The 57,671-nt window shown below is 57.3% G+C and carries 52 protein-coding genes, 1 tRNA gene and 1 pseudogene (2 of these 54 cut by a window edge); 15 read left to right on the forward strand and 39 right to left on the reverse strand.

The window, feature by feature from the left end; all coding sequences use genetic code 11:
- Positions 1-691 carry the 3' portion of a LysR family transcriptional regulator gene (locus tag ACR0D9_RS12845; RefSeq protein WP_480539038.1) on the forward strand. The gene continues 194 nt to the left of window position 1, outside the view, so the window shows 691 of its 885 coding nt (coding positions 195-885); its start codon lies beyond the left edge, outside the window; its stop codon occupies positions 689-691.
- Between the two features lie 42 nt (positions 692-733).
- Here ACR0D9_RS12845 and pheT read toward each other — a convergent pair whose 3' ends face one another.
- From pheT to ACR0D9_RS12880, 7 genes are all read right to left on the reverse strand, one after another.
- Positions 734-3,130 (reverse strand): phenylalanine--tRNA ligase subunit beta, encoded by a 2,397-nt coding sequence (gene pheT, locus ACR0D9_RS12850; RefSeq protein ID WP_480539040.1) that lies wholly within the window; start codon positions 3,128-3,130, stop codon positions 734-736.
- Positions 3,131-3,208: 78 nt separating this feature from the next.
- A complete protein-coding gene (locus ACR0D9_RS12855) occupies positions 3,209-4,015 on the reverse strand; it encodes a CE1 family esterase (protein WP_480539042.1) in 807 nt (268 codons plus the stop codon).
- Positions 4,016-4,500: 485 nt separating this feature from the next.
- Positions 4,501-5,574: a phenylalanine--tRNA ligase subunit alpha gene (pheS, locus tag ACR0D9_RS12860; protein WP_480483013.1), complete on the reverse strand. Its 1,074-nt coding sequence runs from the start codon at positions 5,572-5,574 to the stop codon at positions 4,501-4,503.
- A 71-nt stretch (positions 5,575-5,645) separates the two neighbouring features.
- The gene (locus tag ACR0D9_RS12865; RefSeq protein WP_480483011.1) at positions 5,646-7,016 is read right to left on the reverse strand and encodes a glutamate--cysteine ligase; all 1,371 of its coding nucleotides are present in this window, start codon (positions 7,014-7,016) and stop codon (positions 5,646-5,648) included.
- 66 nt (positions 7,017-7,082) lie between these two features.
- Positions 7,083-7,610, reverse strand: a complete 528-nt coding sequence (locus ACR0D9_RS12870) for a hypothetical protein (protein ID WP_209598708.1) — start codon at positions 7,608-7,610, stop codon at positions 7,083-7,085.
- Positions 7,607-8,452, reverse strand: a complete 846-nt coding sequence (locus ACR0D9_RS12875) for a GNAT family N-acetyltransferase (protein WP_480539044.1) — start codon at positions 8,450-8,452, stop codon at positions 7,607-7,609. Before ACR0D9_RS12875 ends, ACR0D9_RS12870 begins: the two co-directional genes overlap by 4 nt.
- Complete coding sequence (locus tag ACR0D9_RS12880; protein WP_480483005.1) at positions 8,449-9,174, reverse strand: 16S rRNA (uracil(1498)-N(3))-methyltransferase; 726 nt, start codon at positions 9,172-9,174, stop codon at positions 8,449-8,451. Before ACR0D9_RS12880 ends, ACR0D9_RS12875 begins: the two co-directional genes overlap by 4 nt.
- Positions 9,175-9,185: 11 nt before the next feature.
- Between ACR0D9_RS12880 and ubiA the strand changes: the two genes are divergently transcribed.
- The 3 genes from ubiA (at position 9,186) to ACR0D9_RS12895 (ending at position 12,454) form a co-directional block, all read left to right on the forward strand.
- On the forward strand, positions 9,186-10,148 hold the full coding sequence (ubiA, locus tag ACR0D9_RS12885; RefSeq protein ID WP_267365435.1) for a 4-hydroxybenzoate octaprenyltransferase: 963 nt from the start codon (positions 9,186-9,188) through the stop codon (positions 10,146-10,148).
- Positions 10,149-10,212: 64 nt separating this feature from the next.
- Positions 10,213-12,132 (forward strand): OmpA family protein, encoded by a 1,920-nt coding sequence (locus tag ACR0D9_RS12890; RefSeq protein WP_480539046.1) that lies wholly within the window; start codon positions 10,213-10,215, stop codon positions 12,130-12,132.
- Between the two features lies 1 nt (position 12,133).
- Positions 12,134-12,454 carry a hypothetical protein gene (locus ACR0D9_RS12895; protein ID WP_209506658.1) on the forward strand — a complete coding sequence of 107 codons (321 nt, stop codon included), beginning with the start codon at positions 12,134-12,136 and terminating at the stop codon, positions 12,452-12,454.
- A 55-nt stretch (positions 12,455-12,509) separates the two neighbouring features.
- Here ACR0D9_RS12895 and ACR0D9_RS12900 read toward each other — a convergent pair whose 3' ends face one another.
- From ACR0D9_RS12900 to pgsA, 3 genes are read right to left on the reverse strand one after another with little or no spacing between them, the layout of a single operon-like run.
- Positions 12,510-12,953: a molybdenum cofactor biosynthesis protein MoaE gene (locus ACR0D9_RS12900; protein ID WP_480539048.1), complete on the reverse strand. Its 444-nt coding sequence runs from the start codon at positions 12,951-12,953 to the stop codon at positions 12,510-12,512.
- 3 nt (positions 12,954-12,956) lie between these two features.
- Positions 12,957-13,202: a molybdopterin converting factor subunit 1 gene (gene moaD, locus ACR0D9_RS12905; RefSeq protein WP_209506660.1), complete on the reverse strand. Its 246-nt coding sequence runs from the start codon at positions 13,200-13,202 to the stop codon at positions 12,957-12,959.
- A 3-nt stretch (positions 13,203-13,205) separates the two neighbouring features.
- Positions 13,206-13,874, reverse strand: a complete 669-nt coding sequence (pgsA, locus tag ACR0D9_RS12910; protein ID WP_480494392.1) for a CDP-diacylglycerol--glycerol-3-phosphate 3-phosphatidyltransferase — start codon at positions 13,872-13,874, stop codon at positions 13,206-13,208.
- Between the two features lie 174 nt (positions 13,875-14,048).
- On the opposite strand from pgsA, the gene ACR0D9_RS12915 reads away from it, so the two are divergent.
- Complete coding sequence (locus ACR0D9_RS12915) at positions 14,049-14,933, forward strand: DMT family transporter (protein WP_480482995.1); 885 nt, start codon at positions 14,049-14,051, stop codon at positions 14,931-14,933.
- On the opposite strand, the gene uvrC is transcribed toward ACR0D9_RS12915, so the two are convergent.
- The 6 genes from uvrC to ACR0D9_RS12945 all read right to left on the reverse strand — a co-directional run bounded on the left by uvrC (position 14,930) and on the right by ACR0D9_RS12945 (position 21,617).
- Positions 14,930-16,792, reverse strand: a complete 1,863-nt coding sequence (gene uvrC, locus ACR0D9_RS12920) for an excinuclease ABC subunit UvrC (RefSeq protein WP_480482993.1) — start codon at positions 16,790-16,792, stop codon at positions 14,930-14,932. The two genes, ACR0D9_RS12915 and uvrC, sit on opposite strands and share 4 nt — an antisense overlap.
- 290 nt (positions 16,793-17,082) lie before the next feature.
- Entirely contained in the window at positions 17,083-17,862 is a 780-nt protein-coding gene (locus ACR0D9_RS12925; RefSeq protein ID WP_480482991.1) for an SDR family oxidoreductase, read from the reverse strand.
- A gap of 21 nt (positions 17,863-17,883) precedes the next feature.
- The gene (locus tag ACR0D9_RS12930) at positions 17,884-18,846 is read right to left on the reverse strand and encodes a calcium/sodium antiporter (RefSeq protein WP_267365434.1); all 963 of its coding nucleotides are present in this window, start codon (positions 18,844-18,846) and stop codon (positions 17,884-17,886) included.
- Positions 18,847-19,017: 171 nt separating this feature from the next.
- Complete coding sequence (locus tag ACR0D9_RS12935; protein ID WP_480482989.1) at positions 19,018-19,815, reverse strand: S49 family peptidase; 798 nt, start codon at positions 19,813-19,815, stop codon at positions 19,018-19,020.
- 114 nt (positions 19,816-19,929) lie between these two features.
- Entirely contained in the window at positions 19,930-20,691 is a 762-nt protein-coding gene (locus tag ACR0D9_RS12940) for an ABC transporter permease (protein ID WP_480482987.1), read from the reverse strand.
- On the reverse strand, positions 20,688-21,617 hold the full coding sequence (locus tag ACR0D9_RS12945; RefSeq protein WP_480482986.1) for an ABC transporter ATP-binding protein: 930 nt from the start codon (positions 21,615-21,617) through the stop codon (positions 20,688-20,690). The genes ACR0D9_RS12940 and ACR0D9_RS12945 overlap by 4 nt, the downstream gene beginning before the upstream one ends.
- Before the next feature lie 170 nt (positions 21,618-21,787).
- On the opposite strand from ACR0D9_RS12945, the gene ACR0D9_RS12950 reads away from it, so the two are divergent.
- Positions 21,788-22,876 carry a CaiB/BaiF CoA transferase family protein gene (locus ACR0D9_RS12950; protein WP_480539050.1) on the forward strand — a complete coding sequence of 363 codons (1,089 nt, stop codon included), beginning with the start codon at positions 21,788-21,790 and terminating at the stop codon, positions 22,874-22,876.
- Positions 22,877-22,957: 81 nt separating this feature from the next.
- On the opposite strand, the gene hemE is transcribed toward ACR0D9_RS12950, so the two are convergent.
- On the reverse strand, positions 22,958-23,992 hold the full coding sequence (gene hemE / locus ACR0D9_RS12955) for a uroporphyrinogen decarboxylase (RefSeq protein ID WP_480539052.1): 1,035 nt from the start codon (positions 23,990-23,992) through the stop codon (positions 22,958-22,960).
- A 106-nt stretch (positions 23,993-24,098) separates the two neighbouring features.
- Between hemE and hemC the strand changes: the two genes are divergently transcribed.
- Entirely contained in the window at positions 24,099-25,064 is a 966-nt protein-coding gene (gene hemC / locus ACR0D9_RS12960; protein ID WP_480539054.1) for a hydroxymethylbilane synthase, read from the forward strand.
- Between the two features lie 223 nt (positions 25,065-25,287).
- Here the strand turns inward: hemC and ACR0D9_RS12965 are convergent, their stop codons facing one another.
- Genes ACR0D9_RS12965 through ACR0D9_RS12990 form a run of 6 tightly spaced genes read right to left on the reverse strand, consistent with a single transcriptional unit; the run spans position 25,288 to position 32,874 of the window.
- Complete coding sequence (locus ACR0D9_RS12965; RefSeq protein WP_480482978.1) at positions 25,288-26,559, reverse strand: aspartate aminotransferase family protein; 1,272 nt, start codon at positions 26,557-26,559, stop codon at positions 25,288-25,290.
- 1 nt (position 26,560) lies between these two features.
- Entirely contained in the window at positions 26,561-27,664 is a 1,104-nt protein-coding gene (locus tag ACR0D9_RS12970; protein WP_480482976.1) for a mandelate racemase/muconate lactonizing enzyme family protein, read from the reverse strand.
- On the reverse strand, positions 27,661-28,767 hold the full coding sequence (locus tag ACR0D9_RS12975) for a mandelate racemase/muconate lactonizing enzyme family protein (protein WP_480486537.1): 1,107 nt from the start codon (positions 28,765-28,767) through the stop codon (positions 27,661-27,663). Before ACR0D9_RS12975 ends, ACR0D9_RS12970 begins: the two co-directional genes overlap by 4 nt.
- Positions 28,764-29,342 (reverse strand): dimethylsulfonioproprionate lyase family protein, encoded by a 579-nt coding sequence (locus ACR0D9_RS12980; protein ID WP_480539056.1) that lies wholly within the window; start codon positions 29,340-29,342, stop codon positions 28,764-28,766. The genes ACR0D9_RS12975 and ACR0D9_RS12980 overlap by 4 nt, the downstream gene beginning before the upstream one ends.
- Entirely contained in the window at positions 29,339-30,421 is a 1,083-nt protein-coding gene (locus tag ACR0D9_RS12985; RefSeq protein ID WP_480486535.1) for an alcohol dehydrogenase family protein, read from the reverse strand. The genes ACR0D9_RS12980 and ACR0D9_RS12985 overlap by 4 nt, the downstream gene beginning before the upstream one ends.
- Complete coding sequence (locus ACR0D9_RS12990; protein ID WP_480539058.1) at positions 30,421-32,874, reverse strand: FAD-dependent oxidoreductase; 2,454 nt, start codon at positions 32,872-32,874, stop codon at positions 30,421-30,423. The genes ACR0D9_RS12985 and ACR0D9_RS12990 overlap by 1 nt, the downstream gene beginning before the upstream one ends.
- A 68-nt stretch (positions 32,875-32,942) precedes the next feature.
- On the opposite strand from ACR0D9_RS12990, the gene ACR0D9_RS12995 reads away from it, so the two are divergent.
- The 3 genes from ACR0D9_RS12995 (at position 32,943) to ACR0D9_RS13005 (ending at position 35,534) form a co-directional block, all read left to right on the forward strand.
- Positions 32,943-33,830, forward strand: coding sequence for a MurR/RpiR family transcriptional regulator (locus tag ACR0D9_RS12995; RefSeq protein ID WP_480486532.1), 888 nt, complete (start codon positions 32,943-32,945; stop codon positions 33,828-33,830).
- The gene (locus ACR0D9_RS13000; RefSeq protein ID WP_480539060.1) at positions 33,827-34,915 is read left to right on the forward strand and encodes an aromatic ring-hydroxylating oxygenase subunit alpha; all 1,089 of its coding nucleotides are present in this window, start codon (positions 33,827-33,829) and stop codon (positions 34,913-34,915) included. Before ACR0D9_RS12995 ends, ACR0D9_RS13000 begins: the two co-directional genes overlap by 4 nt.
- Before the next feature lie 235 nt (positions 34,916-35,150).
- Positions 35,151-35,534: a carboxymuconolactone decarboxylase family protein gene (locus ACR0D9_RS13005; RefSeq protein ID WP_480482962.1), complete on the forward strand. Its 384-nt coding sequence runs from the start codon at positions 35,151-35,153 to the stop codon at positions 35,532-35,534.
- Positions 35,535-35,540: 6 nt separating this feature from the next.
- Here the strand turns inward: ACR0D9_RS13005 and ACR0D9_RS13010 are convergent, their stop codons facing one another.
- Both ACR0D9_RS13010 and ACR0D9_RS13015 read right to left on the reverse strand, forming a co-directional pair.
- Positions 35,541-37,160 (reverse strand): hypothetical protein, encoded by a 1,620-nt coding sequence (locus ACR0D9_RS13010; RefSeq protein WP_480482960.1) that lies wholly within the window; start codon positions 37,158-37,160, stop codon positions 35,541-35,543.
- A gap of 32 nt (positions 37,161-37,192) precedes the next feature.
- The gene (locus ACR0D9_RS13015) at positions 37,193-37,504 is read right to left on the reverse strand and encodes a hypothetical protein (protein WP_480482958.1); all 312 of its coding nucleotides are present in this window, start codon (positions 37,502-37,504) and stop codon (positions 37,193-37,195) included.
- Positions 37,505-37,572: 68 nt separating this feature from the next.
- Between ACR0D9_RS13015 and ACR0D9_RS13020 the strand changes: the two genes are divergently transcribed.
- Positions 37,573-38,514 carry a YcaO-like family protein gene (locus ACR0D9_RS13020; RefSeq protein WP_480482956.1) on the forward strand — a complete coding sequence of 314 codons (942 nt, stop codon included), beginning with the start codon at positions 37,573-37,575 and terminating at the stop codon, positions 38,512-38,514.
- A gap of 8 nt (positions 38,515-38,522) precedes the next feature.
- On the opposite strand, the gene ACR0D9_RS13025 is transcribed toward ACR0D9_RS13020, so the two are convergent.
- Positions 38,523-39,884: a hypothetical protein gene (locus ACR0D9_RS13025; RefSeq protein ID WP_480539062.1), complete on the reverse strand. Its 1,362-nt coding sequence runs from the start codon at positions 39,882-39,884 to the stop codon at positions 38,523-38,525.
- A gap of 31 nt (positions 39,885-39,915) precedes the next feature.
- Positions 39,916-41,898 (reverse strand): phosphatase PAP2 family protein, encoded by a 1,983-nt coding sequence (locus ACR0D9_RS13030; RefSeq protein ID WP_480539064.1) that lies wholly within the window; start codon positions 41,896-41,898, stop codon positions 39,916-39,918.
- A gap of 432 nt (positions 41,899-42,330) precedes the next feature.
- Between ACR0D9_RS13030 and ACR0D9_RS13035 the strand changes: the two genes are divergently transcribed.
- Positions 42,331-42,420: transfer RNA gene (locus tag ACR0D9_RS13035), tRNA-Ser, on the forward strand.
- 155 nt (positions 42,421-42,575) lie between these two features.
- Here ACR0D9_RS13035 and ACR0D9_RS13040 read toward each other — a convergent pair.
- The 7 genes from ACR0D9_RS13040 to ACR0D9_RS13070 all read right to left on the reverse strand — a co-directional run bounded on the left by ACR0D9_RS13040 (position 42,576) and on the right by ACR0D9_RS13070 (position 49,782).
- Positions 42,576-43,316 carry an outer membrane protein gene (locus ACR0D9_RS13040; RefSeq protein WP_480539066.1) on the reverse strand — a complete coding sequence of 247 codons (741 nt, stop codon included), beginning with the start codon at positions 43,314-43,316 and terminating at the stop codon, positions 42,576-42,578.
- A 211-nt stretch (positions 43,317-43,527) separates the two neighbouring features.
- Positions 43,528-44,283, reverse strand: coding sequence for an ABC transporter ATP-binding protein (locus ACR0D9_RS13045; protein ID WP_209598733.1), 756 nt, complete (start codon positions 44,281-44,283; stop codon positions 43,528-43,530).
- 1 nt (position 44,284) lies between these two features.
- Complete coding sequence (locus ACR0D9_RS13050) at positions 44,285-45,133, reverse strand: ABC transporter ATP-binding protein (protein WP_209598734.1); 849 nt, start codon at positions 45,131-45,133, stop codon at positions 44,285-44,287.
- A complete protein-coding gene (locus ACR0D9_RS13055; protein WP_480486519.1) occupies positions 45,130-46,041 on the reverse strand; it encodes an ABC transporter permease in 912 nt (303 codons plus the stop codon). Before ACR0D9_RS13055 ends, ACR0D9_RS13050 begins: the two co-directional genes overlap by 4 nt.
- The gene (locus ACR0D9_RS13060; protein ID WP_480486517.1) at positions 46,038-47,096 is read right to left on the reverse strand and encodes an ABC transporter permease; all 1,059 of its coding nucleotides are present in this window, start codon (positions 47,094-47,096) and stop codon (positions 46,038-46,040) included. Before ACR0D9_RS13060 ends, ACR0D9_RS13055 begins: the two co-directional genes overlap by 4 nt.
- The gene (locus ACR0D9_RS13065) at positions 47,097-48,692 is read right to left on the reverse strand and encodes an ABC transporter substrate-binding protein (protein WP_480486515.1); all 1,596 of its coding nucleotides are present in this window, start codon (positions 48,690-48,692) and stop codon (positions 47,097-47,099) included.
- 34 nt (positions 48,693-48,726) lie between these two features.
- A complete protein-coding gene (locus tag ACR0D9_RS13070; RefSeq protein WP_480486513.1) occupies positions 48,727-49,782 on the reverse strand; it encodes a dipeptidase in 1,056 nt (351 codons plus the stop codon).
- Positions 49,783-49,903: 121 nt separating this feature from the next.
- On the opposite strand from ACR0D9_RS13070, the pseudogene ACR0D9_RS13075 reads away from it, so the two are divergent.
- From ACR0D9_RS13075 to ACR0D9_RS13085, 3 genes and pseudogenes are all read left to right on the forward strand, one after another.
- Positions 49,904-50,095, forward strand: a pseudogene (locus ACR0D9_RS13075) (helix-turn-helix domain-containing protein); the annotation flags it as partial.
- Positions 50,096-50,119: 24 nt separating this feature from the next.
- Positions 50,120-50,815 carry a LysR substrate-binding domain-containing protein gene (locus tag ACR0D9_RS13080; RefSeq protein ID WP_480506815.1) on the forward strand — a complete coding sequence of 232 codons (696 nt, stop codon included), beginning with the start codon at positions 50,120-50,122 and terminating at the stop codon, positions 50,813-50,815.
- 296 nt (positions 50,816-51,111) lie between these two features.
- Positions 51,112-51,510 (forward strand): cupin domain-containing protein, encoded by a 399-nt coding sequence (locus tag ACR0D9_RS13085; RefSeq protein ID WP_480482942.1) that lies wholly within the window; start codon positions 51,112-51,114, stop codon positions 51,508-51,510.
- A gap of 490 nt (positions 51,511-52,000) precedes the next feature.
- On the opposite strand, the gene ACR0D9_RS13090 is transcribed toward ACR0D9_RS13085, so the two are convergent.
- The 5 genes in view from ACR0D9_RS13090 to ACR0D9_RS13110 are tightly spaced (at most 20 nt apart) and all read right to left on the reverse strand, a layout consistent with a single transcriptional unit that may run on beyond the window.
- Positions 52,001-53,386, reverse strand: coding sequence for a M20 family metallopeptidase (locus ACR0D9_RS13090; protein ID WP_480539068.1), 1,386 nt, complete (start codon positions 53,384-53,386; stop codon positions 52,001-52,003).
- Positions 53,387-53,398: 12 nt separating this feature from the next.
- A complete protein-coding gene (locus tag ACR0D9_RS13095) occupies positions 53,399-54,805 on the reverse strand; it encodes an amidohydrolase (protein ID WP_480472950.1) in 1,407 nt (468 codons plus the stop codon).
- Between the two features lie 20 nt (positions 54,806-54,825).
- Positions 54,826-55,830: an ABC transporter ATP-binding protein gene (locus ACR0D9_RS13100; RefSeq protein WP_480473306.1), complete on the reverse strand. Its 1,005-nt coding sequence runs from the start codon at positions 55,828-55,830 to the stop codon at positions 54,826-54,828.
- A complete protein-coding gene (locus ACR0D9_RS13105) occupies positions 55,827-56,804 on the reverse strand; it encodes an ABC transporter ATP-binding protein (protein WP_480472948.1) in 978 nt (325 codons plus the stop codon). The genes ACR0D9_RS13100 and ACR0D9_RS13105 overlap by 4 nt, the downstream gene beginning before the upstream one ends.
- Positions 56,801-57,671, reverse strand: partial view of an ABC transporter permease gene (locus tag ACR0D9_RS13110; protein ID WP_480472946.1) — the 3' portion only. It continues 53 nt past the right edge of the window; 871 of the gene's 924 nt are visible here — the last part of the coding sequence; its start codon lies off the right edge, out of view — the gene reads right to left on this strand; it ends in the stop codon at positions 56,801-56,803. The genes ACR0D9_RS13105 and ACR0D9_RS13110 overlap by 4 nt, the downstream gene beginning before the upstream one ends.

Consider the following 57,671-nt stretch of genomic DNA (forward strand, 5'->3'; position numbering starts at 1 on the left):
GGCTGGATTGGAGCTGCTGGATCATACTCGCAAAATGGGGGACGCCGCCAACCGCATCGCGCTGACGGCATCCGGACAGGCACAATCCATTGAAGGCCGGGTTCGTATCACTGCCAGTGACGTGATGTCGGCCTATGTCTTGCCCGACCTGCTGCGCGAAATCCGGACGCAAGCCCCGCGCCTGCGGATTGACGTGATTGCCTCAAACGATATTCAGGATCTTATGCGGCGCGAGGCAGATATCGCGATCCGCCATGTCCGTCCTGATCAACCCGACCTAATCGCGAAGCTGGTACAGGAGGCGTCGGGGCATTTCTATGCAACCACAGAGTATCTCAACCGTGCGGGACGCCCGAAATCAAAGCAGGACCTTTCACGGCATGAGTACATCAGCTTCGGCGACGACAATCAGATGATCGCCTATCTGAAACCGCTTGGCATTCACCTGACCAACGAGAATTTCCGGCTTGGGTCTCAGAACGGAATAGTGGCTTGGGAATATGCCAAACAAGGCTTTGGCATCGCGCCCATGTCTGAGACCGTCGGTGATGCGATACCAGGTATGGAGCGTGTGTGCCCCGGGATGGAGGCCATCACATTTCCGATCTGGTTGACCACGCATCGCGAGTTGCACACCAGCCGCCGCATCCGGCTGGTCTATGACTTACTGACCAAGTTCCTGTCCAAATAAAAACGCGCCCGAAGGCGCGCTTTCTATTTGAGCCTGTGAACTCTAACCGCGAAGCACCCCGCCCGTCGCCTTGGCAACCTTGGCAATGATCTTCTCGGCCACAGCTTCGATGTCTTTTTCCTTCAGCGTCACCTCAGTCGGTTGCAGGCGCACTGTAATGGCAAGGGACTTTTTGCCTTCGCCAAGGCCGCCGCCGATGAATTCGTCAAAGACACGCACGCCCTCAATCAGTGCCTTGTCAGCGCCTGCGGCTGCGTTTACCAGCGTCAGCGCTTCGACATCGGCATCGACGACAAAAGCAAAATCACGCTCGACCGCCTGCAAGTCGCGCAGTTCCAGCGCAGCGCGGGTGGCACCGGATTTGCGGGGCAAAGGCACTTCGTCCGGCCAGATGGTGAATGCCATTGCCGGACCTTTTATGTCCATGGCCTGCAAAATGCGCGGGTGCAACTCTCCGAAGACACCCAGTACTTTTTTCGGACCCAGACAGATTCTGCCATGACGACCCGGATGCCACCATGGATCGCCGTCGCGCAGAATCTGAACCTTTTCGGGCGCGCCAATGGCGGCCAGAACAGCCTCGACGTCTGCCTTGGCGTCGAACACGTCCACTGGGCGCGCAGCACCGTGCACATCCTTGGGGCCAGAACGTCCTACCAGCAGGCCGGTGATCTGGGTTTTCTGATCACCCGGCTCGCCATTGTGAAAGACCGGACCGACCTCGAACAGGGCGACGTCCGCGAATCCGCGCGCCTGATTGCGGGCGGCAGCCTGCAACAGGCCGGGCAGCAGATCGGGGCGCATATGGCTCATCTCGGATGAGATCGGGTTTTCCAGCATGGTCGTAGTATCGCCACCACCGAACAAAGCCGCCGAAGCCTGATCAATGAACGTATAACTGACGCATTCGTTATAACCCAGCGCCGCGCAGGTACGGCGCGCCATGGACTGACGGCGCTGCGCCGGGGTCATCACCGGTTTCGGTATCCCCTCGGTCACGCGCGGCAACGGCCGGCCTTGCAGCTTGGTCAAGGAAGCAATCCGCGCGACCTCTTCCACCAGATCAGCCTCGCCCAGGATATCCGGGCGCCAGCTGGGGACATGGGCCATCTCGCCTTCCAGACGAAAGCCCAGACGGGTCAGGGTCTGTCGCTGTTCGCTTTCGGGAATATCCATCCCGACCAGAGACTGCACCCTTTCCGCATTCAGCTTGTAGGCGCGCGCATGGTTCGGCGCTTTGCCAGCCTCAACCACGTTGGAGGCTTCTCCGCCGCAGATATCCAGAATCATCTGGGTCGCGTGTTCCAGCCCCTCGCGGGTGTATTCCGGGTCAACACCGCGCTCGAACCGATAGCGCGCGTCGGAATTGATCTTGAGCGCACGGCCTGTGAGCGCGATTTGCACATGATCCCAGAACGCGCTTTCGAGGAAAACGTTTACCGTTTCCTCGGTACATCCGGTTTCCTCACCGCCCATGATGCCCGCAATCGATTCCGGGCCTTTGTCATCCGAAATCACCATCATTCCGGGTTGCAGCGTGTATTCTTTTTCATCCAGCGCGACCAGCGTCTCTCCGCCTTTGGCGCGGTGCACCCGCAGGTTGCCCTGCACCTTGTCGGCGTCGAACACGTGCAACGGGCGGTTGTGATCGTAGGTCATGTAATTGGTGATATCCACCAGCGCCGAGATCGGACGCAGACCTATGGCCTTCAACTGATCCTGCAGCCATTGCGGGCTGGGGCCATTCTTCACGCCACGGATCAGACGACCGGTGAAATGCGGCGCTCCGTCCAGCGTGTCTTCTTCGATTGACACCTTGATCGGACACTCGAAATCACCCGGAACAGGCGTATAATCACGCTGCTTCAACGTGCCAATTCCACGCGCGGCCAGATCGCGCGCAATCCCTTCAACCCCCAGCGCATCCGGACGGTTCGGAGTGATCGCGATTTCGATCATCGGGTCGACTTTGGATGGGTCGTTTTCTGCAAGCCAGTCCACGAATGTATCACCCACTTCGCCCGAGGGCAGTTCGATGATGCCGTCATGTTCATCCGACAGCTCCAGCTCACGCTCGGACGCCATCATGCCAAAGCTCTCGATACCGCGGATCTTGCCGACGCTGATGGTCAGGTCCAGGCCAGGGATGTACATGCCCGGTTTGCAGACCACGACGGTGATCCCTTCACGCGCATTGGGCGCACCGCAGATGATCTGTAGCTCGCCCTCGTCCGTATCGACCTTGCAAACGCGCAGCTTGTCTGCGTCGGGGTGTTTTTCGGCGTGTTTCACATAGCCCAGTGTAAAACCTGCCAGCCGTTCGGCCGGGTTCACGATCTCTTCGACCTCAAGCCCGAGATCGGTCAGCGCCTCGGCGATTTCATCAACCGAAGCATCAGTGTCGAGGTGGTCTTTCAGCCAGGACAGAGTGAATTTCATTGCACGGGGCCTTTTTTGGCAAACATCCAGTCGGCACAGGCAATGGCAAAGAATGCGCCGGGGTGCAAGCTCTGCGCGTCACGGATACGTGGGGGTGCGGCCCAAAAGCTCATCCAGCTGCCATCCGATCCAGCCATGGGGGATGAAATGTCCACCGGGATGCGTGTCCAGCATCACCTGCCCCTGCGTGCAATCGGTCCATTCCACTCGGCTAAGGGTCAGGTACGGTTCCACACTCCAATCACCCCGCGGGGTGGCTGCATCGCAGCCGTATTTCTCACGCCACAGCGCCACCGGATACGTTGTATCGCCACCCGGACCAAACGGGAAATCCATCACCGTGTCATCTGTCCCATGGACATGCCGCACCTCTTGCGGGGCTTGCGGGCAGGTCTCGGTCTGGCGGAGTGTTCCGGCCACACCCAGCAGCGCCGCGATATCATCGCCGGTTTCGCAGACAAAGCGCCACGCCATCGCACTTCCAAAGGAATAGCCTGATACATAGATGCGGGTCGCGTCGATCGGATAGCGCCGGGCGACATCCTCAAGCACCCGGTCGGCAAAAGGCACATCATCCGAGCTTGCGGACCAGAAATCCCAGCTTTTGCCCAGACCGTTCGGGGCCACCAGCAGCACACCCCGACGTTTCGTGGCCCCGGCAATCCGTTCGTGGTTCACCACCACGGTCCCCTGCCGGGACCAGCCATGGAAATGCAGCAGCACCGGCAGAGGTGTTTCACCATCCCAGCCATCAGGTTCTAAAACGTGATACGAGCGGTCACCGAGATCACAGACAATATCGCCGTGGCATTCGGTTTTCCAGGGCCCCATGGCAAAGGCGGGCCCGGTCATCAGCAGAAGAAGGCAGAGCAATCGACAGATCATGCGCCCGACCCTAACGAGGCATTCCGCCCTGTCACTTAACATATCGGTGTGGTCCGAACGTAGGCCGGGCTTCAGCTCGGCACCCACCCATCGCACATGGCGGGCTGAAGCCCGCCCTACGTCAGGTCAAAGCATCAAGCCGCGCTTAGCAGCCAAACCAACTGCTCACCACCACTTCCAAAACCCGCAATTGCGTTTGTAAATGAGGTCCTGAGTTTTTTCTCTCTGAATTCTATCGCGCATCTGAAACACAGCAGGCCGCAAAAACTCGAAACCAGCAATTAGAATTCCGGGCAAGAACAGAAGTGCCGATGCAACAAAAGCAATCAGAACTGCAACCGGCTGGCTTTTCCAAACCCACAGCACAAAAGTTGGCGTCACAAACATCGCGAGGAACAAACACAAACACCAAAGCAGTGGATGCCTAGAAGCCTTTTGCTTCCACCAATCCTTATATGCGGTCAGCCAGTCGTCCGATGTGCTCTCTACCGCGACAAACCACCATGCAGGTTTGGCATATCCAGCGCTGCAAACCCGTAGTGGCGCAGCCAGCGCAGGTCGCTATCAAAGAACGCCCGCAAATCCGGAATGCCGTATTTCAGCATCGCCAGACGGTCGATGCCAATCCCGAACGCAAAACCCTGATAGACCTCGGGGTCGATCCCTCCAGCGGCGATCACCTTGGGGTGAACCATGCCGGAACCCAGAATCTCCATCCAGTCGTCGCCCTCGCCGATCTTCAGCTGGCCGTTATCCCACGAACAGCGGATATCGACCTCGGCCGACGGCTCGGTGAAGGGGAAGTGCGAGGCGCGGAAGCGCAGTTCGACATCATCGACCTCGAAGAATGCTTTCACGAACTCTTCCAGAACCCATTTCAGGTTCGCCATCGAGATGTCCTTGTCGATGGCCAGCCCCTCGACCTGATGGAACATCGGCGTGTGGGTCTGGTCGTAATCGGCGCGGTACACGCCGCCCGGACAGATTACGCGGATCGGTGCACCCTGTTTCTCCATCGAGCGAATCTGGACAGGCGAGGTATGGGTGCGCAGCACATGCGGCGGGCGGTCATCACCCTCGGCGCGGTGCATATAGAACGTGTCCATCTCGGCCCGTGCGGGGTGGTGACCGGGGATGTTCAGCGCGTCGAAATTGTACCAGTCGTCTTCAACACGCGGCCCTTCGGCCACCGAGAAGCCCAGTTCAGCAAAGATCGCGGTCAGTTCCTCGGTCGCCTGGCTGATCGGGTGGATTGACCCCTGACGGCGCGGGCGGGTCGGCAGGGTGACGTCCAGCCATTCGGTCCGCAGGCGCTCATCCAGTGCAACATCGGCCAGCGCGGCTTTCTTGGCGGACAGCGCCGAGTTAATCTCATCCTTCAGGGCATTCAGCGCCGGGCCTGCGACCTGACGTTCCTCGGGCGTCATCTTGCCCAGCTCGCGCATCTTCAGCGCGACCTCGCCTTTTTTGCCAACAGCCGCGACGCGGATCGCCTCAAGCGCGTTTTCGTCGCCTGCTTCGGCGATTTGGCCCAGATACTTTGCCTTAAGATCGTCCATGACGGCCCTCTGAATTTGGTCGAGAACCTGCTATCGGCCCCGCCCCGCGAATGCAAGCGGGACGGTGCGCATCAATAGCTGTATTCGGGATAAATCCGGGTCAGGTCGCCATTCCAGTCGCCATTGTAGTGTTCCAGCAACTCATCTGCCGGAACCTTGCCGGTGTCGATGCTTTCCTTCAACGCGTTCAGGAAATGCGTCTCATCCGGGACCAAACCACCAGCACCAGGGCGCGCACGGGCTTTCAGGCCCGCCTCGGAGATTGCCACAACTTCACGCGCCAGATCATGCATGTTGACGTTGCCAACCTGCGCTTGAAGCCCGTCTTTGGCCGCCGCAACACGCAGCGCCTCGCGCGTTTCAGCATCCCAGCCCTTGACCAGATCCCACGCCGCATCCAGCGCGGTTTGGTCATAGGTCAGCCCGACCCAGAAGGCGGGCAAGGCGCAAAGCCGTCGCCAAGGGCCACCATCCGCGCCGCGCATCTCCATGAACTTCTTGATCCGCGCTTCGGGAAAGGCCGTTGTCAGGTGATCGGCCCAATCCGACAGGGTCGGCGTTTCACCCGGCAATGCAGGCAACTCACCCTTGAGGAAATCTCGGAACGACATGCCCAGCGCATTGATGTACTGCCCGTCGCGGTAGACGAAATACATCGGCACATCGAGCGCGTATTGGACATAGCGTTCGAATCCAAAGCCATCCTCGAACACGAAGGGCAACATGCCCGTGCGCGCATCGTCCAGATGTCGCCAGATATGGCTGCGCCAGCTTTTCTGGCCGTTCACCTTGCCTTCGAAGAACGGAGAATTGGCAAACAGCGCCGTCGCCACCGGCTGCAACGCCAGCGCCACGCGCAGTTTCTGTACCATGTCGGCCTCGGACCCGAAGTCGATATTGACCTGAACGGTACACGTCCGCCGCATCATGGCGCGGCCCATGGTGCCGACTTTTTCCATATAATCGTTCATCAGCCGATACCGCCCCTTGGGCATCAGCGGCATCTGGTCATGCGTCCAGATCGGCGCCGCGCCCAGGCCGATGAATCCCACGCCGATCTCATCGGCGATATCCTTCACCTCGCGCAGGTGAGTGTTCACCTCATCGCAGGTTTCATGGATCGTCTCCAGAGGGGCACCCGACAGCTCCAGCGCGCCACCCGGTTCAAGGCTGACATTTGCGCCGTCCTTTTCCAGACCGATCAGATGACCGGATTCACGGACCTCTCCCCAGCCGTGGCGATCCCGCAACCCCTCCAACACGGCGACAATGGATCGCTTTCCTTCAAAAGGCAGAGGTTTCAGCGTGTCCTTGCAATAGCCGAATTTCTCATGCTCGGTGCCGATGCGCCAATCTTGCTTGGGTTTGCAACCCGATTCCAGATATTCGGCCAGTTGTTCATGGCGTTCGATCGGACCGCCGCCGGACTGAGGGATGGACATGAACCGTGCTCCGATCCTGCTGTGTCTGTTTTGAAGGTCAAGTCGTGGTCGCAAATGGCGTCAGTGTCAATGCAACGGCAAATGCGCCGGACGCGACGGTGTACGTTCCCAGATAACGACCGGATGCCGCGATTTGCCGTTGAGTTCCGACAGCATTTGCTCGGTTTTGAGGCCAGGCAGGTTTGAGAACACGTCGAACAACGCCTCGGCTCCTTCTGCATTCACAGGAATGTGAAGCGTTGGCTGGCCCGGCTGATCCAGAACCCAATGTGCGGGGTCGGAGGTCGGGTCAAGGGCCAAACGCTCAATTTCGCGGGACGCGACGATGCCGCCATCCAAGGGGCCAAGATAAGTGATCTGACCTTCATCAATCGTCACGACACCTTGCCCGCCCACACCTGTTCTGAAGCGCGCGCGCTGTATGCCGATCACGGCCAAAGCCGCTGACACGACAATCAGAAACCAGCCTACCCAAGCCAACAGTCCGCCCGGCCCGCTGATCCAGCTCAGACCAAGGATCAGGACAAAAGCCGCGACCAGAACCTCGCGCCAACGCCAAAGCGCCAGTTTTGCTTCAGGTCGGATGAAACTCATGAGAGCACCCTTTGCGGTTCCTGAAGCAAAGCGACCTTGTACCAACCCACCTGTTGGAACCCAATCGCCTCATAGGCACGGGCGGCAGGTGCGTTGTTCGCAAACAGGATCGCTGCCGCCGCGCCCTCGGATTTTGCTTTCTGCATCAATGCGGTCGTGACCCGTCGACCCAAGCCACGATTTCTGTTTTTACGTGGAACAAAAACACCACCGACCTGAATTTGGTCGTGAACCCTGGCATTTACAGACGCCATGGCAACCGGCGCGTCGCCTTCCATCAGGACAATCGCCCTGCCTGCGGTCAATTCCGCCTCGACGCGCTCTGCCGCCAGCTCACGCGCCTCTTCGCCTGCGGCCTGTCCGGTATCCTCGATGTAATCCGCGAACCAAATGTGCAGTCTTGACCGATCCTCGGCGCGCAAATCGCGATATGGAACAGGTGCCTCAGTCAGACCTCGCAGGTCACGTCGATAAAGCGGTTCATCGTGGTTCAACCGGTACTTCGCCTGCCCCAATCCCAAAGCGCCCAACGTCAGCTCGACCTGAGGTGCATCCCCCGTCATACCCAAAACGGTTTCGCCTTCGATCATCCGCGCGAAACACTCGGCAGCTTCGGTTTCGGCGTTGGGCAATTGAACCATCAGATAGCCCTTCTTGCTGAGCCCAAAGACACCCTGAACCTGATCCTCACCCCAGATGAAGTAGCGGCTGGAATAATCATTCGCATTCAACCCCACCCCGTGGGCCGCCAAATTGCTGCGCAAAAACATTGAACTGTCAGGGTAGCGGGACAGAAACATCTCTAGCGCCGGGGCATCCGATTGAACCGCCTCGCGAATCACGACCAATCCCCCAATGCCTGCTGCCACATGGTCAACGCGGCCACCGCCGCTGTATCCGCCCGCAGAATACGCGGGCCAAGACTGACTACATGCGCATAGGGTAAAGCCGACAGCCGCGCACGCTCAGCGTTGGAAAACCCGCCTTCCGGGCCGATGAGAATGGCCCAGGGGCGCCCTTTTTCATTCGCTGCCAGCCGCAGGGCCGAGCCGACCTCGGCCTCGTTGCAGAACATCAACTGCCGACCTTCAGGCCAGGTCTTCAGCACGCGGTCCAGCCGCTGAAGGTCTGCCACTTCGGGCACGTAGGTTCCACCGCATTGTTCAGCGGCTTCGATTGCATGAGCCTGAAGCCGGTCTTGCCGGATACGGTCTGCGTTGGTGAATTCGGTCTGAACTGGCAGGATGCGAGCCGCGCCCATTTCAGCGGCTTTTTCTACAATGAAGTCGGTGCGCGCCTTTTTGATCGGCGCAAACAGGAACCACAGATCGGGGGGCAGATGCAAAGGTTTGGTCTGCCTGACACAGGTCAGAGCGCCACCGCGTTTTCCCGACTCGGCGACCTCGGCCAGCCACTCTCCATCTTTGCCGTTAAACAGCGCCACTGCTCCGCCAACCGGCAGTCGCATGACGCCAAACAGATAGTGCGCCTGATCGCGCGTCAAAGGAACCGATTGCCCCTGACCCAAGGGCTGCTCTACATACAGTCTGATTTTCGCACTCATGAGACCTACATATGCAAGGCAATGCCCCAACACCAGATGGTCAAGTCGCCGATGCCGTCACCGGCAACTGGGTCGACACATATGCCCCAGCCTTTGCCCGACCGTATCTGCGCCTCAGCCGCGCGGACCGGCCCATCGGCACATGGCTGTTGCTGCTTCCATGTTGGTGGGGGCTGGCGCTGGCCATCCTGCATGACGGTCAACCGCGTTGGGAAGATCTGTGGATTGCCCTAGGCTGCGCATTCGGAGCTTTTTTGATGCGGGGTGCCGGTTGCACGTGGAATGATATTACAGACCGGGAATTCGACGCACAGGTTGAACGCACACGATCACGCCCGATACCGTCGGGGCAAGTCAGTGTCCGGCAAGCTGCGGCCTGGATGATACTGCAAAGCCTTCTGGCGCTTGGCATTCTTCTCAGCTTCAATCAGGCGGCAATTGCCATGGGTGTGTTATCTTTGCTGCCGGTGACCGTTTATCCGTTTGCCAAGCGGTTTACCTGGTGGCCTCAGGTTTTTCTGGGTCTGGCCTTCAACTGGGGCGCATTACTGGCCTGGACGGCGCATAGCGGGTCGCTCGGCTGGCCTGCTGTCACGCTGTACCTGTCCGGCATCGCGTGGACCCTGTTCTATGACACGATCTATGCACATCAGGATACCGAGGATGATGAACTGGTCGGCATCAAATCTACCGCGCGCCTGTTCGGCACCGACACAGCGAAATGGCTGAAGTATTTTCTGGTCGCAACTGTATCGCTGATGGGGCTGGCCATTATTGATGCCGGGGTGCCTGATGCGTCGATTCTGGCGTTGGGGATCGCGCTTTGCGGTCCCTGGGCCATGGGCTGGCACATGATGTGGCAATTGCGCGGGCTTGATACCGAAGACAACGCCAAGCTGCTGCTGCTGTTTCGGGCCAACCGCGATACCGGCTTTATTCCGCTGATCTTCCTTTGCGTCGCCTTGTTGCTCTGATTGCACCCGCTGAACGGGGCCTGTAAAGATCGGCGCAAACGCCTGAGGAGTGCCAAACCCAAACATGCGTCTGCCGTATTTTATCGCTGTTTCCCTGATCTTTCTTGTATCAGCCGGCCTGTCGCTTCTGGCAGCCAGCTATGCCGTTACCGAGATCGAAGAATCATCGGAACTTGCTGTACGGCGCTCGCTGGACCTGAAAGGACATGATTGGGCCGAGGTCGAAGCCGATGGTTTGCGGGTGGTCCTGACCGGTACAGCGCCAGATGAAGCGACCCGCTTTAACGCTCTGACCGCTGCGGGAACTGAAGTTGATACATCCCGCGTAATCGACGAAATGGAAGTTATCGCAACTTCCGCCCTCGCAGCACCGCGCTTTTCGGTAGAAATCCTGCGCAATGACAGTGGAATATCGGTGATTGGCCTGATCCCGGCCAGTGAGAACAGGGACAAGCTGATCCAACGGCTTGGCAATCTGGACAGATCTGTTGCCATTTCGGACCTGATGGAAACAGCAGATTACCCAAAGCCCAAAGGGTGGGATGCCGCAATATCTTACGCGTTGGAGGCCCTGACCCACCTGCCCCGCGCCAAAATTTCCGCCAGCCCGGATCTGGTCAGGATCACGGCAATTGCCAACAGTCAGCAAGAAAAACAAAAACTGGAACGCGACCTGACGCGTACGGCACCGCCCAGCCTGCGGGTTGGGCTGGCAATTTCAGCACCTCGCCCGGTCGTCACTCCATTTACTTTGCGTTACCTGATCGACGAAGAAGGCGGGCATTTTGACGCCTGCTCGGCGCAGGATGAGAAGGCACGTGACCGAATCGTGGCCGCCGCGAAAAACGCCGGGTTAACGGGGCCTTATTCCTGCACCATCGCCTTGGGCGAACCATCGCCACGCTGGCCAGAAGCAGCCGAGAAAAGCATTCAGGCGCTGTTCCGGATAGGCCAGGGTTCGGTCACCATGTCAGACGCGGACATTACCCTGATCGCAGCGGAGGGAACCGATCCTGCGTTGTTCGACCGGGTTGTGGGCGAGCTTGAAACCGAGCTGCCTGCGGTCTTCGCATTGCACGCCGTATTGCCCGAGCCTGAGACAACGAACCCAAATGGCCCGGTCGAGTTCTCGGCCACCCGCAGCCCTGAAGGGCTGGTGCAATTGCGCGGACGGCTGGGTGATGAAACTCTGCGCGACATGGTCGACAGCTACGCGCGCGCGGCCTTTGGATCCGATCAGGTGTATACCGCCACCCGCATCGTTTCGGATCTTCCAGCGGATTGGCCGGTACGTGTTCTGGCCGGTCTGGAGGCTTTGGGTCAGCTCCACAACGGCGTATTGACCGTCACACCCGATACGGTCGAACTGATCGGCCTCAGCCACGAAGAAGACGCCAAGGCCCGTATCGCAGGTCAATTGTCCGACAAGTTGGGCGAGGGGCAGGAATACACCCTGACCATCACCTATCAGCCCCCACCGGAACCCGAGGACGCCCTGCCCGACCCGGAAGTCTGCGAAGCCCGGATCGCCGAAATTCAGGCCACCAGCAAGATCGCCTTTGAGCCCGGATCGGCCACGATTGCATCAGACTCGCGCGATGTGGTGAACCAGATTGCGGATATCCTGCGCGACTGCGGTCCGATCCGAATGGAGATTCAGGGCCACACAGACAGTCAGGGCCGCGAAGAGATGAACCAACAACTCAGCCAGGCGCGGGCACAATCCATCCTGAACGAATTGCGCGGGCGGCGTATTCCGACCAGCAGCTACACCGCTGTGGGATATGGGGAAACGCAACCCATCGCTGACAACGACACCGAAGAGGGCCGGGAAGAAAACCGCCGGATCGAGTTCCGTCTGATCCGCCCTGAGCCTGTTGCGAGTACCGAAACAGGCCTTGAAGCACTCGAGGTCGAGGCTGCGACATCCGCAGAGGACCAAACCGACACGACCGCACCTGATGCGGATGCAGGGGACCAGTAAGTTGAACAGAACAGAATTCGTCATTGTCACTGCCATTATCCTGTTCGCAGCCTTCTGCATGGGCTGGTTTGCCAATTGGCTGGCGCATCGCCTGTCCCGCGTACGGCAAAGCGACGTCGCTGATCTGGACCGGATGAGTCAGGAGTTGCACGAGGCCGAGGAAACCCGCGATCAGGCCATCACCTATTTGCAGCAACGTGAAGCCGAATTGACGAACCAGCTGACCCAGACAGAAGCCGAGCTGGCAGCCGCGATGGATGGCCTTCGGGCCGCGCGTCAGGAGGCCGAAGAAATGCGCGGACGGATCAACAACGCGGATTAAGTATACGACCTTGCGCCACCGCCCAAGTTTGCAAGAATAAACGGTCGCTAAATCACTACCACCGGGTCAGCGCGTCTTCGTCTTCGTCTTTGGCTGCGACCCATTCCGCACCAGAGTGGGTGATTTCCTTCTTCCAGAAGGGTGCGCGAGACTTCAGATAATCCATCAGAAATTCCGCTGCCTCAAACGCATCTTTACGATGCGGCGCAGCGGTCGCCACCATCATGATCCTGTCTCCCGGGGCCAGTCGGCCATGGCGGTGAATCACCAGGACGTCACCCAATGACCACCGCTCCTTGGCGTCCTGGGCAATCTTGGTCAGCGCCCGTTCCGTCATACCCGGATAGTGTTCAATCTCCATCACATCCAGATCACCACTTGCCAGGTCGCGCACTACGCCGGTGAAGGTGACAATGGCTCCGTTGGCATCATCCCCGGCGGCAAAAGCATTGGCCTCGGCGCCCAGATCGAATGCTTCCTGCTGAACAGCGATCCGCATCGCTCAACCGCCCGTCATTGGTGGAAAAAACGCCACTTCCCGAACGCCCGACAGCGAGGCGTCAAAATCCGACAACTCCTGATCCAGTGCAACGCGCAGGGCGGACAAATCGGCAAATGCCGCGGCATAGCGTTCTTCCCGCGCGCTCAACTCGGCCACCAGATCATTGACAGTGACTGCCTGCGTCTCGACTTTTTCCTTTGGCAAACCGATACGTTCGCGTACCCATGCAAAATACAGCACATCCATCCCTCAGATCTCCTTCAGATGTGGCATGGCTTTACGTAGGTAATCATAGCCGGTGATCAATGTCAGCGCCGCCGCAATCCACAGCAACCACAGCCCGATCTGGCCTGCCCAGAACATACCATGGATATTCCAGCGCAGGTGATTCACATCTTCAACCTGGCCCGCGATAATCTGTTCTACCAGCGCGGCGTCCATGCCGAAACTCGCCATCACGGCATAGTGTTCAAAGATGCCCTGCGAGAACAGCACGGCGATGGCGATCATCTGCGCTGTAGTTTTCCACTTGGCAAGCTTTGTAACCTTCAGCGTCCCCGCCACATCGCCCAGATATTCGCGCAGGCCCGAGACAAAAACCTCGCGGAACAGGATCACGGTGGCGGGTAGCACCAGCCATGGCGTCCAGTGTTCGGTCGAATAGCCAACCAGAATCATCAGCGCGATCACCACCATTGCCTTGTCGGCAATCGGATCCAGCATCGCGCCCATCTTGGTTTCCTGTTTCCACGCACGGGCCAGATAGCCATCAAACCAATCGGTGATCGCCGCCGACAGGAACAGGATCAAAGCGAACCAGTCCGCATAGGGCCGGGTGAAGTACAAAAACATAACGGCCAGACCGGGCGCAGCCAGCAGGCGTAGAACCGTCAGGATATTGGGCAAATTCCACTTCATGGCTTGGACCCTATATCGCCGGTTCAAGACAGAAAAGACAAACCGGTAAAAAACTACATCACTCACAACAGCTTGGTCAAAGCGCCGCAGGTCCGACCCTTTGGACCTCGTGCACTTGGCGTTTCACGTCTTTGCAGTCAGATTGCCCGTCGACTGCAAAGCGGAACGTACAGGATGACAGCGCATATTCAAACCGACGCCCGGTCGAACATGATCGGCAGCCTGTGGATGGTGGCCGCAATGGCGGGCTTTGCGCTGGAGGATGCGTTGCTGAAAGCAGCATCGACCGCGCTTCCGATCTGGCAGGTACTGGTGCTGTTCGGGACCGGCGGGTCCATAATATTTGCCGCGCTGGCGTCAGCTCGTGGGAAACGCCTGACACACCCGGACGTTCTTTCCCGCCCGATGAAAGTTCGGGTGCTGTTCGAAGTCTTTGGTCGGCTATTCTATGTGCTCGCCATTGCGTTGACGCCCTTGTCCTCGGCCACCGTGATCTTGCAAGCAACGCCTTTGGTTGTGGTCGCAGGCGCGGCATTATTCTTTGGTGAAGCGGTTGGTTGGCGGCGATGGAGCGCGATTTTTGTCGGTATGATCGGAGTCGTCATTATTCTGCAACCGACCGGGGACAGTTTTTCACTGCTGTCGATGCTGGCCGTGCTGGGTATGTTAGGGTTCGCAGGGCGTGATCTGGCCAGCCGCGCGGCCCCTGCGACCCTTGGAACCGAAGTACTGGGGTTTTATGGTTTCCTCAGCATTATCGTCGCGGGCCTTGCCTATCGGGTGTGGGAAGGCGCACCCATGACACCGGTTAGCACGCACACCAGCCTGCATCTGACGGGCGCGGTTCTGATGGGCGTCATGGCCTATGCCGCGCTCATGAACGCAATGCGCACGGGTGAAGTGTCAGCCGTGACCCCGTTCCGCTATACGCGACTGCTGTTCGGTATCGGGTTGGGTATCGCCCTGTTCGGCGAAAGCCTGGACCGTACTATGTGGGTCGGCAGCGCGCTTATTGTGGCCTCGGGCCTCTATATCCTGTGGCGGGGGCGACAGGTCTAACCCTTGTCGTGGAAGAAATCATAGACTTTCTGAGCCAACCCGGCCGAGATTCCCTCGACCGCTTTCAGGTCTGCCAGATTGGCCCGGCTTACCGCTTTGGCGCTGCCGAAGTGAGTCAGCAATGCGCGCTTGCGTGCAGCCCCGACGCCCGGAATTTCATCCAGCGGCGTGGCACCAACGGCCTTGGCGCGTTTCGCGCGATGGGTGCCAATGGCAAAACGGTGCGCCTCGTCCCTTAACCGTTGAATAAAGTACAAGACCGGATTGTTGCGTTTTAGGGCAAAGGGGCGCTGGCCGATCCGGTGAAACTCTTCCTTGCCGTGGTCACGGTCGACCCCTTTGGCAACACCGACCATCGGAATGTCTTCGACCCCGTGGGCCTGCATGATCTCGTGCACGGCGCTGACCTGTCCGGCACCGCCATCGATCAACAGCAGGTCGGGCCAAAGCCCTTTATCCCGATCCGGGTCTTCTTTTTGCAGGCGGGTGAAGCGACGGTTCAGAACCTCTTTCATCATGCCGAAATCATCACCCGGCGTCAGGTCGTCGCCGCGAATGTTGAACTTGCGATAGGCGTTTTTCATGAACCCGTCGGGCCCTGCCACGATCATACCACCCACCGCGTTAGTGCCTTGGATATGAGAGTTATCGTAGACCTCAATCCGTCCCGGTGGACTATCCAGATCAAACGCCTCTGCCACCCCGCGCAGCAACTTGGCCTGCGTGGCGCTTTCCGACATGCGCCTGGCCAGAGACTCTCGCGCATTGCGCAAGGCACCTGCAACCAGTTCCTGTTTCTCACCACGCAGCGGGACAAGGATTTCGACTTTGCGCCCGGCTTTCTCGGACAAAGCCTCCTGCATTAAATCGGCGTTTTCGATCCCGTCCGACAAGATCAACTGCCGTGGTGGTTCCTTGTTGTCGTAGAACTGGCCAAGGAAAGCCTCCATCACTTCGGCATGTGATACATCCGGGCCAACACGCGGATAAAAGTCCTTGTTGCCCCAGTTCTGGTTGGCCCGGATGAAGAATACCTGAACACAGGCTTGCCCGCTGTCCATATAAAGGCCGATCACATCCGCCTCGGTCACGCCACGAGGGTTGATGCCTTGCGCGGTCTGTACCTGCGTCAGCGCCCGGATGCGGTCGCGCAGACCGGCGGCGCGTTCGAACTCCATAGCCTCGGACGCCGCCATCATCTGTTCAGCCAGTTCCTCCTGCACCTTGGTCGAGCGCCCCGACAGGAAACGTTCTGCATCCTTGACGCTTTCACTGTAATCTTGCGCCGAAATCAAACCGACACACGGCCCGGAACACCGTTTGATCTGATAAAGCAGACAGGGCCGCGTGCGGCTGTCGAACATGGAATCCGAACAGTTACGCAGCAGGAATGCCTTTTGCAGCTGGTTCAATGTGCGGTTTACAGCACCCGCGCTGGCAAATGGTCCGAAATAGGCGCCTTTTTCCTTCTTCGCCCCACGGTGTTTTTTGATCTGCGGAAAGTCATGATCCTTGGCGACCAGGATGTTCGGAAAGCTTTTGTCGTCCCGCAGCAGCACATTGTATTTCGGTTTAAGCTGCTTGATCAGGTTCTGCTCCAGCAGCAGCGCTTCGGTTTCCGTTCTTGTGGTTAGAAACATCATCGAAGCGGTCGAGGAAATCATCTTCTCGATCCGGCCCGAGTGACCCGGCCTTGTATAGTTCGACACCCGCGCCTTCAGGTTTCGCGCCTTGCCCACGTATAAAACCCGACTGTCGGCATCCAGCATCCGGTACACCCCGGGTGAGCTGTCCAGCGTCTTTGCGTAGCGCTGAATGCAGGCATAACCGGTCAGGGACGATTCACTGTGGGTAGTCATGGGATTCCGATATGATTCTCTTATACTGGCTGCAATCTTGCGGGCTTCAGATCAAGAGAAAACAAATCCACGATTCCTGTGGATAAGTGTGAAGATAAGTTTTCACAGCCTTAGAATTTCCCTTGTTTCATTACCACTTCATTAACATGCACAAAAAATAGGCACATTATCAAGATGCTGATTTTTAACGATATTTTTTCACACATTTAGCAAGTGTATGAAAAAAAAGACATTTTTGTAACACGCAGGTAACACAAACGTGCGCGGTGCAAAACTTGCAGCGATATTGCTTATTCAACTCCCAGAACGTCCGGTGTTTTCCACCCCAGGTGTTGGCCGCCATCCACGCATATCAGTTGCCCCGTTACTGCGTGTGCATCCAGAAAATATCCCAAGGCGGCGGTGATATCCGACGGATTTGACCCACGTTCCAGAACAGTATTCGTTCGTTGCGCCTGGAAATGCTCAGCGCTTTGACGATGCCCCTGTACCGTCGGTCCGGGTCCGATGGCATTGACCCGGATTGCAGGGGACAGCGCCTGTGCCGAGGTACGGGTCAGCGTCCATAGCCCCATTTTGGCGATGGTGTAAGACATGAACTCGGGTGTCAGCTTGCGTACACGCATGTCCACCATGTTGATGATCAGACCGGTCGCAACTGGTTCGCCATTTTCGTCCGTGTTCGGGGCCAGCCCCTGCCCGGCCATGGCTTGGGTCAAAACGAACGGTGCCCGCAGATTGCTGTCGAGATGGCGGTCCCAGCTTTGGCGGGTCGCGGTGTGAACGCTGTCATACTCAAAGATCGAGGCGTTGTTCACCAGACAGGTGATCGGCCCGCCCAGAGCCTCGGCTGCTTTGGGCAGCAGATCCTGCACCTCTGCCTCATCCAGCAGATCAGCCTGCAATGCCACTGACCGTCGGCCCATAGCCTGTACCTCCGCCACAGTCTCGTGCGCGGGGCGTTCTGAGGACGCATAATGAACGGCGACATCATATCCACGACCCGCCAGATAAAGCGCCATGGCCCGACCCAGACGAATACCGGCACCGGTCACTAAAGCTCGGGTCATGCTTCACCTCGTTTTGTCAGATCACACCAGCAATACAGTGACATAAAGCGCATAAAGGAAGGTCAGCACCAGCCCCCAACCGCGAGAGATATCCTGCTTGAAAACAACAAAGGGAACCAGAAGCAGCGATGCGCCCAGCATGACCCAAAGGTCAAAATGCAGGAAACCGGGATCGACCGGGATACGCCCGAACCAGGTTGCAATCCCGATAATGGCCAGAAGATTGAACATGTTCGAGCCAATCACGTTGCCAAGGGCCACATCGGCCTGTCGGCGCAAAGCGGCCATCACGGTTGTCGCCAGTTCGGGTAAAGACGTTCCAACCGCAATTAGGGTCAGACCGATAACCGTTTCACTGACACCATATGTCCGGGCGATGACCGTCGCATTTTCCACCAGCAGGTGCGCCCCCATAGGAAGGCCCACAAGGCCGAGGATCAGGTAAACCGATACCTTCCAGTAAGGCATGTCAGGATCAGCTTCTTCCAGACCTTCAAGGTCGTCGTCATCGGCACAGGCTTCCCCACAGGCCTTGCGGTGCGCCTTTGCTTCACGAAACGCATTCATCAGAACCAGGCCCAAAGCCGCCAGCAGGATCAGGCCGCTGACGACGGTGAATGTTCCACAAAACGCCAACCCTATGAACAGGGCCGTCGCCATCAGCATGAATGCATAGTTCCTACGGCTGTCGCATTCGCTGGTATGGATCGTTGCCAGCATCGCAGGAAGACCAAGAACCAACAGGATGTTGGCCGTGTTTGATCCGACAACATTGCCCAGCGCAATACCCGGTGCGTGTTCCTTGACGGCACTGATAGCAATCAGCAACTCGGGCGCGGACGTGCCGAAGGCCACAATCGTAAGGCTGACGATCAAGGCCGGAACACCTAAACGCAGGCTCAGGTTCACTGCGCCACGCACCAAGGCATCGCCTGCCAGCAACAGGATCAACAGGCCAAGACCAGACAGCAGCCACGTGGTGATCAAGCCCGGCCTCCTTTTCCACAGGCACAGGGGCCTTTTCCGATGCGATAGCGACCGCATCGCGGACATTTCGCCGAACTTAGCTTCTTTTGCCCAGGAAACCGCAGCTTGCCGAACATTGCCAATACGCCCATTGCGATCAGAAATAGAGTGACAGCCTTTACGATCACGTCACAAACCGAAACGCGCGTAGGCTGCCCGCTCCTCTAACCCTGCGATAGCATCCTGCGCCAGGCTGGCACCAAACCGGGTCCAGATCGGTTTTTTCACGCCATAGCGGCGAAATTTGACCTTGTCACCGAAACGGTCCTGCACCTTTGGCTTCAGATGGGCGATGCCGTCGATAAGCCCCAGTTCCTGCGCGCGACGCGCCAGCCAGACCTCGCCCGTGAACAGGTCAGCTTCCTGATTCAGCTTGTCCCCGCGCCGATCTTTGACGTGCGCAATGAAATTCTCGTGGATATCGCCCAATAACCCTTGCAGGCGGGCTACATCCTCTTTCTTTTCCGGTGAAAACGGGTCGAGCATGGACTTCGATTTCCCGGCGGTATGGACCCGCCGCTCAAATCCCTGCCGCGCCAGAAAGACATGCGCGCCAAATCCAGCCGAGATCACACCGATCGATCCCAGTACGGAACTGTCATCGGCCCAGATCTCATCCGCTGCGGCGGCCAGCCAATACCCACCGGATGCAGCGACGTCTTCGACAAAAGCGATGACCGGCACGTCCAGTTCTTCGGACAAACGCCGAATGCGCGCACCGATCATTGAACTTTGGACAGGGGATCCGCCCGGTGAATTGATCTCAAGCGCCACGGCCGCAGGTTTTCCCTTGCGAAAGGCTTTCTCGAGAACCGGCGCAAGCGTGGCGTCGTTCAAGGACCCGCGCCCGGCCATTCCAATGGCGCCGGACAGGCGGACAACGGCCACACAGGGGTGTTTTTTGACGAACGGCAGGCTGAGCTTCATGGGTGCCGATGTAGAGTGCCACCAACCCGTAAACAAGGGACTCTTCGAACCTTGAACGCGACGTGAACCAGATTCACACACTCGATGGGCAAAAATGCAACGCACCGGCGTGGGTTAGCTGCGAATGCGCCAGCCAGTTTTGAAGATCCAGCCAATGACCGCCAGACACACCCCAGTAAAGGCTATGATGGCCAGCAAACTCATGGCGATGGGCACATCCGCAAGCCCGAAAAACGACCAGCGAAACCCCGAAATCAGATAGACGACCGGATTGAACAACGTGATCGTCTGCCACAGAGGCGGCAGCATCGAGATTGAATAAAACGTACCGCCAAGGAAGATAAGCGGCGTGACCACAAGCTGCGGCACCAATGACATCTGTTCAAAATTACTGGCCCATATCCCGATGATAAAACCCAGCAACGAGAAGCTGAGACATGACAGGATCAAGAACGCCGCCATGGCAAAGGGATGTTCGATCCGTATGTCGACGAAAAAGGTCGACGTGGCCAGAATGACCAACCCCACGAACAGCGCTTTGGTGGCCGCCGCACCGACATACCCAATCACGATTTCGATAAAATTCACCGGCGCCGACAACAGCTCGTAGATGGTGCCCAGAAACTTTGGGAAATAAATTCCGAATGACGCGTTCGAGATCGAAAGCATCACCACAGACAGCATGATCAAGCCCGGGACGATGAACGCGCCGTAGGATACACCCTCGACCTCCTGAATTCGACTGCCGATGGCGGTGCCAAATACCACGAAATACAGCGAAGTGGAAAGAACCGGTGACAGGAAGCTTTGCGCCAGGGTGCGAAAGAAGCGGGCCATTTCGAACCGGTAGATTGCAGCGATTGCGGTCCAGTTCATGCCGCCTCTCCGGATACCAGGTTTACAAATATCTCTTCCAGGCTCGATTGCCGTGTCTGCACATCGCGCAACACCAGCCCGGCCTGCGACACGTCATTCAACAGGGTCGTTATCCCCGTGCGATCCGCATGGGTATCGTAGGTATAGATCAGGCTATCCCCCGCGCCGTTGAGGGTCAGATTGTGGCTGGCCAAATCATCGGGAATCCTGGCGATTGGCTCAGTCAGCATGACGACAATCTGCTTTTTGCCCATCTGCGCCATAAGCGTGTCTTTATCCTGCACCAAAAGCAACTCACCCTTGTCAATAACGCCGACGCGATCCGCGATGGCTTCGGCCTCTTCGATATAGTGGGTGGTCAGAATGATGGTGACACCGTCCCGTTTTAGCTCGGCCACGATTTCCCACATATCCTTGCGCAGCTCGACATCCACACCCGCCGTCGGTTCATCCAGAAACAAAACACGTGGTTCATGCGCCAAGGCCTTGGCGATCAGCACGCGGCGTTTCATGCCACCCGACAACTCCTTGATTGCGTTCTTGCGCTTTTCCCACAGCGAAAGCTTGCGCAGAATGTCCTCGATCCGGGCGTTGTCTTTGCCCAGACCAAACAATCCGCGTGACAGCCGAACTGTGTTCCAGACCTTTTCAAACGGTTCCAGCGCGATTTCTTGCGGGACAAGCCCGATCATTCTGCGCGCTGCGCGATAGTCCGATTGAATGTCGTGCCCGCCGACTGAAACCGTGCCGGATGTTGGCGTGGTTATACCGCAGATCGTCGAGATCAGAGTGGTTTTTCCCGCCCCATTCGGCCCCAGAAGCGCAAGAATTTCGCCTTCTTCAATGTCCAGAGACACACCTTTCAGCGCCTCGAACCCATCGGCGTAGGATTTGCGCAGATTTCTGATGGATAAAATGGTCGTCATATCCGCTCCCCGTTCTGGCCCAGACCCTATCGCCCCGAACACAGGGATAACAGGCCCATTCCGCACCATGTGATGAACAACTGCCAAAAGGAAGACCGCCCGCGCCAGCAATCATCCGGCTTGCAATCCCGACACCAGCCAGCAAACTCTGCCGGAAACGGAGGGCCCTGATGCTGAACGGAATACGTGTTGTCGAACTCGAAGGTCTGGGCCCCGGCCCGTTTAGTGCCATGTTACTGGCAGATCTGGGCGCTGACGTGATTACAATCCACCGCAAAGGGGGCGCCGCAACACCGGGTATGCCGGAACGTTCCCTGTTGGACCGGGGCAAAAGATCCATCGCACTTGATCTGAAGACCGCCAATGATCTGGATACCGCGCTTCGCCTGATCGACACAGCCGATGCGCTGATCGAAGGATTCCGCCCCGGTGTGATGGAAAAACTGGGGCTCGGCCCGGATACCTGCCTGACCCGCAATCCAAAACTGGTCTATGGGCGCATGACGGGCTGGGGGCAGGATAGCCCGCTGGCCGACACGGCTGGGCATGACCTGAATTACATCGCCCTGTCCGGAGCCCTTTGGTATGCATCACATCCTGGCCAAGCACCGCGGACCCCGCCAACGTTGGTGGGTGATATCGGCGGTGGGGCCATGTATCTTGTGGCAGGCATTCTGGCAGGGCTCATCAATGCGCAACGCACTGGCGCAGGTACTGTCGTTGACGCGGCAATCTATGACGGCTCGGCCCATATGATGAACCTGTTGATGACAATGCGCCAAACCGGCAACCTGTCTGAAACCCGGGGTCAAAGCCTGTTGGACGGTCCCCACTGGAGCAGAACCTACGCCTGCGCCTGCGGTGGTTTTGTTTCCGTTCAATGCCTCGAACCAAAATTCTACATGCAATTTCTGAGCTTAATGGGCCTCACAAACGATACCGAGTTTCAACGGCAATACGACCGTAATCTATGGCCTTCGCTTTCACGCCGTCTGACCGATATTTTCGCCAGTCAACCACGCGACCATTGGGAGGCCCTGTTTCGAGGAACAGATGCCTGCGTTGCCCCAGTTCTCAGCCCGGACGAAGCCCGCTCACACCCGATGAACACCCATCGCAACTGCTGGCAGGATTTTGACGGCGCATTTCAGGCCGCCGCCGCCCCACGGTTTTCAGGCCATGACTGGACCCCGAAACCCAGCCCCATGCGCGGCGAGCATACCAAGGACATCCTCGCAGAGCTCGACAGCCTGCGCTGATCCGCACTTCATCTGGCCCAAAATATCCCGGGGGATGAATTGGCCGCAGGCCAAGAAGGGGGCTGGCCCCCTTTAACCTGCTTACTGCCCGCGCACCGTATCGATCATCAACTGAACATTCTCAGGATCGGCATCCGGCGTGATCCCATGTCCCAGGTTGAAGATGTGCGGCCCGTTCGAGAAAGCCTCGACAATCCGCCGCGTCTCTTCCACCAGAGCCTGCCCACCGGTCACCATATGCGACGAGGCCAGGTTTCCCTGCACACAACCATCAACCTGTACATGTCTGGCGGCCCAATCAGGCGACACCGAGTTGTCCAGCGCGACGCAATCCACGCCCGTCGTCTTGGCAAACCCGACATACCCCTCCCCCGCCTCGCGCGGGAACCCGATCACCGGGATGCCGGGGTGACGTTCCTTGATGGCCTGCGTAATCACACGGCACGGTTCCACCGCGTATTTGCGAAACGCCTCACCTTTCAGGGAACCCGCCCAGCTATCGAAAATCTTGACCACCTCGGCCCCGGCGTCGATCTGAGCCGACAGATACTCGATTGTTGCCGCCGTGATGCGATCCAGCAGCGCCTCGAATAAGGCAGTATCGCTCTCTCGCAAAGCGTGTGCCGGTCCCTGATCGGGTGTTCCACGCCCGGCGATCATGTAGGTCGCGACTGTCCAGGGCGCGCCGGCAAACCCGATCAGCGCGGTCTCAGACGGCAATTCTCGCGACAGGATCCGAACCGTTTCATAAACGGGCGACAATGTCTCGTGAATCGCGTCCACCGGCTTCAACGCATCAAACTCGGATTGCCGCGTGATCGTCGACAAACGTGGACCTTCGCCGGTCACAAACCACAGATCCGCACCCAGCGCCTGCGGCACCAGCAGGATATCGGCAAACAGGATCGCAGCATCAAACCCATAGCGCCGGATCGGCTGCAATGTGACTTCGGCGGCCAGTTCCGGGTTATAGCATAAAGACAGAAAATCCCCGGCCTGGGCACGGGTGGCCCGGTATTCCGGCAGATACCGGCCCGCCTGGCGCATCATCCAGATTGGCGGCACATCCTGTACTTCGCCCGCCAGCGCCCTCAGCAGTTTCTTTGTCTCGGCCATATTCGCCCCCAGTCTTCCGGTTTTGGCAACGGGTCGTCCTTCGGCGGCAATTTGTCAAGCTCAGCCCCCATTGTCAGGGCAATGTGACGCGACTAAAGCTGTGCACATGACTTTGACCCTGCCCACCCCCGCATCGCCCCTCAGAATTGGCACCCGTGGTTCACCGCTGGCTCTGGCTCAGGCCTATGAAACCCGCCAACGCCTGAGCGATGCGTTTGATCTGCCCGAAGTGGCCTTTGAAATCGTCGTGATCAAAACAACCGGCGACAATCGCGCCATGATCGATGCGGATCGCCCGCTGAAGGAAATCGGCAACAAGGGCCTGTTCACCAAGGAAATCGAAGAGGCGATGTTGCGCGCCGAAATCGATATCGCCGTGCATTCAACGAAAGACATGCCTGTTGAACAGCCCGAAGGGCTGGTTCTGGACACATTCCTTCCGCGCGAAGATGTGCGTGACGCGTTCATCTCGCCGCGCCTTAACTCAATCCACGATCTGCCCGAAGGGGCTGTTGTGGGCACTTCGTCATTGCGGCGCCGGGCGCAGCTGCTGAACCGGCGGCCGGATCTGAAAGTGGTCGAGTTTCGCGGGAACGTGCAGACGCGGCTGAAAAAGCTGGAAGCCAGGGTCGCGGATTGCACTTTTCTGGCCATGGCTGGCATTCGCCGTCTGGGCATGGACGAGATTCCAGCCAGCGCCATTTCTCCGGATGACATGCTGCCCGCGATTGCACAGGGTACCATTGGCATCGAACGGCGTAGCAACGATATACGCGCGGCTGAAATGCTTGAAGCGATTCATCACGCGGAAACAGGATGGCGGCTGGCCGCCGAACGCACCTTGCTGGCCGCGCTGGACGGGTCTTGCGAAACTCCGATCGCTGGCCTGGCGGAACTGGACGGAGACAACTTAAGGCTGCGCGGCGAAGTCCTGCGCCCAGATGGGTCGGACACCGTGAACAGAGAAGTGACCGGTTCTGTCAAAGACGGGCCAGAAATGGCCCGCACGATGGCAGCGGAACTGTTGGAACAGGCGGGTCCAGGTTTTTTTGATTGGAAAAATTCAAATTAATTTAAGGCAGTGTGAACTTGATCACTGTGACCGCCGAGATTCTCGGGCATTAAAGTGACATACCGATGAGGAAGTCGGGTCAGTCTCGAAAGTATCGAAAAGTTTTCAGATTGCCGGTGATTTAATCAGTATTCGAGGGGGCGAGGCTGACCCCCGACTTCCAAAGGTAGCGGGTCGCTGTTGAACTCAACAGCGACCCGTTTACGTTGTATACATCCAACCTTCAGGAAATGGCATCAACCGCGTGACGGACGGCGATGCGTGTCTGTTCCAGATCCGCATCGGTGATCGCCAGCGACGGATAAAGCTTGCCCGGAGACTTGAAGATTCCATGGGCGCGCAGCACCGCATTATAAGTGGCGTTACGCTGTGGATCATCATGGTTTGCGCTGCGATAGTCACGACATTCGGCGTTGGTGAAATAGATGTCAAACAAAGTCTCGTCACCGCATATCCGATGCGCAATACCCGCTTCATTCAAGGCGTCCGTCTGAATCTGCTGCAAGTGTTTTCCAATTGCGCGCAAACGCTCGTACGCGCTATCACGCCGCAGAATCTCCATCGTCTTCAGCCCAGCGGCCGAGGCGACCGGATTCCCTGATAGGGTCCCCAACTGCATCAGCCAACCTTCTTCCCCGACCTTCGATTTATCGAAATGCTTCATGATCTCGACGCTGGCACCGAGCGCAGCCAGAGGGAAGCCACCGCCCGTGATCTTACCCAGAGTGCAGATATCCGGTGTGACCCCGTATCGTTCCTGCGCCCCGCCATAAGCCAGCCGAAATCCGGTGACGATCTCATCAAAGATCAGCAACACACCACGTTGATCACACAGGGTTCGAAGGCCCTGCAAATATCCCGGCATTGGCGGAATGATCCGTTGCAAAGGCTCGACCATAATCGCGGCAACATCGTCATTTTCCTCCAGCAAAGCAGCGACGGCTTCCAGATCGTTAAAGGGCGCGATCAGCATCTGCTCGGCCACGCTGTCGGGGATACCGGCGCTGTCGGGAACAGCCTGCGGGAAATTAACTCTGCGGCTTGGGGCAAGGCTCATCTGCGCCTCGGCGCTCATACCGTGGTAACCGCCTTCAAACTTCAGGATCTTGCTGCGCCCGGTATAAGCCCGCGCCAGGCGAATCGCATACATGTCGGCTTCGCCTCCCGACGCGACAAAGCGCACCTGCTCGCAGCAGGGAACGGCGTCGATGATGGCCTCGGCCAATTCGATGCCCTTGCTGTTGTTTGCAAAAAACGTCATCCCTTTTGGCAACTGTTCCAATACGGCTTCCATCACCTCGGGGTGGCCATGGCCCAGCAGCATCGGACCCGACCCTATCAGGTAATCGACATATTCGTTGCCGTCCTCGTCCCAGACACGGCTGCCTTCACCACGGGCGATGATGATGCCCGGATCGAAGTTGCCGAAACCGCCAGCTGGAAGAACCTCTTTTGCGCGTGCTATCCACTCGGACTGTGTCTGGATCTTCAGCATCTCAATCAATCTCCAAAATCGGGGTGCCAAGAATTTCGAGGTCAGGGGTCACACCTAATCCCGGACCTTCGGGCGGAGCAATCCGGCCGTTTTCACGGTTTGGTGCATCAGGACACAGACGCGGGGCCACGTACGACGACAAGTCACACGTGTTCATCAGGGAGCTCTTCGGCGTCGACGCCGCAAAGTGGAGTGAAGCCGCGGTAATAATATCAGACCCCCATGTGCATTCCGCGCAAATCTCGGCGCCCAGATGCACGGTCAGGTCCCGCGCACGACGCATTGCCGACAATCCGCCGAATTTTGAAAGTTTAAGCGCCACCGCATCCATGCACCCGAGGTCATGCGCACGCATCAGCGAGGCAAGATCAAAGGCACTCTCGTCGATTTTCATCGGAAGACCGGTAGCCTGACGGACAGCGGCACAGTCCTCCAGCGTTTTGCAGGGCTGTTCCAACATCACGTCCAGATGTGCCACCGCACGCCCCGTACGGGTCGCCTGCAATCGCGATGCTCCACAATTCCAGTCACCGTAAACCAATGGCCCGGTTCCCACGGCTTCGCGCACTTTGATCAACCGTTCGGCATCCGCCTGCCAATCGCCCTCGACGCCCAGCTTAACCTGAAACTGGCGGATACCAGTTTGAAAAGCGGATTTAGCAATGCGCGCCATCTCGTCCGGCGCAATGCAAGTGATTGAATGATAGAGCGGCATATCCGCCTGCGCTCGCCCACCCAACACCGCATAAACCGGCATCCCTGCCGCCTGACCGAACAGGTCCCAAAGCGCGATATCGACGATCGATTTCGCGTATTGATGCCCTTGCAGAAACCCGTCCAGCTTGCGCATGGGGGCGTCTGCACCAAATGGGGTAATCCCGAGGATTTCAGGCGCCATCTCAGCAATGGCACCCGGCACCCCATCCGCATAGGCCGGCAGGTAATGCGGGATCGGGCAAACCTCACCCCACCCCCTGTGACCGGTGTCCGTTTCAAGGCTCAGGACATGGGATTTCACAGTGGCGCAGGTCTTACCTTCAGCCATATGGTACGTTTCGTGACTTGTCAGATCAACAGACCAGAGCGTTATCTTGTTGATTTTCATTCATATACCCCCACCGGATCGCCCAGCGCGCTTTCGTCTGGGTGCACTCCAAGCCCCGGCATTTCGGGTAAATGCAGGTGACCATCAACATTCCGGGGCCCACGCCCCCCGGCAATATCGACCGTGATCATGTCCTGACAGGCCCATACGGCAAGGCAGTTGTCATCCGGGATGGTCGCGGCCAGATGCAATGCTTCGGTATCGGCCAGAACCGTACCGCCTGTGGCCATTACAAACATGTCTATCCTATGGGCCAGCGCGATATCCCGCATGCGTGCAGCCTTGGTCAGCCCGCCGACGCGGTTCAACTTGATCCCGAAAATCTGAGCCAGACCATCGCGGGCGATACGGGCCGCATCCTGCAAAGTCACAAGGCTTTCGTCCACTGAAACGGGTGACGGGTGAAGCCCCGAGATTGCAGCAATGTCATCCAGCGTCTCACAAGGTTGTTCGAACATGACATTCAGGTCCGCGCAGGTGCTCATCACACGCAACGCTTGCTGACGCGTCCAGCCACGATTGACATCGTAAAGAACGATTTCCCCGGGTCGCCGAATACTCTCGACATCGCGAACACGCGCGATGTCCCGTTCAACGTCACCACCAATCTTCACGGAATGTGCGATGTAGCCCCGCTGGCGGTAACGCTCTAGGACCGCGCGCGTTTCGTCTACAGTTTTCGCCCCGACCGAGGACGCAATCGGGCGCGGTGTCCGCGATCCACCCCCCATCAGATCGGCAATCGGCACGCCCGCCACCTGACCCGCGATATCCCAGCAGGCCATATCAATAGGGCTTTTGGTATAAAGGTGCCCGGGCAAGGCAAGATCCATAGCCCGTTCCACATCCAGAACCCGCCGCGGATCAAGGCCCAGAATGAACGGCGCCATCGTTTCAATTCCGGCGCGGATACCCGGACCATGCGCGGGCACATAGGTATGGCCCCATGGCGTCCCTTCACCCCAGCCAACAAACCCCGCATCGGTTTCGATTTTCACGAGTGTCGCGTCAAGCGTTTCGAATTTCAGTCGCCCACCAGACAACCAATATGGATGCTCCAGTGGGAGGTCGACGTGAAATACTGTGATAGATTTGATCTTCATGCGATATCCATCCGGGGCAGATCACCCATGCCTTCACCGCGCCACAGAACATAAGTCAGGATCTGCTGATCTGTGGTGACCATGGCATGACTTTGCCAGCTTGCGTGCAAGCGTGTTTGATTGGCTCCAAGATATGTTTCGTTCCCATTGACCTTGAACAACGCACCTCCGCCAAGAATGAGGTAGAGTTCTTCGGCCTGATGGCTGTGCCAATCGTAATTCAGGCCAGCCCCCCAATACGCGATGTAGCCACGCAGCAGGGTCGAGTGAAAATGTCCGGTAGGACCTAACAACTCATAATAGCCGTATCGGTTCAGGAAATCCGCACCAACTTCGTCTTCGGTGTAGGTGTGTTTCCAATGTGCCAGATGCGCCGTCGCTTTGACCGCCGCGATCAAGTCACGGGTTGGCGTGTCTTCAACAAGATCGAAGGCTGCCACCAGCCTCGTTGCGGGAATGGGTGCGGCATCCAACCCCGTCGGGGTCAGATCACCCGGCCAAGGCGCGAACGCAGCAAGGTCCGGATGCGCATGGTGCATTTGCCGGGCAGCTTCGAGAACATCGTCAAGCGTCATGGCATCACCACGATGTTGCCGGTGTGCTCTTTCGCGATGAACGCGGCTTGTGCTTCTCGGAGTTCCTTCAGCGCGTATGTCGCGGCAAGCGCTGGCTTGATCTCACCAGCCTCGATGTATGTTACGAGGTTCTTCATGACCTGAGGGTCAATGACGGTCGAACCGGTGAAGGTCAGGTCGCGCAGGTAGAATGTGCGCAGATCAAGTTCGACGATCGGGCCTGCAATTGCGCCCGAACAGGTATAGCGGCCACCCCGTTCCAAAATGTCGATCAGGTTCGGCCAGTATGGTCCGCCCACGACATCTGCGACCACACTGATCTTTTCTACGCCCAGCGCCTCGCGCAGGTTCGCAGGAGCGCGTGGCAGAATGACGTCAGGGCCAAGCCTGGCCACGTCCGCGTGTTTGGATTCGGATGCCATCGCGATCACACGCGCGCCGCGCCGTTTGGCCAGTTGCACAAGCGCACCGCCCACACCGCCGGAAGCACCTGGAACCAAAACCGTATCCTCGCCGGTCACATTGGCACGGGTCAACATGCCTTCGGCGGTGGAGTAAGAGCAGGAAAAAGTTGCCAGTTCAGCATCCGTCAGGTTCGAGGTGATTGCCACAGCATTCACCGCCAGAGTTGTCGCGTATTCGGCAAAACCACCATCCCGTTCCGAGCCGAAATAACCAGTCTTGTCCATATTGTCGGGTTCCACCGGATCGCGCAGCCAGCCATCCGTGATGACACGCTCGCCAATACGTGCCTGGTCAACACCTTCGCCGACGGAAACGATATGCCCGCAGATATCGGCCCCTTGAATTCGCGGGAAGGTGATCGGATTACCGCCCCAGGTGGGATCTTCTTCGCCAACCTCTTCAAACGCACCACCGGTCGTTGCGGCTGTGACCGTCTTGGAGTACCAACCCGACCGCGTGTTGACGTCCGTATTGTTCAGGCCACATGCCGCAACCTTGATCAGCACTTCACCCTCCGCAGGTTCAGGACGCGGCCATTTATCGTGCCAAACTATCTGCTCTAACCCTCCGTGGCCCATCGTGACCATGGCTTTCATTGTGGCGGGCAGGCTCATCAGGCGGTCTCCACTACTGCGTCTGTGCGGGGCAGCAGGCTGTCTGGATCGTAGGCGGGCTTATCCAGTACTCGGGCCGAACGCGGCTTGCCGTGAATCACGACCTCCAACTCGGTTCCCGCTTTTGCTGCTTCGGATTTGATGTATGCAAAGGCCAATATCTTACCTACCGTGTGGCCGAATACGACCGAAGCTGTCGAGCCTATGACACGCCCGTCCAGCGTCACCGCCTCGCCTCCATGGCCATCAATTTCGCCATCCGGCTCGACTTGCAGATAGGCACATACCCATGGCAGATCGGTGTTCAACGTCTTGTCCTTGCCCAGGTAGCCCTTGTCCGTACGGGCAAAGCGCAGCACATCAGCTTCTGCCAGCGTGACTTCGTTTGTCAGCTCGCCTGCCCCTTTGAAGCCCTTCTCCATCCGCATCACGTTCATGGCGAAACTGCCATAGTCCGCAATGCCATACGCCTCACCCGCAGCCCATAGCGCATTGTAGACGTCGAGGCAGGCAGCGTTGGGCATATGCAGCTCCCAACCCAGTTCGCCCGCATAAGATATGCGAAACGCCCAGAGTTTATGACCGGCAATGGTGACCTCTTGCGCCGACAGCCAGCGGAACCCGGCATTGCTCAGATCGGTAGCCGTACAGCGCGCCAGAACTTCGCGTGATCTGGGGCCGTTCAGCGACAAGGCCGACCATTCTGACGACAGCGCGTTGATCTGCACATCTTCACCCTTGCGATGATGCGCCAGATGATCAAGCAAGCGCTGTTCGAAGAACGCTGCACAGACCAGATAGAAGCGGTCTTCGGCCATGCGGACAATCGTTGTCTCCAACTCGATCCGGCCACGGCGGTTCAACATATGGGTCAGCGTGATCGAGCCAACCTTTTGCGGCATCCTGTTAGCAGTCAACCGATCCAGCAGAGTATAAGCATCGGGCCCCGATACTTCGACTTTGGTGAAGGCGGTGACATCCATGATGCCGACACGTTCGCGCACTGCCTTGACCTCGGCCGCAACCATGTCGTCGGCAGGAGTGCGGCGGAAGGAATAGTGATCGCGTTGTTCCACGCCGTCCCGGGCGAACCAGCGGGGGCGTTCGAAGCCATAGACCTCTTCATGTACCGCGCCCTTGGATTTCAGCAATTCGTACAGTGGCGACGGCTTGATCGGACGCCCTGCAAGCCGATTGAAGTGTGGAAACGGGATTTCGTGCCGCAAGCAGTAATCTTCTTCCGCCTTGATCACTTGCCAGTCTTTGGTGGCATAGCTGCCAAAGCGGCGCGGATCGAAATCCCGCATCGAGATATCGGCAGCCCCATGCACCATCCAGCGCGCCAGTTCTCGGGTCAGACCCGGGCCCCAGCCGATCCCGATCTGCGTCCCGCAACAGCACCAGTAATTCCGCACACCCGGCGCAGGACCGATCAGGGGGTTGCCGTCCGGCGGGTGCGAAATCGCCCCATGCACATCGCGTTGAATACCCAGTTCCGCAAAGATCGGCATCCGGTTCAGGCTTTCCTCTAGCCATGGCATTACCCGGTCATAATCCGCGTCGAACAACCAGTTCTCGTACTCCCACGGGCAGTGATCATGCCAGACCGAGTTCGGATTCTCTTTCTCGTATATTCCGATCAGGCCACGCTGCTGCTCCATCCGGATATAACCCGAGACTTTGCGGTCATCGCGGATCACCGGCAGTTCTTTGTCCAGATTCTGGAATTCCGGCACCGGTTCAGTCACAAAATAATGGTGCGTCATTGACGTCATGGGCAGTTGCAGCCCGGACCATTCGCCCATCTGGCGCGCGTAGGTGCCACCCGCGTTCACCACATGCTCGCAGATGATTGCACCCCGTTCGGTCTCAACAATCCATTCACCATTTGCGCCCTGCGTGATGTTCGTCGCCCGGCAACTGCGGAAGATGCGCACGCCTTTCTGGCGTGCCCCGGCTGCCATCGCCATGGTCACGTTTGTCGGGTCCACATGCCCGTCATCCGGCGTGTGCAGAGCGCCAAAAACACCTTCGAGGTTATAAAACGGATGCAGTTCGGCCACCTTCTCGGGACCGACAAGTTCGATATTGAAGCCCAGCGACTGGCCCACCGAAAGCGTGTGGCGCAGCCAGTCCATCTCATCCTCGGTATAGGCAAGACGGAACGAGCCGCAGCCATGCCATGTGACAGGCTGACCTGTCTCGGCCTCAAGCAGGCCGGAATACAAACCGATGTTATAATCGACGCATTTGCCCAGACCAAAGCTTGAGGTTGAATGCGTAATCTGCCCTGCCGCATGCCATGTACTGCCGCTGGTCAGCTCGGCCTTTTCCAGCAGAACAGTCTCTTCGCCCCAGCCTTCATGGGCCAGATGGTAAGCCAGACCAACACCCATGACGCCGCCCCCGACGATGACCACGCGTGCGTGTGACGGCAGTTCATTCCCGGACATGATTTTTCCTCTTCCCGAGTCGCTTTTCTGCTCGACAGGCTAATTCCACATTTGTACCATCGTCAATCATGAATGACACAAATGTATCATCAACTGTTCTGGATCGCCTGACCGAAGAGTGGGACGCCCTGACCCCTGAGGCGCAGAAAGCCGCGCGTTACGTTCTGGAAAACCCTACGGATGTAGGGGTTTCAACCGTGCGCGAAATTGCCGAGGCGGCAAAGGTCAAGCCCAACACATTCGTGCGCATGGCGCGGCAAGTGGGGTTTGAAGGGTACGAAGATTTTCGCGAACCCTTTCGCGACGCGATCCGAAAAGGGCGCGTGTCGTTTCCAGACCGCGCCAGATGGCTTCAGGACATCGGCAAATCCGGTGAATTGGGCGGGCTGTATGCCGATATGATCGGTGCCGCGATCCGGAATATCGAGGAAACATTTGCAGGGATCGACGCGAACCGCCTGAAATCTGCTGCCGAAGCCATCTGGAATTCTCGCCAGATTTTCACACTCGGCGTAGGCGTCAACAACTCCAACGCGCGCAACTTTACTTATCTGGCTTCGACCGGGATGAAGCAGTTTCATGCAATCCCCCGCCCCGGTTCAACCCCAATGGACGATCTGGCCTGGGCCGATGAGCAGGACGTGCTGATTGCGATCACCTGTCATCCCTACCGTACGGAAGTGATCGAGGCGGTCAAACTGGCACGTCAGCAGGGCCTGACTGTCATAGGTATCTCGGACAGTCCGGCCAGCCCTGTGATCCTGAACGCCCATCACGGGTTTGTCGTCGCAGCAGATACCCCGCAGTTTTTCCCGTCATCCGTTTCGACCATCGCGCTGCTGGAAACGCTGCTGTCTTTCGTGATCGCGGTATCCAGCGACGAGATCGTCGAACGAGTCGAACGTTTCCATCGTCGTCGCCATCAGCTTGGCATCTATGCGGAGGAACCCGAATGAACGTACCGCTGACCCACTCACTGGACGCGCGCTACTATACCGACCCTGCCATTTTCGAGAAGGAGATGCAGGGGCTTTTGGCCCGAACATGGCAATTCGCAGGCCATGTCGCGCAGGTTCGGGAAACAGGGGATTACTTTGCTTTTGAGATCGCCGGGCAAAACCTGTTCTGCATTCGCGGGCGCGATGGCGAAATTCGCACTTTCTATAACGTCTGCCAGCACCGTGCGCATGAAATGATCTCGGGCGCAGGAAACACCCGCGTCGTCGTCTGCCCTTACCACGCGTGGACCTACGAGTTGTCCGGCCAGCTGCGCGCAGGTCCAAATATCAAATCCGTCCCCGGATTTGACCGCAGTGCAATCTGCCTGACGGCGGTCCGAACCGAAATCTTCAATGGATTCATCTTCGTCAATCTCGACGACAACGCAGCCCCGATGGATGACTGGTATCCCGGAGTGCGGCAGGAAATCCGTACATTTGTCCCGCATGTCGACGAGCTTGAGCCGCTGGAATGGGTCGAGATTCCGGAACACTGCAACTGGAAGGTCAGCGTCGAGAATTATTCGGAATGCTATCACTGCCCGAGCAACCACCCGACTTTCGCTGAAGGTGTCGTCAAGCCCGAAACCTACGACATCCAACCCGATGCAGGCGGCGGTTTCGTGCTGCGCCACACGACCGAATGTCAGAGCCTCGACAAGATGACTTACCCAATCGACCTGTCGGTGCCTCATGCGGGCGATTACCAGTCTTGGTTCCTGTGGCCGATGTTTTCGTTCCAGTGCTATCCGGGCAATGTGCTGAACACATATCACTGGCGCGCAAATGACACGGATCACTGCACCGTCTGGCGCGGTTGGTACACTGAAGGTGGTTCGGAAAGCGCGGTGATCCGGCAACTGGCCGTTCAGGACAGGGAAACAACGGTCGAAGAAGACATCCGGCTTGTGGAATCCGTGCATCGCGGCCTCAGATCCCGTGGTTACTGCCCCGGCCCGCTGGTGCTGGATCCGGGCTGCGGTGTGATGTCCGAACACTCAATCGCCAAGTTGCAACAATGGATGCGCGAGGCCGTGGAATGAAACCCACCCCAGGCAGACATAACCTGCTTGCCCTACCCTTGAGCGGGTAGATCAACCACGCTGATGCCCAAGGACTGGCACCCTTGCGAAATTGACCGGATTTTGCCCAAAGCACTTGGGTATATCGACATAGTGGACATGCCGGACCGGGTATACAGGTGCACCACCGGATGAAATCACACTACGATCCCGCATACAAACACCGCCTGACACGCTGACAAACCGGAGACCCGTAATGGCCGACTTATTTGACGAAGACCTGTTCCTGAAAGGGTTGGAACAACGGAAGAATACACTGGGCGCGGACTATGTGGAAAAGAACCTTGCAGCAGCAGATGATTTCACCCGCCCGTTTCAGGAAGCCATGACCGCCTGGTGCTGGGGTTTTGGCTGGGGGGATGACGTGATCGACGCAAAAACGCGGTCGATGATGAACCTGTCCATGATCGGAGCACTGGGAAAGATGCATGAATGGGAAATCCACTGCCGGGGTGCCATCACCAACGGGGTGACCAAAGAAGAAATACGCGCCATCATCCACGTGGTCGGGATTTATTGCGGCGTTCCGCAGGCGTTGGAGTGTTTCCGCGTCGCCCGCAAAGTGCTGGACGACAATTAGACGCCATCACAGACCTGCTTCGGCCAACAGTCGTGCACCTTCGTCATAGTATTTTCTGTTTTTGAAACAGCCCGGCCAGGCCCAGCGCTCTGCCGTGAAACCGGGCTGCAATTCCAGGATGCGACGGGCGTGCCGGCGTGCCAGTGACTGGTTGCCAGCGGCGGCGGACAACATGCATAACACAACCCGCGCCCGCACGCTGCCGGGGTCCACTCGCAAGACATTATGCGCGTGCTGCCATGCTGCCTTGTCTCCGGAGAGGGCAAGGGTCATGGACAGGTTCGCCTCGATCCAGATCGGCGGGTGCGGCGTTAACGCGAGGGCCTGCCGATACGTGGCTATTCCGTCCTCAAGCCGGTCATCATACATCAACAAGACACCATAATAGCCCAGCAATTCGGGGCTGCTGTGGAACCTCTCAAGTACCTTGCGCATCAGCTGGCAAGCCTCGGCAGTATGGCCAGCAACACTGTGGGTAAACGCTTCGAGTGCGGCGCAATAAGGATCCGCCGGGTGTTTTTCACGCATGACGGCGCAGTCGGCCTCGACCAGAGCCAGCGTTTTTTCCGGCGAATCTTCCATGCCCAACCGGATCAGATCCAGGCGGCAGAATCCGACAGCGATCCGCGCAGGCAGATAGTCCGGATCGCGCTGCAAACAGACCTCATACTGGCGGATGGCACGAAACAGGCCGTCCTTGGTCGTAAGGCTCTCCTGAATGCGACCATTCTGAAATGCCGTCCAAACTTCGGTGGATGTGGCGCGTGCTGACCAGATGTCGGACCAGTGACCATCCCGCAGCCGTAGTTGAAGCGCTTCGACAACTTTCATTGCGATTTCTTCAACGGCGTCAAACGTATCCTTTTCCCGAAACCGGAAACGTTCGGTCCATAGGCACACCTGATCCACGGTTGATGTTAATTGTGCCGCCACCCGCAGTCCTTCGGCCGCTACCACGCTGCCGCTTAGCATATAGCCGTCGACAGGCCCTTCTTGCCTGCGCGCATCACGCAATTCGATGACATCCGACAACGTACCCAAGAGGAAAAGCAATTCGTCCCGTATCGACGCCGCCGCAACGTTGATATTGTTATCGTCACCAATTACTTCAAACGGCTCGACTACAATTGCAGGTCTCTGATGCCCCCAATGGGATGGAAAGCGCGCGCCAACCGGGACAGGCGCATTTTCATCAAAACCAACGTCCCAATACGCTTGCCGTTCAACTGCCAACCAGTCTTCAAATTCCGGGTCTGCAACATCCAACCCTTCCAGAAGCTCGGCGCGATCCGGTTGAAGCGGTTCATCAAACAAATCAATTTCAAGCGCTTTCAGGTCGATGGAGACATTCTCGCGCCCGATGTCCAAAAACCCCAGACCGAACCCGGCCAGATGCTTGGTCAGGACACTAAGTTCCTTGCGCAACGAGGCCGCACCCTGTGCAGGTGAGCTTTTGCTCCAAAGCTTGTCTTGCAGCCAGGCCCTGCTGCGAACAGCATTCTTAGACAACAACACCAAGGCGAGAAGCGCTTTCGCCTTGGTGCCGCGTGGTGTTGCATCCTGGCCGTCGTTGCAAATCACCTGAAACGGACCGGTCAGGAATATCTTGGTTTTTGCCTTACTCAAATAAACTCCTCAGGCAAGTTCAGATACTGCGATCAGGAACCACAGCCATAAACGACAATGCCACCCATCGCTTCATAGGCCAGCTTGCAGCACCATGACTCGTGATCGGGATTTGGGTCTGGCTCTTTATCGCTCAGATCAGGGATTACGATATGAACCTTGTTCTTGGAATCATAAACAAACTCCACTGCAGGATTACCGACATCAGCAAGGATTTCATGAATCTGTCGCTCAGCCGCGTCGCGACCCTCTTGTGATCCCAGCGCGTTGCTCCGGGCGGCGTTCAGAACTTCACACCCAAGATCCTTAAGTGTGTATTTCGGATTAATAGTCAAACGAGCCATACTAAAAGTCCTTTCTTAACAACCACAACCATTTGTATAACCCGTTACATACCTATCCGGAAACAAAAATGACCGACGCGCTGATTGAACTGGCCGAAAACGCAGGGATTATTTCCGGACCTTCTTTTGCTGAATTTCCCAAAAGTGCTCCGATCCACACCGCCTTTCGCATGATCAATTTGCGAAACGGAACAGTGCCACCCGCTGGCGCAATGAAACATCGCGTGTCCTTTGGCACAGCGCGTAACCGGAACGAAGCCGCGCGGCTTTCGGGATTCGAGGCGATCGAACGTTATGCGCTGCAATACAGCGCGGATTCGCCTGAAACCCGCGAAAGCCTGATTTCATCGGATGGTGCCACGCATGTTCTGCCAAATGATGCCCTTGCTCTGGGTGCGCAGGGCAGCAACGGACAGATCACGTCGAAGGGGGCCGCAGCGGGACCAACGCATGAGGCCGCTGCGCTGTGGGCGGTGCTTGAATGTCTGGAACACGCGCTTGGACCACACGGGTTCGACCAGGTGTTGCCCGAAACAGCGTTGCCGCGCGACGTGACCAGCTGGCTGAACACCTACCTGCGTCATCTGAGCGTTCACGTTCGGATGGTTTCGGGCGTCGGCCTGCTATTGCGTGCGGTCTGCGCCGATGCGGATGGCGGGCGACCAACCTATGGAACGGCTTTTTCCGCCGATCTGACGACAGGTGTCTGGCACGCGGCATGCGAAGCGGTTGTGTCCTGGCGCAACATGGTGACCCTTGACCACACCGGCGTGACAGATGACGCGATGAATGAGGAACAGGCGCGCTTGTTCCGACTGTATCGCGGCGCGCGAACCGATCGCCCGACAACTCCGGCATCCTTTTTCGATGTGGACGCCTGGCAGAGTCCCGACCCGACGCTGATGACTGTATTGACAGCGGCGGCCAACGCTGCCGGTCGCCCGATTGCCATATTCGATATGACCGCGCCGGAAATACCTTTGCCCGTTGTCAAAGCCGTGCCGGTTTGAAACCTTTGTCAGTGACTGAATTGGCGAGTTAGCGCCAGTTTGCCAGAGACCTCGGTTTCAGTCCGGTCCGCAAATTCAGAAATCTGTTTGCATCGTTGGGTTTCCGGCAGTCCACAAACGATGTCGCTTGGATCAACTGGCGGGACTTCAACAAATTCGACCCTTGTGATCGCGCGTGGATTGGCCGCCACTGTTATCAAAGGGCCAACCTCGATCAGGCCGGCAAGCGCATAACCCGACGCAGGCCGTGCGGTCGACCCTGTTCCCATGGTGATATCGTCCAGAAACCGCGGATCATCGTCGCCCGGCCCGAACTCAAGGCGCATGGGCATTCCCGCTTCACCGCGCGGATAACGCACCCAATCTGTCGGCACATTCACCGCATCCACGAAGAGTTCGGACATGTGAAACGCCCGAATATAAAGCCCCAGAGGATTCGCGAACGCCATCGCGCGCCCTGTCGGTGTCGCTGTGCCCCTGGAGAAGGCCAGATCAAGGGCTTCACCCGCCAACCCAGATCCCGCATGGCGACAATACAAATCCTTCCGGTCGGCAAAATGTAACACTTCATCAAGCCGCGCGGGCCTTCTGTTTTCACCATTGCCGACAACATATGGGAATGAGGAAAGATGCATTGTAGCGATCAGGTCGCTCAGGCTGTTCGTTTCTCTGATCATGAACAAAGCATGTTCGATATTCAACGGATGCTCTGGTGGGTGGGCAAAATCTGTTCCCACCAGTCTTTTGTGAAAACGAGCAATGCGTTGAGGCACATCCAATGCGCACCAGTCTGCTCGCGAAACCCCGAACAACTCTTCGCAGGAATATGAACATCTGGATACGGTTTCAACGACCGAAAGGAAGTGATCCAGATCGAACACTGCCATGGTTCTCCACCACTCCATCAGTTCGGTCGTAGCGACAAAGCGCTTCGGCCGCATTTTGCCGTCGGAACCGGGCCGTAAAATCAGCGCATATTCCAGAAATTCATTGTGCAGCTCAGCCCTGCTTGCCCAACCCTGATCCGAAAGACTGGCGGCCAGATCCTCGCCCAGACAATCCCGGGGCTCGCGCGGGTTGGCAGACCATTTGAACCCCGTCGATATCTGACCATCGACGATGTCGTCTGGGTCCATGACCAGGAACGGGCTCACTCCATTGCCATCAAAGAACCCTTCAATTCTCGAGTTCCAGTCCGACAGGGCGGCTTCACTCACCCCCCTATCGACGCAACCTGGAGATTGAAAAACAGCCATCACCGAACACCGATCTGTATCTGAAACGCAGGGCTGATCTGCCATCAATACTTGCCACGGCAGTTCCAGCCTGGTTCGAGAGATCATCATCGTTGACGGGTACGTAAGCATCATGAAAAATCTCCCTCCGAAAAAATCTGAAACCTCATCCGCCCCAACCTGCCTGCTCTGGCAGGTGGCGGGTCCACCACAATTCAGGCGAACTATTGGCTACGTGGATTTCACTGCCAGAAGACCGTTTTCCCGAGATGCTGAGATGATCGCCGTCAAAAGTCTCCAGCGACACTTTCGATGACGTCGGTGATTTTGCCATATGCTCTGCCAGTATTCCGACCGCGATACGCTCACCCATCCGGATACTGTCGAAATAATCGCTATAGAAATGAACCCCTGCCAGATTGCGCCCAAGTGCAATATTCGCAGCCAGCTTGTTCAGCTCGCCATTCAGCGTCAGGCAGTCTGCACTGTCTTCCGGTCGGGTCGAGTCGATCAGGGTCTTACCCCCCGCAGCTGGCACAAGGACCCGAGGCAGACCAGCCGCAGCCAAAGAAACCCGTAATCCATCCAAAGCGTGCGTTCTGAAGAAAGCCTTGAGCACTGTGACGCATGCCCCGGCAACGGCACCATGAGCCGCCCCATAAGACGGGTGCATTGGCGACCCTTCGGGGTAAGCAACCGGAAGCAGCAAGTTACGGTCATTTCGCGGCAAGCCCTTATGGGAAATGGCGTTATGCGCAAACCGCTTCACCGAAGGCGAAGCGGCGATTGCATCCATAAGGCTGAAACCTTCGCTTGTCGCCGCTTCGAGTTTTCCCAGATGGGTCGCGGCAAAAGGCTCGGCCGCGCCAAGGGTTGCGCCGTGACCGTTCGCCATCAAACTCGTAACACTGCCCAGCTTTTCAGGCCGGGCACGATTGTGCACCTGAAACGTCTGGCGTTTCGCGGCCCTCAGGGCCCGTGCCCCGGCTTCCGTCAACAGGGACAGTACGTGCGCGCCGCCCCAGGCAGAGCCTGGATCACGCACACCGGCATATCCATCCTCGGGCAAACCTTCATCTGTCGGCGTGCCCTGTCCCAGCATCAGCAGGCAGGCATTGAAAAAAGCCTGATAAATTCTGTCAAAATGCACGTAAGAGGCAAGGTCGCGCGGTGTTTCAATGAATTTCGTTCCCTCGCTCTCAAAGGCTTGTTCAGCCGTCGTGTCCGCCCCGTTTTGAACGTCCAGCCACTCAGCCCAATCCCGCAGATAGTCCACGCCCGCCGCCAGCGGCTGGATTTTCTGGTCGATCCTCAAAGCGCCGAAGGGAACAGCCCCGACGGCCATTGCCTGCGTCAGCTTTTGCTTTTGTCGGCGCGCTTGATCTGCTGTCAGTGGATCGTGGCCTTGTACCAGGAACTGCGACAGATACGGTCCCTGTGCACAGCCCTGTGAGCAACCGCGAAACAGGGTTTGAGGGGTCAGGCCGCCACCGTCCCGAACCCGCCGCGCCGCCGAAACCTTTCCAATCTCTGCGCCATCAGCGTCCCGAGGGCTGCCATCGCGACGGAACCATTCCATCTGACAAAGGGCACCCGCCACGTTGGCCGCATCACCGGCACCATCCCTGATGGATTCGAACGGCACATCCCGCAGATAGGCCATCGCGTAAATCTCGGCCATCTCCGCCGCCAACTCATCCGATCCAAGCCGGGGCGCGGGTGCAATTCCCACCCCCCCCGCGTCACATCCGTTGAGACCAAGCCGATGGCCCAGGATTGGCCCTTCCCACGCACGCCACCTAAATTCACCACCCTCTGATGGCGCGGTGCGGAAGGGCCCGGAATAGGCTGGCGTGTCGAACAACGCCAACCGATTGCCATGATTGTCGGTGCAGGTCGGATCCGCCACTTCTTCCAGAAACTCGGTATAGACCTGCGCGTCGACAATTCCGTTCACGTCATGACGCAAACCCTTCGAGAAATTCGTGGGCCATGTCCCTTCAAAAAGGTCCGATTCACCGTTGTGATCCTTGAAAACCTCCTGAGTGGAACGCGCCAACACACTCAAACGGCGCCGACCCCGGCCTACCTTTTGATTGGCTTCGTCAGGGTTCTGCCATGGTTCAGACGGAACGGTATGTTGCGACATGATGTTCTCCTCAACGACGAAAGAACGATTCGCATCACGGCGTTACCGGATCGTGACTTCCAAAAAGAGAATGTGTTTTCTATGCTTTTTCAATAAGTTGTTGGGTTCGCACTGGCGCACGGAACGCAATCACGCAAAAACTCGTGACCCGGTTCCACGTTGCAAAGCCAACCGAGCACTTGAACTCCGCTGTAGACTTGCCACGTTCAAATTCTCGTACATCAGGCCAGATGCCACAGGCAAGGCCCGCGATTCTAAGGATATTACGAACTGCATCGGGCCTGAAGAAAGTGAACCCGTACTTACAAATGGTGTATGCAAACCGGTGCGATTCCGTTCTATTTCAAAGAGTTCGGACAGATCTGCAAAAAAAACCAAACTTTGCGGAATTGACCTTGTATTTCCGTTGCTTGCACGGATATACCCGTCGGCGGAGACGTGGCCGAGTGGTCGAAGGCGCTCCCCTGCTAAGGGAGTAGGCCCGGAAGGGTCTCGAGGGTTCGAATCCCTTCGTCTCCGCCATTTACCAAAGTAAAAAATAATCATAAAAAGCAAAAGCTTATTTGAAATCAGACTGTACGTTTCTGGACTATCGAGCGACGACAGCCCTTAGAAACAACCGCGCTCCGCCGCTGTTGCAACATAGGTTAGTATCAGGGATGCGCCTGACGTTGTCTTCAGAACCTGTACGTTGCGCCCAGCAGCGGACCTGATTGGTCAAACCTGAAATCATTGCCGTTGATCTCATGATCGAAGGAAATATACCGGTAGCCGCCGCGGATCAGCCATCTGTCATTGATTTCATAATCTGCAGTCAGCAAAACTTGCCAGGTTTCGCTACCGCTCCGAAACCCGCCATAATCCACGAACCCGGTCCCTGACCATTTGTCAGAAATCCGAACTCTTGCACGGGCAGCTACGACCGGATCAGTCCAGTTGTCGTCGGTCGTCACACTTCGCCCAGCAGCGACCCCAGGTTGCAATCGGAACGTGGTTTCCGTGCTGAACCACCTGAACCCGCCTGCTAAGGCCACGCTGATCGCGGGTGTCTCATAAACATGGTAACCGACATAGCCGCTGAGAAACTGCGTGGTGGCAGAGGTATCCAAACTCGAAAACGCCGGGCCGGGAGTTGAGTTACTAAACGCCAAATCGGTGTAGTTGTAATCAGCAAGCAACAACCAGCGCCCGTTAGACGCTGAAATACTGCCCATAAACGCAAAATCCAGGTTTTCGAGAGCGTCTGAAAAACTCAACGTGCCGTCGATTGTTCCACTTGGTGTTGCAAGGGAAATATCCGTTTCGGCCATGAACAGATAAGCAGTGCCCGAAAAAGACCAATCAGATTGCTGGGCTGAAACAGGTGGCGCGATCAGTAACGCAACCGCAATCGCCAAGTTTTGCACCTTGCTTTTCATCAGTGACCTCGTTGCTAAAATTTATATTGCATTTCCTGCATGCTTCACGGTTACACAATTTGTAAACGTTTCCAATATCTCGATCGCTGTAGTGTTGTCGCGTTCCCTATCGAAATAGGGATGAATCCACACCAGAAATGCCAAAGGATCCTATTGTCTGACCCCCGAATTAATCGTGTGAAGGACAAACCCCAGATTGAATGAACATTCGTTATTGGTTCGGAGCAACAGACGCGGTCAACAATTGCTTGGAATACTCGTGGCTTGGGTTCCCCAAACGCAAAGTTTCCGAGGACATGACCTCAACAATTTCACCATTCCTCATAACCGCCAACTGCTCGCACATATGTGCGATAACCGGAAGATCGTGAGACACCATCAGATAGGTCAATCCGCGCTGTTTGCGCAGGTCAGTCAACAGGTTGAGAACCTCGGCCTGAACGCTGACATCCAAAGCTGACGTGGGTTCGTCTAAAAGCAAGATATCCGGCTCACCTGCCAAGGCCCTTGCGATTGCCACGCGTTGTCGTTGACCACCGGAAAGCTGGTGTGGATACCGGAACCGGAATCTTTGCCCAAGTCCGACGTCGTTGAGCAAATCGCTCACGCGTTTATCGATATCCCCAAACCCATGCAGATGAATAGTTTCACTGAGGACCTGATCAACAGTGTGCCGCGGATGCAAAGAGGCGTAGGGGTCTTGAAACACCATTTGGACGGTTCGAAAGAATGATCGATCCCGCCGGGACCCGGATATCGCGTGGCCTTCTACGCGGATTGTGCCCGACCATTGCGGCGCAAGTCCGGTTATTGCCCTCAGAATTGTCGACTTGCCGGACCCGCTTTCGCCCACAAGGCCAAAACTCTCGCCTTGAGCGACTTCAAGGTTTGCGTCTTTCACCGCATCGACCCGGTCGTGTGCATGACCAAACCAGACATTCAGATGGTTGATTTCCAGTGCCTTCATTTCAGCCCCTCACGCTCGGGGCTTCGGACCACGACGGATCGCGTGTGAGAACACTCAGGTGAGTGCATTTTTCGTCAAGGCGCGGCAGCGAGTTCAGCAAGCCCTGGGTATAGGGATGTTGGGCCTGATGCAGCTTGTCAGCCTCGCAAACCTCGACGATGCGACCTGAATACATGATGAGGACACGGTCGCAGAATTCAGACACCAGATTCAGGTCGTGGCTGATGAATATCAGACCCATCCCCCGCTCCTTGACCAATCCATCCATGATGTTCAGCACCTGCCGCTGAACGCTGACATCAAGCGCCGAAGTTGGTTCATCGGCAATCAGTATCTTGGGATTGGGAATCAACATCATCGCAATCATAATGCGCTGCCCCATACCCCCAGACACCTCATGCGGGTACGTTCGCATCACCCGCTCAGGATCACGGATTGAGACGTTATCCAACATCTCGATAGCCATCTTCTTAGCATGGGCCTTCGAGCCGGAATTGTGCTGAAGGTATGCTTCCATGAGTTGCTCGCCAACGGTGACCACCGGGTTCAGAGAAAACTTGGGGTCCTGCATCACCATGGAGATCTGCTTCCCTCGCACCTCACGCATCTCGCGCTCGCTGAGCTTCATCAGGTCTCGGCCTTCCAAATTGATGTGTTTGGCCTCCACGATACCCGGATTTCGGATCAGGCGCAGAATGGCCCGTCCCGTCATCGACTTGCCCGAGCCGCTTTCGCCGACGATCCCCAGACGCTCGCGCCCCAGCGAAAACGACACGCCCCGCACGGCGTCAAACACGCCCTGACGGGTTGGGAAACGAACCCACAGATCTTCGATGTCGAGTAAGTTCATTGCCCACCGTCCTTTGGATCAAGCGCGTCCCGCAGCCCGTCACCCAACAGGTTGAAAGCCAGCGAAACCGTGAAAATTGCGAGCCCCGGCACCGTGGCCACCCACCAGTGATCAAGGATGAACCTTCGACCCTCGGATATCATGGCACCCCATTCCGGGCTTGGAGGTTGTGCCCCCAACCCCAGAAAACCAAGACCGGCTGCAGCCAAAATGATCCCGGCCATATCCAGCGTGACCCGCACGATCAAAGATGAGATGCAAAGTGGCCAGATATGCCGGGTGATGATGCGCAGCGGCCCGGCACCCTGAAGGCGGATCGCGTTGATATAGTCGGTTGACCGGATGGTCAGGGTTTCTGCACGCGCCATACGCGCATAGGGAGGCCACGCCGTGAGTGAGATTGCCAGAACCGCGTTTTCAATCCCTGCCCCAAGCGCTGCGACAAACGCCAGCGCCAGAACAAGTCGTGGAAAAGCGAGGAAAATATCCGTGATGCGCATAAGGATCACATCCGTCCATCCCCCCACATATCCCGCAACAGTCCCGACCAGAAGCCCCGCAATCGGTGCGATGAGCGCCACAAGAGCTACGATGTACAGTGTAATTCGCGCCCCAAAGATCAGGCGTGACAGAATATCCCGCCCCAAGCTGTCGGTTCCCAACAGGTGCCCTTCAGCCCCGATGGGGAGAAGTCGGCTGGACAGGCTCTGAACAAAGGGATCGTGCGGCGCAAGAAAAGGCGCAAAGAGCGCTGCCAGAACAAGGATGACAAGGATCGCCAACCCGACCATCGCCATCGAGTTTGATCGCAAAGTCAGCCAGCCTTTGTAGAAGCTGGCCAGTCTGGCATGGCGGCGCGAAGTCGGCTCGTCGGTCAGCAGCCACTGGCGCAAGGTCATGTCGCTCATTTCGACCTCGGATCAAAGAAACGGTAAAGAAGGTCCGAGAATATGTTCAGGCAGATAAAGATCAGCCCGACCACAACGGTTCCTCCAAGAACGGCATTCATGTCGGCGCTCAGCAAAGCCGTCGTGATATAGCTGCCGATCCCCGGCCAGCTAAAGATGATCTCGGTCAGAACTGATCCTTCCAACAAGTTGGCATAGCTGAGTGCGATCACTGTGATCAGTTGCACCCGGATATTTTTGAAGGCGTGGCGCCAGATAACTTGTCTTTCAGACAGCCCTTTAACGCGAGCGGTGATGACATACTCGGCCGACAACTGCTCCAGCATGAAGGATCGGGTCATCCGGCTGATATAGGCAAGCGAATAGTACCCCAGCAAAGCTGCGGGCAGGATGATATGGGACAACGCATTGCGGAAGACATCCCAATCCTGAGCCAAGGCACTGTCTAGCAAGATCAGCCCTGTTCGCGTGGGAACAAGGTCTTCATAGAAGATATCCAGGCGGCCCGGGCCACCAACCCAGCCGAGTATCCCGTAGAAGACCAGAAGCCCCATGAGCCCCAGCCAGAAGATTGGCATTGAATACCCGACAAGCGCGACCACACGGGCGATCTGATCGATCCATGATCCGCGCTTGACTGCGGCGATCACACCAAGCGGAACACCCAGAAATATTCCAATCAGAACGCCCAAAGTCGCCAATTCCAGCGTGGCAGGGAAGACGCGGGCAATATCCTGAGAAACCGGGCGGGCATTCAGAAGTGAATCGCCAAAATCGCCGTGCAGAACATCCCAAAGGTAATATCCAAATTGAACCAACAGCGGTTTATCAAGACCAAGCTGTTGATAGACCGCATCATAAGTCGATTGCGATGCGCGTTCGCCTACGATCGCCAGCACCGGGTCGATCGGCATCACGCGACCGATGATGAAGGTCACAAAAAGCAGACCCAGCATTGTAATTGCGATGGTGCCAAGAGTTTTCAGGATACTCTTGATCCAATGGATAAGAGGCGCCGAGCGGCGCCCCTCAGTTGGTCTTTCGGCCAGTGCCATTTACTTGGTCACCTGCCAATACGACGCCGAAGTGATCGCCTGACCGGTTGAGAAATTCGTCACGTTTTCACGCAGGGCCGATTGCTCAATCTGCTGGAACATGATGACAAATGGCGAAGTCTCGCGGAACTCGGCCTGGATTTCCTTGTACATGTCAGCCCGTTTCGCGGTGTCGTTTTCGACAACAGCCGCATCCGTTTTCTCGGTCAGCCCGCCGGTATCCCAAGAATTCCGCCAAGCCAGCAATCCTGTGGCATTGGCTTCGTCCGAATTATCCGGGTTATAGGCAAAGGTACCTGCGTTCGTCTGCGGGTCGGGATAGTCCGGCCCCCATGCGCCAAGGTAAACATCCAGTTCCCGCGCACGATACCGCGCCAAAATTTGTTTGGCGGTCCCCACGGTGATGTTCATCGTGATGCCAACCTGACTCAGCGCATTCTGTAGCGACTGGGCGATTTCGATCCGTTCCTGCGCTTCACGCACACCTACTTCAATCTCAAGCCCGCTTACACCTGCTTCATCCAGCAGGGCCTTGGCCTTTTCCACATCAAAGCTAAACGGCGTCTCGTCAGAGGCACCGAGATAGGTTTGGGGCAGGAAATTCTGGTGGATCGTGTATTGCCCTTTCAGGAAGCTGTCGCGCATCCCTTCATAGTCAACCAGATACTTGAACGCCTGCCGAACCTGAGGCTTGCTCAGCTCGGGATGTTTCTGGCTCAGCGAAACATACATCAGGCGGCCCTTAAGCTCGTCTGCAATCTTTACGCCGGCAACAGATGAAGCGCCGGCAACATCTTCTGGATTCAGGTTGCGCGCGACATCGATATCACCACGTTCCAGCAACAGGCGCTGGCTGGCGCTTTCCTGAACGTGGCGGACAACCACACGCTCCATGGCCGGAGCACCCAAATAGAAAGCGGGGTTCGACTTCAGTGTTACGCTTTCATTGGGTTTCCAGCTGACCAGGCTATAAGCCCCAGATCCAGCAGTATTGGTCTTGAGCCATTCATTACCCAAGTCGCCATCCTTGTCGTGTTCCATCACCGTCTTCTTATCGACAATGCCGCCGATGGTAGCGGTCAGACAGTTCAGAACGAAGGATGTCGCATAGGGTTTGTCCGTCGTGATCGTCAGAGTGTTGCCGTCCGCGACAATCGTTTGTTCGACATTTTCCGGCGTGAACCCAAACTGAGTCAGGATAAAGGCCGGGGTCTTGTTTAGAATGATCGCCCGACGCAGTGAAAATTCAACATCTTCTGCCGTCACCGGATTACCAGAGTGAAAGGTCAACCCTTCCCTGATATTGAAGGTAATCGATTTGCCGTCTTCAGACACATCCCAACTTTCAGCGATGTCGGGCTGATAGCCAGCATCCAGATTGAGCGGGTCGAAGTTCACCAGCTTCTGATAGACATTCCGGCTGACATCCGAACCCGCAAACTCAAAGCTTTCGGCCGGGTCCAACGTCGTGATGTCGTCGATACGATGCGCGATAACCAGCATGTTCGGCGGCGTTTCGGCCATTGCCGAAGTCGAGGTCACGGCCAGCGCCAATCCTAGCGCCGCACCGGTAAGCAATCTGTTAAATGCGTTCATTTTGTCCTCTCTGTCATCAAGTCTTCACTAACGGTTACGAGCCCCAGGTCTTCTCAAGAACACGCAACCAGTTTTCGTGGCAGAGCTTCTTGATGAGCTCTTCGCCGTATCCATGGGTCACCATGGCATCTCTCAATCGAGGCAGCATCGAGATGTCCTTCACGTCGTCCGGCACGACCGCCCCGTCATAATCGGACCCAAGCCCGACCCGGTCTTCACCCATTATCCCGATCAGGTGGTCAAGGTGCTTCAGAACCTGCATCAACGGCACATCGGACAGCATCCGACCATCCTCACGCAGAAACGCAGTGGCAAAGTTCAACCCGACCATCCCGTCGCTTTCCGCGATGGTGCGAAGCTGATCATCGGTCAGATTTCGCGCGTGCGGACAGATGGCGTGGGCATTCGAATGCGTTGCGACCAAAGGCGCATCCGAATACCGCGCTACATCCCAGAAACCTTTTTCATTGAGGTGGGACAAATCCAACATGATACCCAGCGCATTGCATCGCTGCACAAGCCGCAGTCCATGATCCGTCAATCCAAGGCCAGTGTCCGGCCCCGATGGATATCTAAACGGCACACCATGGCCAAAAATGTTGGGTCGGCTCCACACGGGCCCCAATGATCGCAACCCCGCCGCATGAAACACGTCAAGCGAATGCAGATCGGCATCAATCGGCTCGGCGCCCTCGATGTGAAAAATGGCCGCAATCTGGCCTAGCGCCATGCTGTTTCGAATATCCGAAACTGATCGAACCACTTTCAACGCCCCCAAACGTTCCAGTTCCAGCAGTATGGCAATCTGCCCCAGCGCTGAGGGCAGAGCATCTTCGGCGTCTATATGATTGGGAAGCGGCAGGTCATAGCTAGGCTGGACCATTTCTTCCATTTTAGCATCGGCATCGATAGGCGAAGGGACCCAGACGGCAAAGAAGCCTCCGCCAAATCCACCGGCCTTGGATTTAACAGAGTCGATTGCACCTTCGAGCCCGGTCAGGAAGCGGCCCGCTTCGGGCAGACCGCCTGACGAGGCCAGTTTTGACAGAACATCATTGTGCCCATCAAAGATAAGAGGGGAGGTGCTCAAACTCGTTTTTCCCAGGTTAGTGTCATTTCGACACACGCTAACAGACGCAATCATCATGATTGCAAAAAATCTTGATGAGTTTTACTCATAGAGCTAGTCGGAATCATGCGGGCGCCCAGCGATGAAGAAACCTCGCAACTGGCATTCTCTGCCGGAATACCAGGCGCTCCGTGCGCTCATGCAGTCTGGAACAACGGCCGCTGCCGCACGACAGCTCGGCTTATCTCAGTCCGCGGTCAGTCGCTCGGTCAGCAGCTTAGAGGATCGACTGGGCAGAACACTGTTCGAACGGGATGCAGGCAGATTGCGACCGACGCAAGAAGCCGTAAGGCTGAATATGCGATTGGATCCTTTGTTCGAGGCATTGGACAGGATCGATGGTCCGGGCGAAACTGTGCAGGAAACACTGCGCCTCGTTGCACCGCCCAGCTATGCTCATCGATACATCGTTTCCCTCATCGCCAGTTTCATTCGCGGGAATCCCGGTTTTTTCGTGAACCTTGAGGTGACAACGTCGGATATGGTCACGCTTGGCGTGCTTGAGAACCGATTTGATCTTGCCGTGACCGGGATTGAACAAAGCCGCGCTGGCATCAAACTTATACCATTTCGCGAGTCACCAGCCGTTTGCGTCATGCGACCCGAACATCCTCTGTCTGAACGCACCGTTCTGACGCCTTCAGACTTGCATGAGCAAGAGCTGATCGCGCTGACGTATCGACATGGGCGGCGCGGGCAGCTGGACCGGTTGCTTCATCAAGTGCGCGCTAAACCGAGGATCGTTGCCGAAGTTTCAACCTCATTCGCCGCTGCCGACATGGCGCGCGAAGGATTGGGGCTGTCTGTTATCAATCCCTTTCCCGTCTACCATTACCGATCTCCCGACCTGGCATTTGTCCGATTTGAATCTCTTATGCGGTACCGGGGCCATTTTGTGGTCTCTGATCAAAAACCGGTTCCAAGGATCGCACGGGCATTCATGCGGCATCTGCGATTGAATACCCCTCCGGACCCTTTCTCTGACCCGAGGTAATGAAATCTTTCCAAAGGTCTTCAATGGCAATACGCCATGTGACCGCCCAACAGGGAAGATTTTGGAGGAGGGTCGAGGTACGGACCTGTCATGGCTACGTGCACAGTTTGGTATGAGTAACGTCCGCAAACGTGGGTTTCTTCGTCCTTATGTATCTCAGGCCGTATCACCCGGTATGCGGTTCGTTCATAAGGCTCGTTAGAATCTCCGCCCAAAACCCGCTTCTGATTTCCCTACGTTTCCAGGCGAAGCTGGCGTATCATTCTCTCGCTCAAATCTTAGGAAGGAATACCTAGATGGCGGATTGTGCGAAACTGCACCCCGGCGAAACCTATTCCGGGAAACAGGGGTTCGATTACTTCGAAGGCATCGCCAGACAGACGGTAGGAAGCCAAGCTATCTGCATGCATCTGCTCACGGTCCCGCCCGGAGGGCGCGCCAGGGCGCATAAACATGAGACACATGAAACCGCGATTTATGTGATTTCCGGGTCTGCTAAGATGTATTGGGGCGACAGGCTAGAACACGTTATGGAAACGCAAGCAGGAGACCTGATCTATATACCATCAAACACTCCGCACCTTCCGTTCAACGATGGGAATGAACCCGCAGTTGCAGTTATCGCACGCACGGACCCGAACGAACAGGAAAGCGTTGTTCTGATGCCGGAACTTGAAGACCTTGTACCAGGGTGACGCAAAATACCGTTGGGGACCAGCAGCGTATTTTTTAGTCCCTAATGCTTCCAGAGAGCTTCCAGTTGTGCAGTGGCCCTGAACGCAGAAAGCGCCCCTTGGGGCGCTAAGTGTTTGATATCTAACTAGGAAGTATTGGTTGCGGGAGCAGGATTTGGCCTTTGCCGAACGTCTGTGGAACTAAGAATCTAGTAGGCCAATTTTACACATGCCCTAGCTGCTTAAATTAATGACCGCGTTGGGAGGGATGGCAGACCCAGAGTTGAAAAGCGCTGAAGATGTCTTGCGGATTTTCCCGCAATTGGCACGCTTGTGCCGGAAGGCTGCAGACAGCCAGAAGCAGACATGCCTAAATTGAAGTCTGGGCGGGAAGCTGACTTTCGCTGCATATGCGAGAGCAACTCTACCAATCTGTGAAAGCGGTCATTTACAGTCAGATATGCGATACACGCCCGATCCAGGTACGGATGAAGTCCTTTGTGGCGCGGGATCAGAGCGACCTGGCAAGGTCGCCAATATCCCAAAAAAGCCCGGCCATTGCGCGCAATGCATCACGCGAAACTGACTTTAACACGTGCTCGTTTGGCGCGTGCTGCGAACAGCCGCGATAGGAGTGCGGCACCCAAACCGTTGGGAGACCGAGCAAATCGGAAAAGACCTCGTTGGGCAAGGAACCGGCGAGATTTGGCAGGACATGGGGTGGCTTCCCACACGTTTTTTCAAGCGAACGCGCGACAAAAGACACCCACGGATGGTTGGGCGACGTTCGCGTTGCATCAAAGAAGCTGCGGTCATGAGGCTTGATCTGAACGATCTCAAAACCTCTCGCATCAAGGTGGCGTCGAAGGGCGGGCAGGATATCGGATTGGTTAGTGCCAACAACGAAGCGGAGCTGGCAGGCGGCTATGGCAAATCCCGAGATCGCGTTGACCGGTGCCTCGGGGACACCGCTTTTCATTGCGAGGACCGCAAAACTGTTCCAGCCGAAGACGCGTTCGGCCGGTGTCAGGCCTTCCTCTCCCCAATTCTCGTCAATCTTCGGACCACCATCCCCGCCAACCGGCAAGTTGCGCAGGGTGTCCCGGATGTCTTCAGTCAGGCTGGTCGGCCGCCATTCTGGTATTTGGATTTGGCCCCGCACATCGGTGATCGTCGAGAGGGCTTGTGCAAGGATCATCGCGGGGTCGGCAAGCAAACCGCCCCAGTTACCCGAATGGTGCGCGCCGTCTCTTAGATCAACGATGAGGTCGAACGAATTGCCGCCCCTTGCCCCCATGAACAACGTGGGCGTGTCGGACTGAAGGCGCGGCCCGTCCGATGCGATCAGGACGTCTGCGGCTAGGTTGTCTTTGTGCTTGGCGCAAAACTCCGACAACCCCGGTGATCCCATTTCTTCGCCCATTTCAATGAGAATGCGCATGTTGAAGCCGAGCGCTCCACGGGCCTCAATGACAGCGCTCAGCGCCGCCAAATTGATGAGATGCTGCCCCTTATTGTCGGCTGTTCCGCGTCCATAGAGGCGGTCGCACTCATCAAACAGTCGAAATGGGTGAAGCCCGTCGCGCCATTGATCCGTTTGCGCGCGGATCACGTCGCCATGCCCGTAGGACAGGATTGTCGGACGCGTGTCGTCCTCGATGCGCTCTGCAACCAAGATCGGTCCGGCATCGTGCACAGGGTTCGGGTAGATTTCACAGGAGAACCCGAGTCTGCTCAGGCGCGGAACGAGGGCTTCCTCAAGATAGCGCGGAAGCTCCGCGGCTTTTTCTTGTGTCTGGCTCTCCGTCTCATGGGCAACCAGTTCGCTAAGTTCTGTTGCAAATTGACCGGTGTCGAAAAACTGGGCGGCGTTGTCTATTGCAGAGGCGCGGGTCACGGTTGTTTTGCCTCAGACAGGTGGACGCACGTCGTCCGGGATCGGACATGTGTAAGGTGTTTGGCCCAGATGGTCTTGATGCGTCGCGCATGCAGCTTCGATGCGCGAGGGATCCTCAACCAGTCGACAAGCTGTCGCGGCCATTGCTTTTGCCGCGTAGACCATGCCTTTGTGAGCCGCGGGCGCCTTGCCTTGTGCCACTGTTTGCCACGTATGAAACGGCGTTCCTATAGCACAGGTGGCAACTCGTGCCTGAACGGTTGGGACTGCCCAACTCACGTCGCCAACATCTGTCGAGCCTTCGCCGCCATCGCTGTGGCGATCAAGAGGTGCGATGAAGTCGCAGAGTGCGAGATTTTTTTTGGGCTTAGCACCGATCCGCTTGAAGGTCGTATTGATGTCAGCGGCGGTTAATGTGGTCTGAATGTCGCGGGCAAAACTGAGATCTGCCTCGTCAAAGGCGACGGGTCCAAGTTTCTCTAGCTCGTGCTGCATGGTTTCTTCCAAAGGACGGTTGCCAAGCAGGTTTGAAACGCCGGAAAAGACCTGGCTGGTAACTTGCGTTCCTGTCATCAGCGCCGCGCCGTCCGCAATCTTTCGGACGCGCGTAACCAAATCGGCGAGGTCCGGTAGCGAGCTGGCGCGGACGAGTTGGCGCACTGTGGCCTTGGCCTGCACCACGTTCGGCGCAACACCACCTGCATCGAGATAGGCGTAGTGAACCCGGGCGCTGTCGGGCATGTGCTCGCGCAGGTAATTTACACCGATGTTCATCAGTTCAACCGCATCAAGCGCCGACCTACCCAATTCCGGTGCACCCGCCGCATGGGCAGCTTTTCCATGAAAAGTGAAATCGATCCGGGTGTTCGCGAGCGATCTGGCCTCATTCACGCCTGTGAAGGTCGCTGGATGCCACGAGATGGCTGCGTCGACATCATCGAACAGTCCTTCGCGCACCATGTATGTCTTGGCCGCGCCCCCTTCTTCAGCGGGGCAGCCATAGTATCGCACACGGCCCTTGATGCCGTTTTCGGCCAGCCAGTCTTTCACCGCCGTCGCGGCCAAGAGTGCGGCGGCCCCTAAAAGATTGTGACCACACCCATGCCCGTTGCCGCCCTCTTCAAGCGGCTGATGTTCAGCCACACCTGGCGCCTGGCTCAGATATGGCAGCGCATCGAACTCGCCGAGGATGGCAATCACCGGACCCTCGTCTCCTGCTTCGCCAATCACGGCCGTAGGAATGCCAGCTGCGTTCTCTGTTATCTTGAAGCCCTGAGCGCGTAACATCTGCACATGTTCGGCGACGGACTTGTACTCGGCATAAAGCGTCTCGGGCGTGTCAAAGACTCGATCTGACAAGGCGATAAAATCATCACGATGGCGGTCGACGTGGTCCCAGATCGGATCGGCGTTTTTCAAGGGGCTCTCCAGCTTCTCGTTCAAACGGTTTCGGCGTGTTCCAGCAGGCAAGCCGTTTCGCGCCCGCCGCGCCCCGCTTTCAGTTCAGGAACAGTGGTGCGGCACTCAGCGGTCGCCACCGGGCAACGCGGGTGGAAGGTACATCCAGATGGCGGATCGAGCGGCGACGGAATTTCCCCCTCAATCGGGGCAAACTCACGCCGGCGCTGATCAAGGCGCGGAGCCTCTGCAAGCAGCGCTTTCGTGTAGGGATGGCGTGGGTCCGAAAAAATTTCCTCAGTCGATGCGCTCTCGACAATGCGGCCCAGATACATGATCGCCACGCGGTCGGCGATGTGTTCGACGACGCTCAGGTCATGGCTGATGAACAGATAGGTCAGGCCCAGCTCTTCGCGCAGATCCATGAACAAGTTGATAACCTGCGCCTGGATCGACACGTCCAGCGCAGCGATGGCTTCGTCGCAGACAAGGAACTTCGGCTTCACGGCGAGCGCACGTGCAATTCCAATCCGTTGCCTTTGACCGCCGGAAAACTGATGCGCGTAACGCCGCTTGAGCGACGGGTCGAGGCCGACCTTGCGCATCACGTCGTCCACGTATTCCGCACTCTCTGCCTTGCGGACGATCCCATGCATACGCGGTGCTTCGCCGATGATATCTTCGACGCGCATTCGCGGATTTAGGCTGGCAAAGGGGTCCTGGAAGATCATCTGAATTGCGAGGGTCGCCGCGCGTTTGTCGGTGCCGTTCAACGTCGCAACATCTTTGCCTCCGTAGAACATCTGTCCGTCACTTGCAGGGTGAATGCCGGCAACAACACGTCCCAAAGTGGACTTGCCGCAGCCGGATTCGCCGACCAATCCCAGAACCTCACCCTTTTGAATCGACAGGTTCACGTTATCGACAGCATGGACCGTTTCTTCCCGGATGTTTGCGCCAAGTCGCTGTGCGATTTTCCCCGCGACGTCCAAACGTTTGGTGAAGCGCTTCGAAACGCCTCGGATTTCAACGAGCGGCTCACTCAAAGCGTCGTCTCCTTGGTGCGTTGCGGATTGAAACAGCGAAGGCTGCGGCCATCCACGTCCTTAATCGGGGGGCGCTTGGAACACGCTGCCGTTCGGGCCTGACAACGCGGTCCAAAGGCGCATCCTTCAGGCAGGGCGAGCATGTTTGGCGTCATCCCTTCGATCTGGAACAAACGCTGCCCGCGCCGGTTCGCCGTCGGAACCGATCCGAGAAGCCCGACCGTATAGGGATGCAACGGACGGTCGATAACATCGTCGATACTGCCTTGCTCAACGATCCGTCCTGCGTACATCACCGAAATCCGGTCCGCGAGCCCTGCCACAACGGCAAGGTCATGCGTGATCCAGATCATCGCGGTTCCCGTGCGTTTCGTCAGCTTCTGTGCCTCGTGGATGATCTGCGCCTGAATTGTCACGTCGAGCGCTGTCGTCGGCTCGTCGGCAATAATGAGGTCCGGCTGGTTCAAGAAGGCTGTCGCAATCGCCACGCGCTGCCGCATCCCACCGGAAAGCTGATGCGGATAGGCTTGCAATCGCTCTTCCGGCGATGGGATGCCAACCAAACCAAGCGCATCACGGCTTCTTTCCCAGGCGGTTTGGCGGCTTACGTTTTCATGGGCGAGAATGGCCTCGATCATCTGCGTATCGACGCGCAGGACCGGGTTGAGAGTCATCATCGGATCCTGAAAGATCATCGAGATTCGGTTGCCACGCAAGGTCTTGAGTCGCTCTTCCGGTGCGTTCGCGATCTCGTCACCATTAAAACGGATTGACCCATCGACGATGCGCCCGGGAGGATCGATCAGCCCAAGGATTGAAAACCCGGTGATCGACTTGCCCGACCCGGACTCACCCACCAGACCCATTACCTCGCCCTTGGAGACGGTGAAATCCACACCATCTACGGCCTTGACCACACCCGCGTGCGTGAAGAAGTGGGTCTTTAGCCCGCTGACTTCGAGTACTGCCGTCATTTCTTCAACCTCGGGTTCAAAACATCGCGCAAATGGTCGCCCACAAGGTTGATGGACACGACCGTCAGCAAGAGCGCGATGCCGGGGAAAACGGATATCCAGTAGCGCCCGGACAGCATGTACTCGAAGCCATTTGCGATCAGCACCCCAATCGACGGTTCAGTCTGTGGAAGGCCTACGCCAAGAAACGAAAGCGTCGCTTCCAATGAGATTGCGCTGGCGGTTTGCACCGTGCCAACGACGATCAGAGGCGCCATGCAATTCGGAAGGATATGGCGAAAGACGATCCGGGGTCGCGATATTCCAAGGCATTGCGCGGCTTCGACATATTCCTTGCCACGCTCGACAAGCGCGGTCGCGCGAACCGTGCGGGCGTAATAAGCCCATTGCGCGATCACGAGGGCGAGGATGATCTTGTCGACACCCTTACCAAGTGCCGCAACCATCATCAGCGCAACAAGCGATGCCGGGAACGACAGTTGAAGATCCACGATGCGCATGATGAACGCTTCGGTCCGGCCTCCGGCGTAGGCCGCGACCAGACCGATCGCCATACCGATCAGAAGGGCAATCACCCCAGATGCAAGCCCAACGGTCAGAGAAATACGCAAGCCATAGAGAATTGCCGAGTAGAGATCGCGTCCAGACCCGTCCGAACCGAGCCACATCGTGTATCCGTCGAATGCTTCGGAACCTGGAGGCAAGCGCCCATCCATGACGCTGACCTGGCCAAGATCGTAGGGGTTCTGCGGCGTGATCCAGGGTGCCAGGATGGCCAGCAGAACGATGATCAGGAATATGCCGAGCGCCGCTGTTGCGATCCTGCTTTCGAAGAACTCGGCCCGAAATCGCTGGAACGGCGTCTCG

Source organism: Ruegeria sp. AK11 (genome assembly GCF_056541095.1).

Coding starts and splice junctions, on each gene's coding strand:
- pheT (WP_480539040.1), bottom strand. CDS start 3,130: ATGAAATTCACTCTGTCCTGGCTGAAAGACCACCTCGACACTGATGCT.
- ACR0D9_RS12855 (WP_480539042.1), bottom strand. CDS start 4,015: ATGATCTGTCGATTGCTCTGCCTTCTTCTGCTGATGACCGGGCCCGCC.
- pheS (WP_480483013.1), bottom strand. CDS start 5,574: ATGGACGATCTTAAGGCAAAGTATCTGGGCCAAATCGCCGAAGCAGGC.
- ACR0D9_RS12865 (WP_480483011.1), bottom strand. CDS start 7,016: ATGTCCATCCCTCAGTCCGGCGGCGGTCCGATCGAACGCCATGAACAA.
- ACR0D9_RS12870 (WP_209598708.1), bottom strand. CDS start 7,610: ATGAGTTTCATCCGACCTGAAGCAAAACTGGCGCTTTGGCGTTGGCGC.
- ACR0D9_RS12880 (WP_480483005.1), bottom strand. CDS start 9,174: ATGAGTGCGAAAATCAGACTGTATGTAGAGCAGCCCTTGGGTCAGGGG.
- ubiA (WP_267365435.1), top strand. CDS start 9,186: ATGCAAGGCAATGCCCCAACACCAGATGGTCAAGTCGCCGATGCCGTC.
- ACR0D9_RS12890 (WP_480539046.1), top strand. CDS start 10,213: ATGCGTCTGCCGTATTTTATCGCTGTTTCCCTGATCTTTCTTGTATCA.
- ACR0D9_RS12900 (WP_480539048.1), bottom strand. CDS start 12,953: ATGCGGATCGCTGTTCAGCAGGAAGCATTCGATCTGGGCGCCGAGGCC.
- moaD (WP_209506660.1), bottom strand. CDS start 13,202: ATGGATGTGCTGTATTTTGCATGGGTACGCGAACGTATCGGTTTGCCA.
- pgsA (WP_480494392.1), bottom strand. CDS start 13,874: ATGAAGTGGAATTTGCCCAATATCCTGACGGTTCTACGCCTGCTGGCT.
- ACR0D9_RS12915 (WP_480482995.1), top strand. CDS start 14,049: ATGACAGCGCATATTCAAACCGACGCCCGGTCGAACATGATCGGCAGC.
- uvrC (WP_480482993.1), bottom strand. CDS start 16,792: ATGACTACCCACAGTGAATCGTCCCTGACCGGTTATGCCTGCATTCAG.
- ACR0D9_RS12925 (WP_480482991.1), bottom strand. CDS start 17,862: ATGACCCGAGCTTTAGTGACCGGTGCCGGTATTCGTCTGGGTCGGGCC.
- ACR0D9_RS12935 (WP_480482989.1), bottom strand. CDS start 19,815: ATGAAGCTCAGCCTGCCGTTCGTCAAAAAACACCCCTGTGTGGCCGTT.
- ACR0D9_RS12940 (WP_480482987.1), bottom strand. CDS start 20,691: ATGAACTGGACCGCAATCGCTGCAATCTACCGGTTCGAAATGGCCCGC.
- ACR0D9_RS12945 (WP_480482986.1), bottom strand. CDS start 21,617: ATGACGACCATTTTATCCATCAGAAATCTGCGCAAATCCTACGCCGAT.
- ACR0D9_RS12950 (WP_480539050.1), top strand. CDS start 21,788: ATGCTGAACGGAATACGTGTTGTCGAACTCGAAGGTCTGGGCCCCGGC.
- hemE (WP_480539052.1), bottom strand. CDS start 23,992: ATGGCCGAGACAAAGAAACTGCTGAGGGCGCTGGCGGGCGAAGTACAG.
- hemC (WP_480539054.1), top strand. CDS start 24,099: ATGACTTTGACCCTGCCCACCCCCGCATCGCCCCTCAGAATTGGCACC.
- ACR0D9_RS12965 (WP_480482978.1), bottom strand. CDS start 26,559: ATGCTGAAGATCCAGACACAGTCCGAGTGGATAGCACGCGCAAAAGAG.
- ACR0D9_RS12970 (WP_480482976.1), bottom strand. CDS start 27,664: ATGAAAATCAACAAGATAACGCTCTGGTCTGTTGATCTGACAAGTCAC.
- ACR0D9_RS12975 (WP_480486537.1), bottom strand. CDS start 28,767: ATGAAGATCAAATCTATCACAGTATTTCACGTCGACCTCCCACTGGAG.
- ACR0D9_RS12980 (WP_480539056.1), bottom strand. CDS start 29,342: ATGACGCTTGACGATGTTCTCGAAGCTGCCCGGCAAATGCACCATGCG.
- ACR0D9_RS12985 (WP_480486535.1), bottom strand. CDS start 30,421: ATGAGCCTGCCCGCCACAATGAAAGCCATGGTCACGATGGGCCACGGA.
- ACR0D9_RS12990 (WP_480539058.1), bottom strand. CDS start 32,874: ATGTCCGGGAATGAACTGCCGTCACACGCACGCGTGGTCATCGTCGGG.
- ACR0D9_RS12995 (WP_480486532.1), top strand. CDS start 32,943: ATGAATGACACAAATGTATCATCAACTGTTCTGGATCGCCTGACCGAA.
- ACR0D9_RS13000 (WP_480539060.1), top strand. CDS start 33,827: ATGAACGTACCGCTGACCCACTCACTGGACGCGCGCTACTATACCGAC.
- ACR0D9_RS13005 (WP_480482962.1), top strand. CDS start 35,151: ATGGCCGACTTATTTGACGAAGACCTGTTCCTGAAAGGGTTGGAACAA.
- ACR0D9_RS13015 (WP_480482958.1), bottom strand. CDS start 37,504: ATGGCTCGTTTGACTATTAATCCGAAATACACACTTAAGGATCTTGGG.
- ACR0D9_RS13020 (WP_480482956.1), top strand. CDS start 37,573: ATGACCGACGCGCTGATTGAACTGGCCGAAAACGCAGGGATTATTTCC.
- ACR0D9_RS13025 (WP_480539062.1), bottom strand. CDS start 39,884: ATGATGCTTACGTACCCGTCAACGATGATGATCTCTCGAACCAGGCTG.
- ACR0D9_RS13030 (WP_480539064.1), bottom strand. CDS start 41,898: ATGTCGCAACATACCGTTCCGTCTGAACCATGGCAGAACCCTGACGAA.
- ACR0D9_RS13040 (WP_480539066.1), bottom strand. CDS start 43,316: ATGAAAAGCAAGGTGCAAAACTTGGCGATTGCGGTTGCGTTACTGATC.
- ACR0D9_RS13045 (WP_209598733.1), bottom strand. CDS start 44,283: ATGAAGGCACTGGAAATCAACCATCTGAATGTCTGGTTTGGTCATGCA.
- ACR0D9_RS13050 (WP_209598734.1), bottom strand. CDS start 45,133: ATGAACTTACTCGACATCGAAGATCTGTGGGTTCGTTTCCCAACCCGT.
- ACR0D9_RS13055 (WP_480486519.1), bottom strand. CDS start 46,041: ATGAGCGACATGACCTTGCGCCAGTGGCTGCTGACCGACGAGCCGACT.
- ACR0D9_RS13060 (WP_480486517.1), bottom strand. CDS start 47,096: ATGGCACTGGCCGAAAGACCAACTGAGGGGCGCCGCTCGGCGCCTCTT.
- ACR0D9_RS13065 (WP_480486515.1), bottom strand. CDS start 48,692: ATGAACGCATTTAACAGATTGCTTACCGGTGCGGCGCTAGGATTGGCG.
- ACR0D9_RS13080 (WP_480506815.1), top strand. CDS start 50,120: ATGCGATTGGATCCTTTGTTCGAGGCATTGGACAGGATCGATGGTCCG.
- ACR0D9_RS13085 (WP_480482942.1), top strand. CDS start 51,112: ATGGCGGATTGTGCGAAACTGCACCCCGGCGAAACCTATTCCGGGAAA.
- ACR0D9_RS13105 (WP_480472948.1), bottom strand. CDS start 56,804: ATGACGGCAGTACTCGAAGTCAGCGGGCTAAAGACCCACTTCTTCACG.